This window comes from Streptomyces sp. OR43 (genome assembly GCF_008042275.1).
Taxonomy (GTDB): Bacteria; Actinomycetota; Actinomycetes; order Streptomycetales; family Streptomycetaceae; genus Streptomyces.
On sequence record NZ_RDBK01000043.1, the window covers coordinates 109,144 to 164,632 of the forward strand.

Below are 55,489 nucleotides of genomic sequence, written 5' to 3' on the forward strand. Positions count from 1 at the left end.
CCCCCGCATCCCCCGCCCTGGTCGTGTACACCTCCGGCACCACCGGCCCGCCCAAGGGCGCCGTCCTGCCGCGCCGGGCGATCGCCGCCTCGCTGGACGCGCTGGAGGACGCCTGGCAGTGGACCGGGGACGACGTCCTCGTCCACGCCCTGCCCCTGTTCCATGTGCACGGACTGATCCTGGGCATCCTCGGCCCGCTGCGCCGGGGCGGTTCCGTACGCCACCTCGGCCGGTTCTCCACCGAGGGCGTGGCCCGGGAGCTGGGCTCCGGCGGCACGATGCTGTTCGGGGTGCCGACGATGTACCACCGGCTGGCGGAAGCGCTCGACGAACCGGCGGCCTCCGGTGGCCTCGCGAAGGCCCTCGCGGGCGCGCGGCTGCTGGTCTCCGGGTCGGCCGCGCTGCCGGTCCACGACCACGAACGGATCGCGGCCGCGACCGGCCGCCGGGTCATCGAGCGGTACGGCATGACGGAGACGCTGATGAACACGGGCGTCCGGGCCGACGGCGAACCGCGCCCCGGTACCGTCGGCGCGCCCCTGCGCGGCGTCGAGCTCCGCCTGGTGGAGGAGGACGGGACCCCGCTCGCGGATCCCGCGTCCATCGGCGAGATCCAGGTGCGCGGCCCGAACCTGTTCACCGAGTACCTGAACCGCCCCGACGCCACCGCCGCGGCCCTCACCGCCGACGGCTGGTTCCGCACCGGCGACATGGCCACGCTCGACCCCGACGGGTACGTACGGATCGTGGGCCGCAAGGCCACCGACCTGATCAAGAGCGGCGGCTACAAGATCGGCGCCGGTGAGATCGAGAACGCGCTGCTGGACCACCCGGGCGTCCGCGAGGCCGCCGTCACCGGCGAGCCGGACCCGGACCTGGGCGAACGCGTCGTCGCCTGGGTGGTGCCGGCCGACCCCGCCGCCCCGCCCTCGGCCGCCGAGCTGGCCGACCATGTCGCCGCCCAGCTCTCCCCGCACAAGCGCCCGCGCACCGTCCGCTATCTGGACGCCCTGCCGCGCAACGACCTGGGCAAGATCATGAAGCGGTCCCTCCATGGCTGAGCGCCCGACGGCCCGTGAGGCCGTCGCCGCCCTCACCGCCGACTTCACCGAGTCCGCCGCACCCACCGGGGACACCGCGGGCGACGGACCGCTCGACTGGTCCGGGTACGCCGAGTCCCGGGCCAGGGCCACCGCCCGTACCGGCGAGCAGGAGTCCGTCGTCCACGGCACCGCCACGGTCGGCGGCCGGCCCTGCGTGCTGATCTCCTTCGAGTTCGGCTTCCTCGGCGGCTCACTGGGACAGCGCACCGGCGACCGGCTGGAGGCCGCGTACGAGGAGGCCATGACCCGGCGGCTCCCCCTCGTCTCGCTCATCGCGACGGGCGGCAGCCGGATGCAGGAGGGCATGATCGCGCTCACCCAGCTGCACCGGGTGGCCCGCGCCTCGGCCCGGCTGCGCGCGGCCGGTCCGGCGCAGCTCGCGGTCCTGCGCGACCCGACGACCGGAGGCGGCWGGGCGACCCTGGGCGCGGGCGCCGACGTGATCCTGGCGCTCCCGGGCGCGCAGGTCGGGTTCGCCGGCTCCCGGGTCCGGCCGCCGGACGCGGACCCGGACGCCTACACCGCCGAGGGCCAGCTGGCGGCCGGCCAGACCGACGCGGTCGTCCCGCCCGGCGAACTGCCGGCCACGGTGGGCCACTGGCTCCGGCTGCTCGCCCTCCGCGACACCCCGCCCGCCCCCGCCCCGGTCCCGGCCGCGCTCTCCTCGGCGGGGCTTCCCCGGACAGGCTGGGACGCGGTGCTCCGGGCCCGGTCCGCGTCACGGCCGCACGCCGAGGCGTATCTGGACGCCTACTTCACCGTGCGGCTCCCGCTGAGCGGCGACCGCTGCGGGGGCACGGACCCGGGGCTGTTGTGCGGCTTCGGGCTGCACGAGGGACAGCCGGTCGCCTACGTGGCGCAGTGCGGCACCGCGACCCGCCCGGCCGGCTACCGCACCGCGGCCCGCGTGATCCGGCTGGCCGACCGGCTCGGGGTCCCGGTCCTCACGCTGGTCGACACCCCGGGCGCGGCCAACGACGCGGCGGCGGAGCGCGCCGGTGCGGGCGCGGCCATCGCCGACGCCTTCGCGGCGATCGCGGCGGCCCGGGTCCCCGTCACGACGCTGGTGATCGGCGAGGGCGGCTCGGGCGGGGCGCTGGCCCTGGCGGCGCCGGACCGCACCCATGTCACGGCGGACAGCTATTTCTCCGTCATCGCCCCGGAGCTCGCCGCGGCGATCCTCAAGCGCTCCCCGGACCAGGTGCACGCCACGGCCGGCCAGCTGCGGCTGCGCCCACAGGACCTGGTGGACCTCGGCGTCGCCCGCTCGGTCGTGCGACGGGACCCGCCGGGACCGTGACCCGTGTCCGGCGCGCAGGAGGGGCGAGGGGTGGTTAGCGTGGCAAAGGGGCCCGTTCCCACGTGAGGAGATGACCGGCCATGGCCGCAGAACCACAGGGCACACCGTGCTGGGCCGACGCGACGTTCGGCGACCTGGAAGGCGCGAAGCGCTTCTACGGTGAGGTGCTGGGCTGGACGTACGGCGACTCGCTGCCCGAGTTCGGCAACTACACGCAGGCCTACGTGGACGGCAAGGCGGTCGCCGCCCTGATGCCGCCCGTGCCCGGCCAGGACGTGCCCCCCGCCTGGTGTCTGTACCTCGCCTCGCCGGACGCGGCGGCCACCGCCGCCAAGGTCCGCGAGAACGGCGGCACGGTCCTGGTGGAGCCGATGCAGGTCGGCGAGTTCGGGACGATGGTCCTGGCGAGCGACCCGGGCGGCGCCGCCTTCGGGGTGTGGCAGGCGGGCACCCACGAGGGTTTCGAGGCGCGGACGGTGCCCGGCGCGTACGCCTGGGCCGAGGTCTTCACCCGGGAGCCGGCGAAGGCGGACGCCTTCTTCCCGGCGGTGTTCGGCTACGGGGTGAAGCGCATGGTCGACGACGCGGTCGACTTCACGCTGTACGACCTGGGCTCGGACCCCGTACTCGGCCGGATGAAGATGACGGACGAGTTCCCGGCCGAGATGCCGGCGCACCTGAACGTGTACTTCACCGTCGCCGACTGCGACGCCGCGGTGGAGAAGGCGAAGGCGCTCGGGGCGGAACTCCGGTTCGGCCCGATGACCATGCCGTTCGGCCGGTTCGCCGCGCTGACCGACCCGCAGGGCGCCGCGTTCTCGCTGATCGACGGGACGACGACCGGGGGCGACATGCCCGAGATCGAGGACGTCTCCTGACCTGTCCCCCGGCCCGGCTGGGGCGGCCGCCCGCGTGATGATCTCCGCACTGCCTCCGTACCGGCGGACGCACCCGGGGGGCGGGCCGGGCCCACGCATACGCGCAGCGCCCGGCCGGGATTTCTCGGCCGGGCGCTGCGCGTATCACGTCAGGTCGTCGGCGTCCCTCCAGGGAACCGCTTCGCGCTTCGGCGAAGGTCCACTGAGGGCTGTCCCGCAATTCCTGGCGGGACAGCCCTTAGACGCCGAGACCCATATCAATCCACGTGACCATGGGGAAAGAATCCAGATAATCGAGATCCGAGTCGTGCAGACCTGCGATCCTCACGGCAGAATATCCGGCCCTGTTCAGCCATGGCGCCTGCGGATCAACTGCCGGACCGACTTCCGCCATAAGGTTGTTGGCGACGTGGATTCGATATCCGGGACGAGGCCATCGCCATCCGCCGAAATCCACGCATTCCAGCGGATCGAGAATCTGGGGCAACGCTTCGTCCGGTACCTGCGCACCCAGTCTGCCGGAACCGGACAGCAGGATGACCGACCTCACGGTCGCATGCACAAGCAGTTCCGCGAGATCCTCGGGACTTCGGCGCAGAGCCCTGGTCGACTCTCCCTCATAGACAATATCCGGCTGATCGGGATCGAACGCCCAAACCCAGTCGCCGGTCGAGTCCTCCATAAATGCGACCCGATCCACGCCAGTCCGGACACGGGATGGTTCATAAACGTTCGTGCCGGCAGAACGAACCTCGGGCCAGCAAGACGTGAGCCCGTACCACTTCCTGAGTGGCAGCGGAAGATGGAGAGGAAAGTCTGCCGGTGGAACCGCGGGGAGCCGCGCTGGACCACGCCAGCGGCCAAGGAGATCGGAGGAATCGATATCGGACGGGTTGATCATTCGGTCATTATGGCACCCACGCCCATCTGCTCACCATGCAGGTGGGCGTGCTACTTCACGTTCAGGGATTCATTCTCCCTGGCGGGTCCTGCACGCGGCCGCTGTCGGACGGGCCGGAAGCAGGGGGCGGTTCCCCGGCACGAACCTGTCGGCCGGGGAACTCCGCCCAATCGCTAACTGTCAGCCCCGCCAATGAACATTCGATTCCTTATTGCTCCGCTGTCGTTCCGCCAGATCACCAACATTCTTCCGCCCTGCGGAATCATTGCACGCATGGCCGGAAGGCAATACTTGCACGCACCGTAGGTGCCGGTGATGTAGAGGGTGGCGTTCTGACCAGTACGGCGCATGATGGCCGCGGTCTGATTCTCGAGATGATGGAAGTTCTCAGCCGTGGTTCCGGAAGGTGCGACGTGGTCAGGCCTGAGGTTACGGCCGTCCCCACCCGACGAAAGGTCGAATCTGGTGCCATCGTCGAGGATGGCGTGGCCCGACATCCCACCCGGGTTGTCGAAACTGTCGGCCGCCGCGTGGGCCCTGCTGAGGCCCTCCTCCATATCCGATTGGCACGGAAGCGAATTGTGAACAAGGACCGGCGTAGCCCCCGCCAGCACGTAGTACGTGTGCAGGTCGGAGACGGTCAGGTTGTGGACCGTGGCGTCCTGCGCGGTCCACCGCTGGATCGCGGTGACCTGGACGTAGGTGCCCGCGCTGGTGCGGAGCCATTCACCGGACTCGAGGTCGGCGGCGTCGATCCACTCACCGAGTTCGGCGACCCAGAAGGGGTGGCCGGCGGTCGCGGTGATCCGGGCCGTCTTCGAGCCGCTGTCGCCGTCGAGGTCGATCGTGACCTCGACCAGGTGCTTGAGGCCCTGACCCTTGATTTCGGCGGTGACCGTCCGGACGACGCTCTCACCGGACTCCGGGTCGGTCGCGACGACCTTGTCGCCGGCCTTCACCTTCTCGATCGGCTTGGTCGAACCATCGGCCATCAGCACCTTCGTGCCGGGCACGAAGCTGTTGGCCGGGCAGGAACCGCCGCCGTCGGCCCGGCCGGAGCCGCCGCCGCCGCTGGTGCCGCCCTTGCTGCGGGAGGAGCCGCCGGACTTGCCGCCGCCACCGCCCCCCGAACTCTTGCTACCGCCGCCCTTGCCCGCGCTCGGGTGGGAGGAGGACTTGGGTGCGGCCTTGGCCTGGGCCTGCTTGTGGACGGGGTTACCCGTCTTCCGCTTCGCGGCGGCCGCTTCGTCCGCCTTTCTCTTGGCGGCTTCGGCGGCCTTCTTCTTGGCCCTCTGCGCGGCCTCCTTCTTGGCCTTCTCGATGGCCAGCTTCTTGGCCTTCAGCGCGGCGGCCTCGGCGGCCTTGGCGGCCTTGAGGACCAGCTCGGCGGCCCGTTTGGCCACCTTGAAGGCCTTGATGGCCTCGATGGTGCGGTTGACCGCCTTGATCACCGATGGGATCTTCCCGAGCTTGGACCACGGGATGGCGTCGACCACGATGCTGACGCAGGACCACATGTCGCCGCCGAAGCAGGCCATGGCGTCGTTGATGCCGATGAAGTCCTTCAGCGTCTCCCACGCGACCGCCAGGATGACGGAGGTGAGGGACTTGCCCTGCATCGCCTGCGCCTGCGCGACCTGCGCCGCGGACAGACCCGCACCCGCGAGGGCCGCGGCCTTCTCCGAAGCGCTCAGGACGATCGACTCACCGGTCGGGTCGGAGTAGGTGACCGGGTTGTTCTGCGCGTACGCGTACCCGTTGGACTGCAGCGGGTCGTTCACATCGAGCACCGGGTCGGCGGACAGGAAGCGTCCGACCACCGGGTCGTACAGCCGGACACCCAGCGGCTGGTAGCCGGAGGAGTCGTCCCGGGTCTGGCCGAGGAACCCCTTGTGGTCCTTGAGGTCCGTGCCGGCGGTACCGCGCTCGTTGCCGAACGGGTCCTGCTTGCGGATGCGGACCGGCATGCCGCCGTAGAGGCCGACCTCCGTGTACGCGCTGCCCTGATGGTCCGTGGTCTGGGCGACCAGGGTGTCCGCGCCGGTGCCGTAGGCGTAGCGCATGACCGCGCCACCCGGAACCCCGTAGGTGCGCTGGGTGTTGACCAGAGCGCCGCCCTGCTGGACGGTCACCTCGGCCTCGCCCAGGTGGAGGGTCGCCTGCTTGCCCTGGATGGTGAGCAGCCGGGCGCCGTCGGGGCCGTAGATGTGACGGGTGTCGTTCTGCGGCAGCCACTGCTGGGCGGCCTGGGCCGAGGCACAGGTGGTGAGCACGATCGGCGTCGCGTTCACGTTCGCCGAGCCCTGCACCGCGAGGCACAGGCCGGAGGCCGAGTGAGTCAGCTGACCGGTGGTGTTGCGCTTCAGCTCCTGCGCGGCCGATCCGTTGCACTTCTGGATCTGGAGCGCCGACCCGGCCGTGTTGGCCGCGGGCTGGAGGCACCAGGTGCCATGCACCGAGAGCGTGCCCTTGTCGGGGTCCGTCTGCGGCGCCGCCGCCGTGCCCGGGGTGGGCGTGAACTTGAAGTTCTGCGCTGCCGAGGCGTTGCAGTCGGAGAGCTGGATCGGCTGGCCGGCCGCGGCCGTGCCCGACTTCAGGTCCAGGCACTTCTGGCCGAGGCCCACGTACGGGGTCTTGCCGCCGGTGCCCGCACCGGTGATCCGGTCGACCTGGCCGTCATAGGTCCAGGTCAGGTCCTGCTTGTCACCGTTCTCTATTGAGGTGACCGACTTGGTCTCGCCGGTCAGCTCGTACAGCCGGGTGGCCTCGGCCGTGATCTGCGCCCCCGCGGGGGTGGTGTAGCTCTTCGACACCTTGGTCAGCGTGTGCGGCTGGTCCTTGGCGGCGTTCTTGCCGTACGCGTACGTGGAGACCGCGTTCTTGGTGGTGTCGCCGGAGAGGTCGTTCTCGGTCAGCTTCGTGCGGTTGCCGAGCAGGTCGTACTCGTACTCCTGCCAGTAGCCGGAGCCGTCCGTGCCCGACGCCGCCCGGAGCGTGCCGTCCGCGTTCTTGTTGAGCGAGCCGTCCGCGTTCCTCGGGTTGACGCAGCTCGTCCGGTCCTTGGAGGTCCAGGCCGACTTCAGCTGACCCAGCGGGTCGTAGACGAAGCACTGGCGCTCCGCGATCCCGGTGGACTTCTCCTCGATCGAGGTGACGTTTCCGGCCGGGTCGTAGCTGTACGCCCGGTTCGAGACGAGGGTGCCGCCGACGACACTCTTGTCCGCGGTGGCGTCACCCTTCTCGCGGTAGACCGACTGCTCGGTGAGCTCGCCGCTGCCCTCGTCGAAGGCGCTCTGCGCCCACACGCGGTACGGCTGTGCGCCGAGCGTGGAGCGGAGCACCTGGCCGTAGGCGTCGTAGGTGGTCTCGGAGCCGTACCAGTCCTTGCCGGAGATGGAGAGCGGCTTGCCGTCCTTGTTGTAGCGGACGACCAGCTTCTCGGCGTCGAACTTGCCCACCGCCGGAAGGGTGGTCTCGTCCAGCATGCCGCGCTCGTTGTACGTGTAGTCGTACGTGTAGTCCTTCTTCAGACCCCAGGTGTCGACGATGGACTGCGGCAGGGACAGCGTGGTCGAGGTCGGCTGGTACTCCTTGGTGTAGCCGTTGACCTTCTGGGTGTACGCCTGGAGATCGGTGTAGCGGGTGGCGGTGGCGGGCATGCCCTTGCCGCCCGGGGCCGTGTCGTACGTGAACGAGGACAGCAGCTTGCCGCTGGAGCTGTTCTCGCGCACCTCCTTGGGACGCGACAGCTCGTCGTAGCCGTTCCAGACCGTGACGCCGCGGGCGCTCCTGGTCGTCTCGACCCGGCCGAACGCGTCGTAGGTCGTGCGGGAGGCGCCCGCGTCGGGGTCGGTCGCCGTCTCCACCTGGCCGGTGTGGTCGTACGTCCACGACCACGGGTGCGTGGTGTCCGCCGACGCGGTCGCCGTCTGGAGCTGGCCGTGCGCGTCGAACCGGTAGCGCGTGGACGTGAACCCGCCGGGGGCGGCCGGGTTGAAGGTGTCCGTGCGCACGGTGCGGCCGGTCGCGTCGGTCCAGACGCGGTAGGACGAGTCGCCCTCCGGCTGGACGACCTTCGACCAGTCCTCTCCGTACTCGTAGCGGATGGCCCGGTCCTCGTACGCCTTGGAGAAGGACTCCTTGGTGTCCGGGTCGATCCACTTGAGGTACGGCGTCTCCTTCAGCACGCGGCCGAGGCCGTCGTACGTGTAGCGCGTGATGTTGGGGACGGCCGTGTCGGCGAGCGGGCTGAACAGCTCGCCCGGCTTCGCCTCGTCGGTCAGGTAGGCGTTGTTGGTCTGGTAGACCTCGCCGGAGTTGTTGTACAGCGTGTCGGTGATCAGCCAGCCGGCGTCGCCGTCGGCCTCCTCCTGCGTCTGCCGCTCACGGCCGAGGCCGTCGTAGAGGGTGACGGAGGTCTCGATCCTGTCCTCGTAGCCACGCGCGTACGTGGTGACGTAGGGAGGCTTGCGGATCTTGATCTTCGAGTCGGTGGGGTCGGTCTCCTCCTTCGGGACCGTGTAGACCGCGCGGAAGTCCGCCACGCCGGTGCCGGGGGTACGGCCCGGGGCCCAGGCCTCGGCGAGCCGGCCGAGCGGGTCGTACACGGCCTCGCTGACCAGGTCGTTGACGTCGGTCGTCTTGACGGTGACCGAGCGGCCCGGCTCCAGCTCCTGTATCTGGCGCTGCCCGAGGACGTTGGTCGTGGTGACCTTGAAGACCTGGCCCGTGGCCGGCCCGATGGAGTCGTAGGCGATCGTGGAGGACTTCGGGACCAGCTGGTCCAGCTGGTCCGCCGGGGTCTCCTTGACCACGCGTCCGACGGCGTCGAACGCCTTGGTGCCGGCGGACCGGAGGCCGGTGCCGTCGCCCTTGAGCGTCCACGACTCGGTGGCCAGGCCACGGGTCGAGGCGCCGAGCGCGGTGCCGTAGGCCGTGCCGTCGTAGGCCGTGCGGGTGGCGCCGCTCAGCGAGCCGAGGTCGGCCCAGTCGGCGTTCGCGCAGGTCGTCGGCGAGACCAGGACCTGCTTGGACAGACCGATGAGGTTCTTGTCGGGCCGGTGCAGGTACTCCAGCTTGGTGCAGGACTCGTCACCGGTCTTGGTGGGGTCGTCGTCGCCCAGCGACTCGACCTCGGTCGGCAGACCGTAGGTCGCGTCGTACTTCGAGGTCGTCCTGACCGTGCGCAGGGGGCGCGGGTCGTCGGTGTTGGTGCCGGACGACTTGGTGTACGCGATCTCCTCGGGCTCCGTGACCCGCCAGGCCCGCAGCGGGCTCAGGCCGTCGTCGCGGTCCCGCTTGGCGAGCTCGGTGGCCTCGGGCCTGGTGATCGAGCGGGACAGCCAGTCGGAGTCGGCCTTGGTGGAGTCGTTGTACGTGAGCTCCTCGGCGATCCGGCCGGCGAACGGCTCCCGGTCCTTGGCTATCTCGGCGCCGGTGATGTCCTTGACGGACACGGTGTCGCCGAGGCCCCGGAAGAAGCGGGTGACGGACTTGGAACGCTGGCCGGCGGTGTCCGCGGCGCCTTCGATGACCGGACCCGTCAGCACCGTGGTCTGCTCGAAGCCCGCGAACTGCGAGTAGGTGCGCTGGGACTTCTTGGAGAACTCGGCCTCGGCGAGCTTCCAGGCCGGGCTCTTGTACCGGTACTCCGTCCTGGTGGTGAAGTTGCCGTCGATGTTGGGCAGTTCCTCGATGGTGTCCACGGCGTACTTGTGGAACCAGTCGATGTCCTCGACCTCGGGGTCGGGGTTCCAGAACGACGGGTAGCAGAGCCGGTCGTTCCCCTTGAGCTCGGCCTGCAGCCGGGCCATGGCCGTGGCACGGTCCTCGCCGGGCCGCTGGTCGAGCAGGGGAAGGTCGCCGGTGAGGCAGTCACCCTCGATCGGCTTGTACGTGACGATGGTCTCGCCGCCGTACTCGTTGACGACGCGGCCGATGCGCAGCCGGGAGAAGCCGGGGCGCGAGGCGTGGACCGCCTTGACGCGGTTCGGCATGTCCTCGGTGTTGGGCTCGAACCGCACCGTGTTGAGCTGCACGCTCGCGTCGGTCGAGCCCTTGCGGGCGTATCCGGTGCGCTGGACCGACTCCAGCCACAGCGCCGTGTTCGGGCCGGTCAGCAGCTTGGCGAAGCTCTGCTTCAGCTGGTACTCGTCGACGACCTGGCGCGCCGCGGTGTCGGTGCGCCGCTGGGCCGAGGTCGTGATCGTGTCGAGGCGCTTGCGGGACCAGAAGGACGGGCCGGCGTTCCAGCACTTCTTGCCGGCCTCGCAGCGCATGTCGACCGGGGTGTCGAACCAGGGCCGGTAGTTGCGCGGGTCCTTCGAGGCGAAGTTGGCATCGGAGCAGGTGACGTCGTCGACGGTGTAGCAGCGCTCCTTCACCGCGAAGCCGACCCGGGCCGGGGCGGTCGCGGTGAAGAGGGTGTCGCTGCGCTGGCCGTAGTCGATGTGGTCGAGCCAGCCGTCACGGTCGTAGGCGACCGGGTCCTTGAAGTTGAAGTTGCGGGCGTAGTAGTTCGGGACGTCCTTCTTCCACCACATCGACATGGCGTTGCCGTGGATGTCCTCGACGTAGTCGAGGCCCCAGCGCCAGCCCTGCGTGCACCAGGACTTCGTCCAGTCGGTGGTCGTGGGGCCCTGGTAGCAGTCCTCGTCCGCGTGGTTGCCGTAGACCGGGACCGTGAGCACCGAGGCGGTGGTCGGGTCGTCGGCGGCGTCGCCGTGGTCGGACCAGCCCGGGAGCCTGTTCTTGCCGAAGTGGTACTTCGTGCCGTCCTTGGTGGTGACGACCCAGTACTCACCGTCCTTGGCGCCGTTCCCGGTCTTCTCGCCCTTGATCACCTGGATGGTGGAGCCGTCGCCGTTGGCCGTGAACCACTTGCCCTTGGCCGCGTCCCAGACCAGCTCGGTGGTCATGCCGCCGAGAGAGAGGGTGGCGTTCTCCGAGCCCCAGCACAGGTCCGCCGTACGGTGGGTGGCGTTGTTGGAGCCGGCCTTCTTGGAGTCCTGGCGGCAGTTGGCGTACGTACGGGTGATGGAGCCCGCGTTGTAGTCCCAGCCGTCACCGATCCAGGAGGCCTGGTTGTTCGACGAGGACGTGCGGCCGTCGACCGACTGCGAGGAGTACCCGAGATTGACCTTCGGCATCAGGCCGCCGGCGGTCTCCGGGACCTGGATGTCGTACGAGTAGGTGAAGGCGCCCGAGGAGGAGCCCGCCGCCCAGGCGCCCGAGGACAGCAGCGGCGAGGCCGTGAAGTCACCGGACACCGACGAGCCGGTGTCGAGACCGCCGACGGCGGCGCCGCCGTTCGCGGAGACCGCGGGCTGGACGCCGTCCCGGTAGGAGGCCTTGGTCGCTCCGGAGGGAACGAAGCCCTCGCCGACCAGGCTGGAGACCGGGATGCTGCCGCTGAGGACCTTGCGGGTGGCCGCGTTCCTGGCCGTCTTCGTCCGGGTCGGCGCGTCCTTGGCGGCCACGGTCTTCACCGTGCTGCGCAGGCGCTGGAAGTCCTTCTTGCCGTTCTTGACGTCCTTGTCCCCGTCGGAGAGGGACATGGTGCTCGTGCCACCGCCGTCGGCGCAGTCGCCCTCGGTCGGGGAGGAGTAGACGCACTCGGGCAGCAGCATCAGACCGAAGCGGTCGGCGGCCTGCGGTCCGTAGAGGTCGGCGAAGCCCGTGGTGTCGATGCTGATCGCCACTTCGGCGGCCGGGTCCACGGTGGCCGGCGGGGTCAGCTTCATGACGATGCCGGAGACGCCCGCGTCCTGCGAGGTCGTCTGCGGGGCCACGCCCACGGTCCAGTCGCCGGCCAGGGCGGCGGCGTCACCGCCCTCGGGGACGCCGATGGCGACCGGCAGGTCGTTGCTGACCGGCTGGGTGGTGCCGGGCGCGCTGGTCGCGTCGAGCGTGGCCTGACCCGTACCGGAGGTCCACGCGGCCGTGGCGGTGGGGGTGTACGGCGCGACCGGGTTCTCCGGAGCCAGGGTCAGGGTCTTGTCGGCGGCCGCGTCGCCCTCGACCGTGGTGGCCTCCGGCAGGTCCGGGAGGCCGACCTGGGCGATCGACTCCTCGCGGCTCATGCCGGGACCGGGAACGGCGAGTGCCTGGCTGCCCAGGCTGGTCACGGTCAGTACCGAGGACAACAGCAGGACGATCGCCGTGCGGCTTCGCCGCCGGTGCCGTCGTTGTGACTCCGTCATGGCCAGGCGTCCCCGCCCCAACCATGACAGCGGACCTGAAGCACGCATGCGCGTCGACTCCCACCCTGGCAATTCAGACAATGGACGAGGTGCGGAAAACACCGGATGGCACACCTCTGCCTCAGACGCGTGCGTGCGCACTCTCTGGCATGTCCGCCACATATTCAAGATCGACGAGCGGTGCCACGGAGCCACATATGTGATCTGTGGCACGGGGTGAAACGGGTCAGACCGCTCCACTGACGAATGATCAGCAAGTTGGGGACATTCCCGCACCCCGCATCGATATCGACCCATAAAAGCCGCCATCCGGATCACTTTGACGGCCAGTCAAGCCGAGCCCATGGGTGTGTAACGGATTCATAAAACCTTCACACCTGGACGTCAACGCTTCACATGTGTGATCGTGTGCCCGCCTTCTGCCCCCGTGGCCTGCCGACTGGGGCTGTCTGAGCTGTCCTCAATCCGCTTGGTTCCCACCGGAGTAGACCGCCGTGACCGCGCCGCCCCGTTTTCTCAGCCCCTTCGTGCGCACGCGCACGCGGCTGGCCCTGACCCTCGGCCTCGTGCTGGCCGCCCTGACCGCCGCACTGCTGCCCTGGTGGCAGCCCGGCGGCTCTTCCCCGACCACCGCCGACGGTGCCGCCGGAGCCACCGACGCCGCCCCCGCCTCCACCGGCCCGCGCGACGAGGCCACGGCGATGGCCCAGGCCCTGCGCACCCACGCGCAGGTACTCGTCGACACGGCGACCAGCGCCACCACGCTGACCTGGGCACTGCCCAACGGCCGCTACAAGACCCGGATCACGGCCGCGCCGACCCGGGCGAAGAATGCCAAGGGCCAGTGGGCCCCTGTCGACAACACCCTGAAGCGCACGGCCAAGGCCCCCAGGGGCCTTGGCATCGCACCCGCGAACCCGGCCGTTCCCGTCCGCTTCGCGAGCGGCACCGCCCGCAAGGCGCGCGCCGACCGCTCGTTCGCCCGCACCGGGACGCCGGGTGAGACGGTGCTCGCCGAGGTCGAACTCGACGGCCACACCGTGGCGTACACCTGGCCGGACGCGCTGCCCGAGCCGGTCCTCGACGGGCCGCGCGCCCTGTACTCCGAGGTCCTCCCGGGCGTCGACCTGCTGCTCGTCGCCCGGGAGGAGGGCGGCATGGCACAGGTCCTGATCGTCAAGACCGCCGAGGCCGCGCGGCAGGAAGCGCTCAGGACCGTGTCGTACGGGCTGCGCTCCACCACGGCTGTGTTCCGGCAGGACCGCAAGGCCAGCAGGGTCCAGGTCCTGGACAAGGCCGGCAAGGAGGTCGGCTCGGTCCCGACGCCGTTCACCTGGGACTCCAGCGGCCGTGACCCCGAACTGCCCGAGGGCACCCCGAACCGCACCTCCGTCGCCACCCCGGCCGACGTGCTGAAGCTGTCGGGCCTGACCGGCATCGAGCCCGGTGCGCAGTCCGCGCCGCTGCCGATCACCCTGGACGGCGCGGACACCCACGCCGCCCGGCTCGGTCTCGGCTTCGCCGCCACCGGTCTGACGGCGCGCAAGGACATCACGTACCCCCTGTTCGTCGACCCGCCGCTGAACCCCGGCTGGGACGCATGGACGGTGGCCTACAAGCCGTACCCGAGCACCAGCTTCTTCAACGGCACCAACTTCTCCTCCGGCACCTCCGACGCCCGCGTGGGCCACGAGTCCGACGGGGGCGGCACCGCCCGCTCCTTCTGGCGGATGGACTGGTCGAAGAGCATCAAGGGCGCGAAGATCACCAGCGCGACCTTCAAGGTGCTCAACAACCACTCCTGGTCCTGCACGGACCGCGAGTTCCAGCTGTGGCGCACCGGCGCGATCTCGTCGGGCACGACGTGGAACGCACAGCCGAGCTGGTCCGACGAGATCCAGCGCAAGTCCTTCGCGCACGGCTGGTCGTCGAGCTCCTGCCCGGACGAGTACGAGGCCTTCAACGTCAAGGACGCCGCCCAGTACGCCACCGACCGAGGCGATTCGAGCGTCACCCTGGGCATGCGGGCCACGAGCGAGTCGGACACCCAGACCTGGCGCAAGTTCAAGGCGACCTCCGCGACCATCGAGGCCGTCTACAACCGCAACCCGTCCGAGCCCACGGGCGGTACCTCGAAGCCCGGCGGCCCCTGCACCCCCGCCCCCGGCGCGGGCGTGACGGTCGGCAAGACCAACATCACCCTGTCGGTGACCGCCAAGGACCCCGACAACAACATGAGCAAGGTCCGCTTCCGGTTCTGGAAGACCGGCGGCACGGTCCCGGCCGGTGTCGAGGTCCCGATCGGCGGCTCAGGCGGCACCGCCACGTACACCATCCCGTCCAGCGATCCGCTGCTGAAGGACATCACCACCAACACCACCTTCTCCTGGGACGCCATGGGCAAGGACGCGGCGGGTGCGACGTCCAGCACCTACCCGCCGGGCACCGAGCCCTGCCGCATCACGGTGGACCCGAGCGGCCCGTCCCAGCCCGTCGTCACCAGTGACGTGTTCCTCAAGGCCACGGCGGACGGCGCCACATGGGCGACGGTGAAGTTCGGCCTGACCGGCCCGATCACCTTCGAATCGCCGGGGGCCGTGAGGTTCACCTACGCCTGGGGCGGGGTCAGCCCGGTCCCGGTCAACGCGAACGCCGACGGCGTCGCCACCGTCCCCGCCCTGCGGCCGCCGAACGCCGGCCCCAACACGCTCCAGGTCTACGCCTACGACAGCCTCGGCAACGCGAGCGCGCGGACGGACCACACCACCTACGTTCCCCCCAGGGACAATGCCGACGCCCCGGGCGACACAGGCGGCGACGGTACCCCGGACCTGCTCCTCATCGACAAGTCCGGTGTGCTGCGGACGTATCCGGGTCAGCCCGGCGGCGAGCTGTACACCCAGCTGACCTCCTCGTACACCCTGGACGCCGACGGCAATCCGGTACTGGCCCCGGCCGGTCACTGGTACGACGCGGCAACCGGCAAGGCAGCGCTGATCGCGCACTACCAGGACGCCTACCCGGGCGACGGAACCACGGACCTCTTCGCCGTGAACCCGGACGGCGGGTTCTGGCTCTACCCGGGCGACGGCTACGGCTCGTTCGACGTCGGCCGGCGGCTGAAGATCCGCCTCCCGTCGAACGCGCCCGCGCCGTCCACCTGGACCCAGCTCAAGGCCATCGGCGACATCAACGGCGACAAGCTGCCCGACCTGGTCCTGCGCACGGACATGGCCCTCTGGGTGCTCTCCGGCTACAGCGGGGCCACCTTCCGGGCCGCGACCTTGATGAACTCCGACGCCTGGGCGCGACGCGACGTCGTCAACCTCGCCGACATGAACAAGGACGGCACGCCCGACCTGCTCTGGCGCAACCTGGACAACGGCAACATGTACGCCCGGCACGGCAAGCCGGGCTCCGTCGCCGGCAGCGTCGACCTCGACTCCCTGAAGCTGGCGGCCAACTCGCTCAACGGCGACGTCCCGTTCGGCACCAGCTGGACCGAGGCCAACGTCAACACGGCGATCGGTATCCCGGACATCAACAACGACGGCATCCCGGACATCTGGGCCCGGTTCGCGTCGGACGGCCACATGGCCATCTACAACCCGTCCACCACCAACACCAACGCGCCGGTGAAGACGGTCATCGGGTCCGGCTGGAACGACAAGCTGGCCTTCGGGTGATCCGCCCCGTCCGCGCCCCGGGGCCTGACGGGACGCGGTGACTCGAGGCACGGGCCGGTTCCTCTTCGCCCCGCCGAGCACACGCTTGGCGGGGCGAAGCCGTTCTCGTGGCGTTCCGGTCGGCAGGTGCCCACCTTGCGGTCATGAGGAACACCACCCTGGGTCTCGCCCGCCGGATCACAGTCCTCCGGTTCGCGCGCGTCGTAGCGCGATCACGCCTCCGGTTCACGCGCGTCGTAGCGCGCGAACCCGGGCCACCGCAGCGCCAGGAGGGCCACCGCGGCCACACAAGCGATCCCGCCGCCGGTCACGGCGAGCCCCGGCGACGCCAGGTCGGCGACGGATCCGGCCAGGAAGTCCCCGAGCCGTGGGCCGCCCGCCACCACGACGATGAAGACGCCCTGGAGACGGCCCCGCATCTCGTCGGGCACGGCGGCCTGGAGCATGGTGTTGCGGAAGACCATGGACGTGGTGTCGGCGGCGCCCGCGAGGGCCAGGAAGACCAGCCCGAGCCAGAGCTGGCGGGTCAGTCCGAACACGGCGATGGCGGTGCCCCAGCCCGCGACGGCGAACAGCACCGTGAGGCCCTGCCGCCGGATCCGCCCCAGCCAGCCGGAGAACACCCCGCCCAGCAGCGCCCCCAGCGCCGGGGCGGCGACCAGCAGTCCGGTGGTCTTCGCGTCGCCCCCGTACCAGAGCCCGGCGACGACGGGGAACAGCGCGCGCGGCTGTGCGAGCACCATGGCGCACAGGTCGGTGAAGAAGGTCATCCGCAGGTTGGGCCGGGTCCCGAGAAACCGCAGCCCGTCCCTGACGGAGGCACGTTTCGTGTCCCCGGCCTCCTTCTCGCCCCGGTCCGGCAGCATCGAGGGCAGCCGCCACATCGCGTACAGCGAGGCCGTGAACGTGATCGCGTCGACTCCGTAGGCGGCCCGGTATCCCCACCATCCGACGATGAGCCCACCGAGCATCGGTCCGACGAGCATGCCCGTGGTGCTGGTCATCGAGGTCAGCGCGTTCGCCGCGGGCAGCTGCCCGGCCGGCAGCAGCCGGGCGATCATCGAGCTGCGGGCAGGCGAGTTGAGCGCGAAGCAGATGGCCTGGAGCGCGACGATCCCGTACAGCAGCCCGACCTGCTCGATCCCGGCCACGGTGACCGCCACGAGCCCCACCGAGAGCAGGAACGACCCGGAGGCGCTGGCCAGTCCCAGCTTGCGCCGGTCGACGGTGTCGGCGATCGCTCCGCCGTACAGCCCGAAGACGACGAGCGGCACGAGCGAGCAGAACCCGATGAGTCCGACGGAGAAGGCGGAGCCGGTGAGGTCGTACACCTGGAGCGAGACGGCGAGCGACGTCATGCCCTGCCCGACCCAGGAGACCGTGTTGCCGAACCAGAGCCGCCGGTAGTCGGGGGAGGTTCGCAGCGGGGTCAGGTCGGCGAATATTCGGGTGCGGGATACATCGGGTTCGGTCGTTTCGGTCACGGCGCATCGTAGCGACCTCGCCGGTTCTGGCCGGTTCACGCAGGCCTTACCGGCCCTCGCTAGTCCTCGCTAGTCCTCGCTCAGGAGGGTGCCCCGGAGCAGGTCGATCAGATCGCCGGGGTCGGCGGCGGCCAGCTCGTCGAAGGCTCCGGAGTGCCGGCCCAGCAGGACCCCGGCCATCGCGGCCGCCACCAGTTCGGCCCGCAGCCGCGGCCGGTCCGTCCCTTCACGGACGAAGCGCTCGTGGAGGGGCTCGACGAGCCGGGTGTGCAGCGCGGCCCGTGTGGCCTCCTGCGCCGCCGGGTCGTCCAGGGGCCGCACCGCGACCTGGAGCAGGGGGACGGGGCCACGGCGGTCGGCCCGGTCGAAGACCTCGCGCAGCCGCTCGTCCTCGTACAGGTCGGCGAGGGCCACCTCGCCCGCTTCCGCCTGGAGCGCGGCGATGTACAGGAGGGTCTTGCTGCCGAAGTAGCGGGCGATCAGCGTCGGGTCCACGCCCGCCCGTCGGCCGATGTCCCGGATGGTGGTGCGGTCGAAGCCCCGCTCCCCGAACAGTTCGCTCGCCGCTGTCAGCAGACGCTCACGGCTGCGCGCCGCGTCCCGCCGGCGCCCCGGCGCCTCGCCGCTCATCGCGGTGTCCCGGCTCCGGGAACGAGGCCCTCACCCTCCGCGCCCGCACCGGCCACCACGGGGCGCGTGTCCCGTACCCGCGTCCCGCTCCGTAGCCCGGTGCGGATCAGTACGTAGCCGATCACGGCCGTGGCGGCCCAGACCGCGCAGCCCGTCAGCCCGGCCGTGCGGTATCCGCTCTCGGGCGGAAACCCCTGTCCGGGCGAGGTGGCGGCCTGGAGGATCACCGCGCTCAGCGCGCTGCCGGCCGAGTAACCGATGTATTTCACCACCTGATTGAAACTCATGGCGCTTCCCGTCTCCTGCGCGGGGACGCTCGCCACGACGAGTCCCGGAGTCACCGCGAAGTTCATGCCGACACCGAGCCCGGCCAGGGTCATCGTGACGAAGATCTGCCACAGATGACCATGGGCGAACACGAAGGTCAGCAGTGCCGCGAGCGACAACAGGCAGCTCACGGGCAGCAGTCGCACGGGCGTCTGGGTCCTGACCAGGACCCGCACCACGCGGCCCGCCGCCAGACTTCCCACCGAGAACGGCACCAGGATCAGACCGGTGACCACCACGGAAGCCCCCAGTCCGTAGCCGGCGCTCGACGGGGTCTGCACGTACCGGGTCACGAGGGAGATCAGCAGGTACATGCCGATGCCGCCCATCATCGTGGTCAGGTGCGCGGCGAAGACCGTACGGTCCCGGATGAGCCGGAGATCGACCAGCGGATGAGCGGTACGCAGCCCGTGCAGCGCCCAGCCGAGCAGGACCAGCAAAGAAGCCGCCCCGAGGACCAGGAGCCGGGGCGACCCCCAGCCCCAGTTCTCTCCCTCGGTGAGGGCGAACAGCAGACCGCCCATGCCGAGGGCCAGGAGCAGCGCCCCCGGCACGTCCATGGGGTGCGCCGGACGCTGCGGAGTCTTCGGCAGGACGAGCGCGGCGGCGACGAAGGCCAGGACAGTGGCGATCACGGCGAACCAGAAGCCCGCGTACATCCCGAGCGTCTCGGCGAGCAGTCCGGTGACCGGGTAGCCGATTCCGACACCGGCCGCCGTGGTCAGCGACAGCGTCGACAGTGCCGACCGGGCCCGCTGCGGCGGCACGGAATCGCGTGCGGTGGCGATCGCCAGCGGCACCAGCCCCATGCCCACACCCTGTAGCGCCCGCCCCCCGATGAGGCAGGCGAACCCCAGTGGCAGGGCGGCCAGCAGACTCCCGACGATCACCACGCCCAGGCCCGTCAGGATCACCGTCTTGCGATGCGGGCCGTCCCCCAGGCGCCCCATGGTCGGAGTCGCGACGGCTCCGACGAGCATCGTGACGGTGAGGGACCACTGTGCGTCGGACACCGCTACGTGGTCCACGGCGGCGATCGTCGGAATCAGCGGCGCCCCGAGGCTGCTGATGATCGCGACCAGCATGCAGAGGGAGACCAGCACGGGGACGAGTGCCCGCTGCCGCCAGGGCGTGGAAGCGGGGGAACCTATCGGATGCACGAGGCGGATCTCCTGTCGCCGAATGACGCCACCGGACGATGTCATCAACCGATGACATCGCCTGATGATATAGGTGCCCCACCCACGCATCCTTCCGTGCCCGGCTCCCGTCGGCCGCCCGGGCGGGCCGGAGGAAGTCTCCGACCGGTGCGTCACCGGCCCTCGAATCCGGGCAATCAGGCCGGACAGTCACGCCGGGCAGACACGCCGGGCACCGTCAAAGGTCGGCCATCTGTGCGATAACGTGACTTTTAACTCGGTATGCGGAAACAGGCTCACCCACACGGTTGCCTCCGCTCCGAAATCACCGCGCGAGAAGAGGGGGCGGGGCGCATGCCTGACGTCGCAGTGTCCGCACGTCGCGGGAGAGAACTGACGTGGCCGTGGTTCCTGGTCGTGGTCGTGGCCTACCTCGCGGTCCTCAAGGGGACCGGAGCCGCGATCGGGATCGACACCAGCGGCTCCGAGAGCCAGTTCCCGACGACGGAATCGGTGATCCGCAACGGGCTGGTTCCGATCGCCGTGTCGGTTCTGTTCGGCGCCGCCGTGGTGACCTGGCTCGGCTGGTGGAGAGAGGTCCTGCACTACCGGGCGCCTGCCCGCACATGGGTGTGGTTCGTTCCGCTCTCCATGCTCGCCGCGGCACTGCTGGGCATGAACTACCCGAATCTGACGGCCCAGAAGGCGTCTCTGGTCCTGTCCCTGCTCGCCATGACCGCGTGTGTCGGCATCGCCGAGGAACTGATGTTCCGCGGCATCGGCGTCCAGGTCTTCAAGCGGGCCGGACTCACCGAGGGCAAGGTCGCCCTGTACTCCTCCCTCGTCTTCGGCCTCGTCCATCTCAGCAACGCATTCGGTGACGGCTCACGGGTGGTGCTCCAGGCCGTCGTCGTCTCGACCTCCGGCTACTTCTTCTACCTGTGTCTGCGCGTCGGCGGCAGCCTGCTGCTCCCCATGGCCGTGCACGGCCTGTGGGACTTCGGACTCCTCTCCAACTCCGTCGGCACGGACCCCAGGACGTCGGCCGGGATGGTGCTCCCGATCGTTCTGCAGGTCGTACTGATCGTCCTCCTGATCATCAAGCGCCGCTCGGTCGATCCCGCCCCCGCCGTGCCCACCGCCGCCCTTCCCGACGCCCGACCGAGCTGAGCGGCCGAGCACACACCGCAGGAGCGCCGCCGGCACATCAACGCCGGCAGTCATCGGTGACCTACGCGTTCGATGTACGGCCCCACGATGTCGGCGTCCGCACATCCTGTTAACGTTCAATCAGCGACAACACGTTCGCACGGAGATTCCAAGGAGGTGAGTTGCATGGTCATGGTGGAGCACACCGCTGCGCGCGGTGCCCGGATCATCCTCACTTCCCGGGTCTCGTCCTGACCCTCGCCTGCCGCACTTCTCCTCCTTAGGGAGCTTTTCCGGCATGCCTGTGGTCCGGCGGCGGCCCCCTTTCAAGGGTCTCCACGTTGTCCCATCAACTCACTACACCTCCATCCGTTCCCTCTCTCCCCGCACGTGTCCCGGCTCCGGCCGACTACGGCTGGGGCACGGAACGCGAACTCTCCTTCACCGCGTCCCGGGCCGCCGGACTGGCTCCGGGCCGTGTCGTGCGGGCCGGGCGCGGCCTGTGCGACCTCCTCACCGAGACCGGCCCCGTCCGCGCGGCGGTCGTCCCCTCGTCGGGCGCCGGTGACCGGCTGACGCCGTGCACCGGCGACTGGGTGGCCGCCGGTCGGCGGGCGCGGCAAGCCGAGATCGCCCCGGGTGTGCAGGTGCTGGTCACCAGCGCCACGACCGGAGAGGGCCTGGACGTCCTCGCCGCCGTCGTGTCGGGCACGGTCGCCCTGCTCGGACCCTCGGCAGCGGGCAAGTCCACCCTCGGCAACAGCCTCCCGGGCGAGGATCTCCTGGCCACCGGCGCGATGCGCGGCAGCGACGGCAAGGGTCGGCACGCCACCACGTGCGCGAGCTGCTGCCGCTGCCGGGCGGCAGGGTCCTGCTGGACACCTCGGGCCCGCGCGGCGTCCGCCTGCACGACACCGGCGAGGGCCTGGACCACACCTTCGCGGAGATCACCGAACCGGCCGGCGACTGCCGCTTCACGGACTGCGCCCACACCAGCGAACCGGGCTGCGCCGTTCTGTCGGCCGTCGCCGACGGGCACCTCACCCAGCGGCGCCCGGACAGTCAAGACCGGCTGCGACGCGAGACCGCCTACGCCGCCTCCCGCACCGACGCGCGGCTGCGCGCCGAGCTGGTAAGGCCGTTGAAGGAGATCTCGCGCCAGGTGCGCGCCCACAAGCAGTCCCCCCGTTTCAAAGCATGACGGAAAGGAACACGGTCATGGACCTTCCCCGCATCTTCACCATCCGCGAGAGCGGCCACCGCATCCACAACCCGCTGACCGCGGACAAGTTCGCCACCCTGGGCGATTCCCTCCGCCTCGCCCCCGGAACACGGGTACTCGACCTGGCCAGCGGCTCGGGCGAGATGCTGTGCACCTGGGCGCGCGATCTGGGCTTCACCGGCACCGGGGTCGACATCAGCACGCTCTTCACCGAGCAGGCCCGTGCCCTCGCCGCCGAACTCGGTGTCGCCGACCGGGTCGGGTTCCTCCACGGTGACGCCGCCGGCCATGTCGCCGACGAGCCGGTCGATCTGGCCGCCTGCGTCGGCGCCACCTGGATCGGCGACGGCGTCGCAGGAACGATCGAGTTGCTCGACCGCAGCCTGCGCCCCGGAGGAATGATCCTGATCGGCGAGCCGTACTGGCGGCAGCCCCCTCCGGACGAGGAGACCGCCAAGGCCTGCCACGCCACCTCCGTCGCCGATTTCCTGCTCCTCCCGGAACTGCTCGAGCAGTTCCGGGAACTGGGGTACGACGTCGTGGAGATGATGCTGTCCGACCAGGACAGCTGGGACCGCTACGCCGCAGCCCAGTGGCTCAGCATGCGCCGCTGGCTGGATGAGAACCCGGACGACGAACTCGCCCCGGACGTAAGGGCGGAACTCATCACCGAGCCCACCCGGTATGCGCGCTACGGACGCGAGTACCTCGGCTGGGGCGTCTTCGCCCTCATGAAGCACTGACAACCGCGCGGGGCCCGGACGTCACTTCGTCCGGGCCCCGCGCTCTTCTTCCGGCCCATCACCGGGGGCCTGCCGCGCGCCCTCCGAGGGACGGCATCCAGTGCGGCACCACACGGTCACCCGTCGCCCGGAACCGGAGGAACCTGGTCCCGATACGCGCTCGGCGGCGCTATCCCTGGGCCGTTGGGCGAACGACGATGTCACCTACATCAACACCGTCCGGCTGTTCGATGGCGAAGGCGATGGCACGGGCCACCGCGTCCGGCGACAGAGCCGTCTCCATCATCTTGTCGATCTGGTCCTTCACAGCCGGATCCATGCGTTCCGCGAAGTCCGTGCGGACAGCGCCGGGCGAGACGACGGTCACGCGCAAGCGGTCGCCGGCTTCCTGGCGCAGGCCCTCCGAGATGGTGCGCACGGCGTTCTTCGTGCCCGCGTACACCGATTGGAGCGGCACGATGCGCAGTCCGGCGGTGGACACGGTGTTGACGAAGTGCCCGAAGCCCTGCTGCCGGAAGACGGGAAGGGCTGCGGCGATCCCGTACAGGACGCCTTTGAGGTTGACGTCGATCATCTCCTCCCAGTCCTCGACGCGCAGGTCATCCAGACGGGAGATCAAGCCGACTCCGGCGTTGCTGACGAGGACGTCGAGCTTGCCGTATCGATCGCGCGCCAGCTCGACGAGGCCGGAGAGGTCCTCGCGTCGCGTCACGTCCGTGCGGGCCCAGGCGGCTTCGCCACCGGCCGCTTCGATGCGGGCTGCCAGGGCTTCAAGGCGCTCCGGACGGCGTGCCCCGAGGACGATCTTCGCACCGCGCTCGGCGAGCAGAAGCGCGGTCGCCTCACCGATGCCGCTGCCGGCGCCCGTGATCGCCACGACCTTTCCTTCGATTCCCGACATGATGCACAGCCCTTTCGGTGAAGGAGTGGGGATGGCCGTGCCCTAGAGTGAAAGTGGAGGCACCGCCACTTCACCGACACTAAGTGGAGGGCCCCCCACTTAGCAAATGAAGCCAGAGGAGAGTCATTGATGACCCGGGATGCAGGACGCCCTCTGAGGGCCGACGCACAGCGGAACCGGGACAAGATCCTGGCCGCCGCGGTGCGCGTGTTCACCGAGGCGGGGCTGGATGCGCACTTCGAGCGCATCGCCAGAGAGGCAGGCGTGGGAACCGGCACCCTCTACCGCAACTTCCCGACCCGGGAAGCTCTGATCGAAGCGGCGTACCGCAACGAAGTGGCCCGGCTGTGCGACGCCGTCCCCGGCCTCCTTGCGGCGATGTCACCGCCTGAGGCCCTGCGAGCCTGGACCCGCCGCTTCATCGACTACGCCACCGCCAAGCTCGGCATGGCCGACGCCCTGCGAGCCGTCGTCAACTCGGGAACCAATCCGTACGCCGACAGTCACGAGATGATTCAGGCCGCCCTCGGCACCCTGATGGACGCCAATACCACTGCCGGAACCATCCGGTCCGACATCAGCCCGACCGACATGTTCGCCGCCCTCGCCGGTATCGCCCTCACCTCGGCCAGGCCCGAGCAGCGAGAACAGGCTGAACGCCTCCTGGACCTCACCCTGGACGGACTGAAGCCAGCGCCGTCGCGGCCTCCCGAGAACTGACGGCGGAGTCATCGCCCGTCGGCGGAGCGGTTCGGAGTCAGGGCATGGGCATGGGCGTCATGGCGTCCGCACCGGAGAGGCCCAGGGCGCGGGAAACAGCATCTCGCCGGGCACGTCCCAGGCGTGGCCGTCCGGTTCACCGGCTGGGCCCTCTTCTACGGGCACCGCCTCGCGCTGGTGACGTCCGGCTGTTCGCCATGCGACCCGCAAGGCGTGGCGGTCTTCGGACGCGTCACCCAGGACCGCACCGGCCGGCAACAGTCGCCGGGCCTGCTGAACGAGGCGCCCGGCGCCATGCTCGTTGAGGTGCCGATCGGGACCGTGGAGCACTCCACACGACCACAGCACCGGGGAAGCCCAGGTCACGACAACGCAGCGACTCCGCCGACGCCCCGTCCGCTGCACGCATCAACGCACCGGAAAGCGCGACACCCCAGGCCAAAACGATTCTGCCTGGGGACGCTCGGTGGGGCGGGTGGGACTCGAACCCACGGCCGACGGATTATGAGTCGCCAGGTTAGAGACTGGCTCACTCTGGCTCACTCCGGAAACCCTGCAAATTGGGGGTCTTACTCACCCTTACCGCTGGCTCACTCCGGTAATTCTGGCCCCCTCCGGGACCTCCGCTCACGCACCGCTCACGCAAGCTGTCCACTTCAAACCGGCCCCCACCAGGGGTGATTACATTGTCCCGTACCAGCGCGCGCACGGCAATGGCCGACATGACGAAGCCCCGACCACGGGGGCAGTCGGGGCTCGGTCACCCGCCCGCGGCGCATCGGCGTCGCCGCGGGCGGGGGGATCAGCGCGCCGGGTACGAGCGAGTGTGGGTAGGCGGGATCTTGCAGACGATTCGGTGGACGCGGATGGTGACGCCGGGCCCGGTCGCGCCGGGCCCGGTCGCGCCGGGGACGGTGTACGGGACCGACTCGTCGGGTGCCATCGGCTTGTCGCAGCGGTCGCACCTCATGCCCGCCCCCGGCGCCACGCTCGCCCCAGCGCGCCCTTGGTGACGCACGGCGCCCCCGCCAGGCAGGCCGGGCAGAACATCGTGTGGTCGAGCAGGACACGGTACGACAAGTCCGCCTTGCCCTCGGCCCGGCACTTCTCGCACTGGCAGTCCGGAAACGCGGCCGACTCGTCCACCGTCGTGGCCGGCACCACCGGCGTCTCGGGCCGTAACACGCGGGTCGTGGTCCCCGCCCTGTTTACCGCGTACACCTTGAGCGTCATCACGGGTATGCCCCCCGTCGTCGGTCGGTGAATACCGCTGACCGTAGGGGCGGGCATGTTGCTTCGGGCGAGAGTTTCTACGCGTTTCTACGCGAGCACGGAAACGGCCTGCGCAATCAGCCGCAAGGCTCCTGGTCCGTGCGCAGATGCAGCAGTCAGTGCCTCGTGAGCAGCAAGGTACTGGGCTACCTCGGAGGGCGTCGTGATGGTGACCGCGGCCGTCAGCAGCTCCACTGCCACCTGCTCACTGTCGAAGATGGTGAACGCCTCCAGCGGCCACATCGCTGCGGCTCGTGCCGGAACGATGCCCAGCACCACGGACGGCAGCGTCGCCGCCTGAAGCAAGTAGCCCAACTGCTCAGCCATGACATCCGATCCGCCAATCTGTCGCCGGAGTACCCCCTCCTCGATGAGGATGAGGAACTGCCGACCGGAGCGACGAATGATCTGCGAGCGTTCGAGCCGCGCCTCGGCCGCCGCCGCCGAGTCGTCCGGGGTGCCGCTGAACCGGGCGATCTCCGATAGGAGAGCGGTCGCGTAAGCCCGCGTCTGGAGCATGCCCGGGACGACGTTGGAGCAGTAGACCCGCATCACCTTCGTCCGCTCGTACAGCGGGCGCCGAGCCTGCTGCACACCGCGCAGGCCGGCACGCTGGATGCGGCGCCACTCGGTGTACATCTGCTGCGCCTGGCGGCTGGCAGCGATCAGGTCTGCGGCCTCGTCCTCCGCGCCACAGGCCCGGCACCAGGCACGGATGTCGTCGTCGGACGGGTGCGAGCGACCGCCCTGGAGGCGGGAGACCTTCGAGCCCTGCCAGCCGGTGCGCTCGGCGAGCTCCTGCCCCGTCAGGCCCGCGTCGGAACGGAGAGCGCGCAGGCGAACCGCGATGCGGTCGCGTGCCTCCTGGACGCGGGCTGACGGGGAGGTGGCCATCAGCGGATCGTGAACTCCTGGTGTGGAACGGCCCGATCCCACACCGCGCGGAATGCCGCTGCGGTCTGCTTGACGATCGTCTGCCGGTCATCGAGCTCGTCGCGCAGGTGGGCCCCATCTCCGGCGAAGTGATGCCACCGGATCAGCTGGTCGTCGAACAGCCAGAAGTCGTGCGCGGGCAGGACGAGCCCGAGCGCCTGGTCCCGGGGCAGCCACCTCACGTCTTCGCCTGCCGCCAGGTTGCGTGGGGTGCAGGCGTACTCGAATCGGATGTACTCCGTGGCGGGTGTTGAGATGACCCGGGCCCGCTGGACGGTGACGCCACGGCCGACGGCGGCCCCGATCGCGTCATGAAACGTGCCCCACCACGAAGTGGGGTCGTCCTCCGTGGGCAGTTCCCCGGAGCGCCAGGCCTTCAGGTCTTGGTCTTCTTCGTCGACCGCGTAGACGTCCCGGGTCTCCAGGTGGACGGCCGAGGTGGTGCACTGCGCCAGGAGCTCAGCGAACGGCGGCAGTGCCGGCTGCGACATTGAGGGCCTCCTTCAGTGCGTCGGCCATGCGGGCGGGGAGCCGGACTACGGCCTCGGTGTCCGGGATCGGTCCTGCCTTGCGGCACTTCGCTTCCAGTTCGGCGCCTGCCTTCCACCCTTGGATGACGAACTCCTGTGCCTCGTCGTCGAACCAGATCGTCGGGCAGTGGTCACCGTTCGTTTCCGGGTCCTTCGCGATGAAATGTAAGGTCATGGCCGCCTCCGCTGCTTCGGGATTGCGTGAGTTTCTACGGCTGTGCTTGGCCCATGGTGCCGTTGGAGGGTTTCGCGGTGGGCCGGAACGACGAAAGCGCCCCCCGCCGCCGGCCGAAGCCAGAGACGAGGGGCGTGATCATGTGCGGCGCCGGTCGACGGGCAGACCGAGGACGCTGGCCGTCTTCGCCGGGTCGGGTGCGGTCGGAACGTCGCGCCGGCACATCAAACCGTCCGGATCACCCGGCGGTGGCTGGAGCGAGTATCCGGCCGGGCAGGTCTGGCCGTCGCGGCCGTCCGCCCCGTCGGTGCCGTCCGTCCCGTCCTGACCTGCTGGGCCGGGTGCTCCGGCTGGGCCTTGCTCGCCCCGCGGTCCGGCCGGACCGGCCGGGCCAACAGGTCCAGTCGCACCAGGAACACCCGCTGCGCCCTCCTGCCCGGTCGCGCCGGACGGGCCCGGTGAAGGGGTGCCTGCCGCGCCCGTGGCGCCGCGCTCACCCTGCTCACCCCGCGGTCCCGGCGGCCCCGGGATCGGGACCGGCACCTCGGCCCGGGCCGGCAGATCCTCCACGGCCTGCTCCGGGTCGGGCGCCTCGGGGGTGCCGCCCTTCGCCTGGATCTGCGACCGGAGCGTGCGCACGTCCGTGGCCAGGGTGGATACGGCCCCGCCGCGGCGGTCCGCCTCGGCCGCCAGCTGGTCCGCGCGAGACTCCGCCTTGTCGATCTGAAGGAACGCGATAGCCAGCCCGCCGCTCAGGAACAGGAGCGCCGCCACAACCCAGAGGCCGCGGCGGCGCCGGTACAGCAGTCGCTCCGCTCTCGTCATGGCGTCCCCCCGAGCTGCGTGACCAGCATCCGCAGGCGCGACACTTCCAACTCCAGTGCGGCGACTTTCGCTTCAGCCGTCGACTGGTCCAGCTCTGCTTTGTCCCGCTCCTTCACCAGCCGTTCGGTGAGGCTGTCGTATCCGGTGATGACTCCGCCCTCCCGGGTCGCCCTGGCCGCGCCTCGGGAGCCGTAGGCGGCCGCTGCCGCGGTGACCAGCGCAGCCAGCACCGCAGACAGTGCGGCCGCCATGGCAGCGTCCATACGTACTCCCGTGGTGCTCGGTGGGCAGCTCAGACACCCGTCGGGTGCGACGCCGGGTCCGACGCAGCGGGCAGCGTGGACGCGGTGCCCTTCCTCCCGAGGCGCCCGGCGACCCAGCCCTTCGCGGAGGCGAGGGCGAGCGCTACGGGGGCGGCCCACCAGGCGGAGACGTCTGCGAGTTCGGTGGCGGCGAGGGCGATCGCGGCCTGGGCGCCAGTCCAGCCCGCGCGCTCGGCCAGGTCGAGGATGAGCTTGTTCACGGATCAGCCCTCCAGCTTCGCAGTGAGCGCCGCGACGGCCTTCGTGAGGGCGGCGATCTGCTTGGACTGGTCGGCCTGCGAGTCCTGGATGCTGCGCACGGCCGCCGTGGTGGTGGCCAAGTGGGAGGCCACCGTCCAGAACTTGTTGGTCTTCGCGTCAGGTGCGTTCGACGGGGCAGGCACGATGCCGTCCGTCGTCAGGATGCGGGTCACGTCAGCGGCGTTCAGCGCCATGTCGTCCTCTTCGGTCTCGGTTGGTCCGGCCACGAGCCGCTTGGCCCGGGCCACAATCTCGGGGAGCTGCTGGACGATCCGCGGCCCGGGGCACGAGGTGTGCCCACCCCAGGCGGAGCCGCCCATGGCGTGGTAGCCGAGGCCGCGATCGTCGGGCCCTGAGGCCAGCCGCAGCGGCACGTCGTAGGTCTCGTGCGCCCAGGCGAGCACCGCGGCGTTGTCGTCGAGCTGCGCATCGGTCAAGGCGTCGCCGCCGACGCCTTCGTTCTCCACGGACAGCCAGGTGCGGTTGCCGGCGGCCTGAGCCCAGGCCCGGTCGTCGGTGTCGACCCACTGCCGAAGTGCACCCGCCTTGCCCGTCCCGAAGTGGGACGAGGCTTGCGCGGTGGGGTTGTTGAACCAGGCCTGGGAGCCTTCGAGGGTTCCGGCCATGATGTGGACGACGACGCCGCGGACAGCGTCCTGACCGTCCTCGGTGTAGTTGCGGACGGCGTGCCACACGGCACCCGGCATACGAGCCATAGCCCCTCCAGGGCATGAGAAAACCCCGGGCCGGTCGGCGCGGGGCGAGGGTCGGCGTTGGTCAGACGACCTCGGGCTGCGGGTCGAGCAGCTCGCCGGTCAGGGTGCGCATGTAACTGCGGCACTTTCCGCACCACACGCGGCAGTTCACGCCGTTGTTGGAGTAGAACTCGTCGACCGTGAAGGTCGCTCCGTAGTTGACGCAGTTGGGGTTCTCGTCGATGGCCGTGACCTTGTAGTACAGGGACGGCTGGAAGACGGGCGGAACGGGCTCGGGCTCGGTGCTCATTGGCCAATCACCATCCAGTTGACGTCGGTTGCGGCCGTATTTCCTCTGGTCAGCCACACGGTCACGCCCGTTGCGGAAGCGTTGGTGATGCCGACGCCGGCCACGGTGGTGCCGGGGACGGAGGTGGTGGGGGTGGCTTGCGCGGTGAACGAGGTTCCGGTGAGGGAGAAGCCGGAGACGGCCATTGCGGTGGGGACTCCAGCAGCGTTCGGGGTGATCGTGACGGTTCCCCAGGCACAGTTGCCGGCCTTCAGGGTCCCGCTCACCGACATGGAGCCCGCGGTGACGTCGAGCCTGCTGTCGCCGACTGCAACGCCGGTCTCCGAGTACATGTTGATCGCTGCGGGGGCTCGGCCCGGCCGGCTGCCGGAGGAGATCAGCAGTTCGTACATAGTCTCGTCGATGCGCGCGAACCCGATCCGCCCTTCGTCCGCTTCGTCGGTGATGCCGGCGACGCCGAAGCACAGGTCACCGGCGGCGAGGGCTGCGTAGTACTCGTCTCCGAGGCGGGTGTCGTAGACGGCGACGGCGCTGACGCCGCGCTCGTTCCAGTCCGTGGCCACCTCGGCGACCATGTCGCCATTGGAGTCGTTCAGGATGAGCCCGCCAGTAGAGATGGCGGTGTGGCCGGCCCGCTTGGCCGCGCGCAGCTCCCGGAGTTCGCGGCGTAGCTGGGCGATCTGCCGGGCGAGGGATGACATGTCGGGGGGCAGCTGTTCGAGTTGTCGGCCCATCAGGAGTCCTCTACAAGGATCGGTGAGACGGAGTTACCGGCGGGGTCGAGGGACCAGGACCAGCAGCGTGCGGTGACGGATGCGCCCTTGGGGTGGCGTGGGGAGCGGTCGACCTGGACGCGGATGCTGTCGCCGAGTCCGAAGTCGGCGACCGGGCGGGGTGCCTGCGAGGCAATCGCATCCAGCGTCCAGACAGTTCCGCCGGACCGCATGACGGCGAGTTCTTCGCGGGCGTGGGTCGTGAGTGCGTTGGGGTCGGTGACTCCGTCGGCGGGGGTGTAGCGGTGTTCCCATCGGCAGTACCCGGCGTTCAGCAGGTCGGTGGCCGTGGCCAGCTCGGACCGTAGCCGTGCGGTTCCTTCGCCTTCTCCTGAGGCCAGCACGCTGGTTGCGCCCTTGCCTTCCTCGTAGGACTCGGAGAGCCGGTAGTTCGAGATGGAGCCGGGCAGGTCGAATACCGCCTCGGGGGTGTCCGTGATGGTGCCGATCTTCGGGCGGATACGGATGGGGAGCACGAACCCGGATCGGTCGGGAGCCCAGGCGGTGTCAACTGTCCACTCGGGGCCGCCACCTGCTGTGAGTTCCTGCCACACCGACAGGATGGTGCGGTCGTCGCCGTCTTCCACGCTGTACGTCGCGGGCGTTCCGGTGGCCGGGGCGTCGAAGGCGAAGGGTGGGGCGTCGACCAGGAGCGGGGCACCAGTCGTCGTGAACAGCGTGGCCTGGTCGACGCCGAAACCGGTAATGGGGGCGGTGTACCGGCGGTCGAAGTAGGCCTCGGGGGTGGCGCCGCCGAGTTCGAGAGTGGGGCTGGTGCCGCCTGCCCGGGTCAGGGCAATCCAGGCGCCGAGCGGGGTATCTGTCGCCCGGTCGACGGGGACCAGCATGGTGCGGCCGGGGGTGGTGGCGGCTTCCCACTCAGCAGGGGCGCCGGCCAGAGCAAGGCTGAAGGTTGCGGTGGCCGAGGCCCCGAGCTTCCTGGACAGGGCAGAAGTGGTCAGGGCGCGGAGCTCCTCGATGATCTGCCCAGATCGGAGGTCGCATCCGTACCAGTCCAGCTCTACCGGCTGGCCGCGTCGGTTCATGCGACGGGCTCCACGCTGAGCTGCCCGTCGGTGGTGAACGTCTGTCCGCCGACGGTCCCGACGCTGGACACGTACCACTGCGGGGTGAGGGTCACGGTCACGCCCGGGGTCAGACCGGTGACCAGGACGCGGCGGGTGGCGTAGATGCGGCCGCCGGCGGACGCGATAGCGTTCGCGGCCACCGCAGCTTGGGTGTACCCGCCGGAGGCCCGCCAGACCACCCACACGGTGGCCGTGGTGGTGACCTGGTTCTGGATGGCGCCACCGATGGAGATCCACGCGGATCCGGACGGCGGGACGGTGAACGTGAGTGGCGGCCACTGCGCCGCGCTGAAGTCGGTGAACGTGGCTGTCGCCGGGTAGGACGTCGGCGCGAGGAGCTGCCTCGACACCGCGGGGTCGTACTTCAGGTAGCGCCACTCGGTGCCGGTCCAGCGCCGCAGGCCATCGCCGGAGTCCCACAGCTGCCCGGTGTACGGGGCGCCCGGGGCGACCGAGCCGACAGTAACCCCGCCTGCGGCCGCCGTGTAGGCGCGCGTTGCCGTGGACACGGCCGCCGAGCCGGCACCGGACTTCGGGACGTTGATCGTGGCGAGCACGATGTACGACGGATCCGTGGGCGTCGGGGTGGCCGGGGAGGCGGCCGGTGTGCCGGCCAGGTACAGCACGTCCCCGTCCCTGGCCCCGGAGGCGTCGGAGTCGGTGTCGCGGATCCGGGCGTAGACCACGTCCACGCGCGGGTTCGTGGCGTTGGCCGCGGTCAGGGTCCGGGTGACGGAGGCGTCGGAGTAGAAGAGGTACGGGCCCTGTGTCGTCGAGGACCCGCCCTGGACGACTGCGGCGCCTGCGGTGATGGTGATGGTGGACCCGGCCACAGAGACGGTGAGGCCGCCTCCTGGCCGGACTCCTGCCTGGACCTGCAGGCCGCCGGAACCGGGCGACAGCAGTGCGGCGAGCGCCTGCCGGAACGACTGCGAGGCGTAGGACGGAGAGCCCCCGGAAGCGTTGATCGGAAACGCGGTGATGGTCATGCGTGCCTCACATCCAGGCGGATCGATAGGTGACAGTGAGGGCCGCGGTCGCCGAGTAGGAACCGGCCCGGAAGGCGAGGTTGGAGGCACCGGGCTGAAGCGCCGGCCATGCGCCTGAGATCAGAGAGCGGCGAGACGCGGTGCCGTTGTAGTACGCGGTGTGCGCGTCGCAATCCAGGTCGACCCAGTCCCCTGCCTCGATGTCCCCGCCGTACAGCAGGGAGGTGGCCGTACCATCTGGTCCGGTGACGGACACAAGCGGCTGGGAGACCGGGCCGCTGATTCTGATCTGCGGGAGTGCGTCGATCGACCCTGCGTTGACAACGACCGTGTCTCCCGCAACCACCGTGGCGTCGATGGTGATAGGGAACGTGACCGCCAGGGTCAGGCCCCCGGCGACGGTGGGCAGACGGAGCGTGGTGACGGTTTCGGTGGTGGCGTACAGCCGCGGGTCAGCGGCTGTGACCAGCACGCTGTACGTGGCCGCCGTGTCGGTCTGGTAGTCGATGAGCGTCCGGCCGGAGCGGCGGACGACTGCCCGTTTCGGCACGGTCTCCATGACGGTGAGCACGGCCCCCATGAGAGGCAGCGCGCGCAGCCTGTCCGCCGCGGCGTCCAGGGTGGCCAGGTCCGGGGCGAGCATCGTCCCGGACAGGGTGATGGGTCGCTCGCCAAGGTAGACGGGCGAGGCCCACGCCCCATGCTCGGCCTCCCGCAGCTGGGACTCGGAGCGGACCTCGGCCGAGTCCCAGCCGTCGAGCTTCTGCAGGAACCACGCCACACCCTGGTCATCAACCTGACCCAGTGGGATGGGGCCGAGGTTGGCTGCGCGGCCTCCCAGCGATTGGCCTGGTGTGTACATGCGGCCCCCTTCAGGAGACGAACGTCAACTGGCGGGCCACGTCGCGCATCTGCTCCGCGCTGGTCTGCTTGGCGCCGTTGAGGGTCAGGTTGGTGACGCGCTGGTCGTAGTGCGCACCAGCGCCGCGGCCTCCACTCGTGCCGAACCTGCCGGCCGGTCGGGCGTCGTAGCCCATGAGCCGGGCGGTCGCCTGCAGCAGGGACCGGGACCGGGCGGAGCCATCGTGAGGGATCCAGGACTCCGGGACTCCGGCCTCGCCGCCGAGGACCATCTGCGGGCCGGTCAGGATGCCGCCCCGGGCCATCGTCTTGATACCGGTCTGGCCGGTGAACTGCGTCAGGAATGCATCCCGGTACTGGGCCGGGAGCTTCTTGATCTGGTCGAGCATCCGTGGCACCAGGTCCTTGATGGTGCCTGCGGACAGGCCAGCCGCGATGAGGTCGGCGTAGCCCCGGCCGGGTGCACCCCGCAGCGTCGTGAGTAGCAGGAGTGAGTTGGCCAGGTCCTCACCGGACAGTGTCTTGCCCGCCTTGGCGACGGCGGTGTTGGCGGCGTCCACGTCGGTCTTCTTTCCGGTTGCCGCCTGATGCGCCAGTTCCATCGCGGCGCTGTCGCCTTGCGCGGCCAGGAGCTGGGCTAGGTCGCCGTAGCCCATCGCGGCCAGGGCCTGCAGGTCCATGGCGAACTGCTGGTTGACCTTCGTCGAGGCGTTGAGCTGCTTCGTCAGGTCATCCAGCGTCGCCTTGGCCGTCGATCCGGTCGCCTTGAGCTTGGCCACGATGTCCTTGAACTGCTTGTCCGAGGCGCCGGCCAACGAGTTGACCAGGGCGTAGCCGTCTTCACCCATGGCCTCCAGCAGGTCCTGGATCTCCTGCCCGCCCCGCTTCCCGATCTTCGCCAGGTTGTTGCGCCACTTCGTGGTCGCGGCGAGCGAGGCCGTCAGCTGCTTCTGGTACGCGGTCAGGTTGAAACTGCTGGGCGCCTTCGCTCCCTTCTTCAGACCCAGCGCCGCATCGAGGGCGTAGACGTCGCCCTTCTCCTTCTTGACCTTGGCGTCGGCGGTCGTCTTCGCCTTCCGGGCAGCAGAAGTCCGGTCCGCTGCCGCGGCGTTGGCCTTGGCCGCGTTGCGCCGGGCATCAGCGAGCTTCTTCTCAGCGGCCAGCAGCTGCGCGTGCGTGTGCTTCCCGCGGCGAACCCGGTTCAGGTTGTCCTCGGCCTCGCCGACCTTGCGGGCCCCGTCCTTGCGGGTAGCGGCCTGCTTCTTCTCGGCGACCTTCAGCGCGTCGGTCTTCTTCTTCAGGTCGGCCAGAGCCTTCGCGAGATCCGCGAACGCCGCCTTCAGCTTCTCGATGAGGGAGTCGTAGCGCTCCTTCGCATCGCCAGGCCCGCCCAGTACAGCGGTGCCAGTCGGGGTGTACGTGAACCCGGCGAGCCCGCCGTCGGCGAACCGCTTGGCGTTGACCCGGTCCAGCATGCTGACGCCGTACTTTCGTACAGCGTCGGCCTTCACGATGTACTCGCCGTTGCTGACCAGGGCGGGGATGCTGTCCGACGTGCCCGTGCCCGGGCCGGAGATCGGCCCACCAAACGGGTACATCTGCAGGACCTCGCCACCGGACGCGTACCGACGGATCAGCCCGCCGTTGCGGCGCGCCTGAATCATGTCCGGTACGCCGTTGGCGTCGGTGTCCGAGCCGGTTGCCTTGAGGTAGACGCCGATGCCGACGGGCCTGCCCTGGATCCCGTTGATGGCTCGCTGGATCGCGCCCACCTGGGAGATTGCCGAGCCGGTCGGCACCGTGACGCTGACCTTGCCACCCTTCATGTGGGTGACCTTGAACCCGAGGTCCTTCAGCGTCTTCTCGGCAGTGCTGGTCAGGGCCGACATGGTGAAGGACTTGCCCTTGGTCGCGCGAACCTTGCTCTGCACGGCCTGCAGGTCGGTGATGGCCTTCTTCGTCTCGGCGTTGACCTTCGTCGTCGCCGAGGCGGGCAGCTTGGTGTAGGCCGCGGTCAGCTTGTCGATGGCGTCCTTCGAGAACCCGGCCGCGTGCATTGTCGCCTTGAGCGCCTCGACGTCCTTGGCCAGGACCGCGTTGCCGGCCTCCACCGAGTTCTTCTGCTCGGCCACTGCCTGCGCGTGCTCCATGGCGGCCTTCGCCGCGTCGAGGAATGCCCCCTTCACCGCGCGGCCCTTCTCGCTGGTGACGTCCAGCGAGTGCCCGTTGTCCTTCACCGCGGCGGTGAGGTCAGCCAGCGACTTGCGGAAGCTGATTTCCTGCTCAGCCGCCCCGATGTTGAGCCCGTTCAGGGTCTTCAGAGCATCGGTGAGTTCCTCGGCTGCGGACTTCTGGTTCTTCAGCTCCTCGTTCGTCATCGCCAGGTCGTCCTTGAGACCCTTGGATGACTTGCCGGTGAGCTGCTGCTCAACGCTCGTGTTCGCGAGGGCGTCGGTGTACTGCGGCAGGAGCGTCTTCAGCTTCTCGACCGACGTGCCCTGGTCGATGGCGCTCTTTGCGAGGGCGTCGAAGGATTGCGCCGCAACGTCTGCGTGACCGGAGCTGACCAGCGAACCGAGAGCATCGTCAACGACCTTGATCTGGTCGTGCGCGTCCTGCAGGGCGATATCGGTCTCGGCCAGGCCCTCGGTAAGGCCCAGCGTCACGCTGTTGACGATGTCCGTGGCACGGTTCTGCCCGGTCGGGTGGGCGATGCGCTGTACCGCGTGGCCGAACCCGTCAAGGTCCTTCCCGAACTGGTCGTAAGCGGCCCCGGCCACCTTGCCCTTCTGGCCCAGGTCGACCAGCGACTGAGCCATCTTCGCCGTGCTGGGCGGGGCATCCTTGAACGTCTCCTGGATTCGCTTCGAGGCGTAGGAGACCAGTTCCAGGCCGGCCACGACCGCACCGACCTGGCCGAGGACCATCATCGACATCCGGGCCCGGGCTGCGGTGACACCCATGGACGCCAGCGCGGCACGGGTCGCCGCGATGCGCGGCAGCAAGAGCACCATTCCCGCACCGACCAGAGTCACGGCACCACCAACACCCATGAACAGCGTGACGGCGTGCTGCACCGGGGCGGGCAGGCCGTTGTACGCGTTGACCAGGCTGGTTACACCCTGCGCCATGCCGCGCAGGGCGCCGTTGGCGGAGGACCCGCCCTCGATGAGAGCTACCTCGATCGCACCCTTGAGGCGCTCGATGTCCCCGATGAGGTTGTCGGTCTGGACGGAGGCCATCCGCTGGGCGGCGCCCTGGTCGTCGACCGCGCGGCGGTAGGTGTCGATGCCCTTCGCGCCGAGCTCGTACATGATCGTGGCGGACCGGACAGCGTCCGACCCGAAGATCGTGGCCATGGCGCTGTTCCGGGCCTCGGGGGTGAGCTTTCCGAACGAGAGCTTCATGCGCTGGGCGGTCTCGGATAGGCCGACGAACTTGCCGCTGCTGTCGTAGGCCGAGAACCCGATCTTGTCCATGGCGGCCTCGGCCTCTTTGGACTGAGGCACCAGGCGCTGCAGCATCGTCTTCAGCGACGTACCGGCATCCGACCCGATCAGGGCGTGGTCCGCGAACGCGGACAGGGTGGCGACAGTGTCCTCAAGGGTCAGCCCTGTCTGGTGGGCGAGGAGACCGCCCTGACGCAGAGCTGTGCCCAGCCCGTGGACATCGGCGGCACTCTTGTTTGCGCCGGCCGCGAGGAGGTCGGCGATGTGGCCGACGTCCTTGCCCTGCAAGCCGAACGTGTTCATCGCCTGCGCGGACAGGGTGGCCGCCTCGGACAGGTCGACCTGCCCGGATGCGGCCAGTGCGAGCGAGCCTGTGAGCGCACCGCCGATGATGTTGGCGGTGCTGACGCCCGCGCGGGCGAGCTCGGCCTCTGCGTTCGCCGCCTCGGTGGCCGTGAATACCGAGGTCTTACCCGCGTGAGACCGCCCTGACGCAGAGCTGTGCCCAGCCCGTGGACATCGGCGGCACTCTTGTTTGCGCCGGCCGCGAGGAGGTCGGCGATGTGGCCGACGTCCTTGCCCTGCAAGCCGAACGTGTTCATCGCCTGCGCGGACAGGGTGGCCGCCTCGGACAGGTCGACCTGCCCGGATGCGGCCAGTGCGAGCGAGCCTGTGAGCGCACCGCCGATGATGTTGGCGGTGCTGACGCCCGCGCGGGCGAGCTCGGCCTCTGCGTTCGCCGCCTCGGTGGCCGTGAATACCGAGGTCTTACCCGCGTCCAGGGCGGCCGCGCGGAGCTTGGCCATGTCTGCAGTTGACGCACCGGTGACGGCGCGGACGTTGGATAGGGCCTTGTCGAACTTCGCGGCTGCGGCCGCCGCCACCGCGAAGCCGGCCAGCATCGCCGCACCGGTTGCCGCACCCGCGTTCGCCAGCTTCGTCGTGGTGTCGGACGCGGTCCGCATGCCCCGGGTGTAGTGGGAGATGTCGGCGCGCAGCCGGACGGTGACGGAACGGGTTACCACGGCTCACCTCCTGTGTTCTTCGCGTTGCGGCGTTCGAGGTGGACGTGGAGGCCGTCGGTGCTGCCCTTGCCGTTCTGATGGGCGCGCACGGTCTTGGCCGATGTGGCACAGGCGTGGCAGAGAACGAGGTCGGCGGCATACGCGAACTCGTTCTTTGCGTCAGTGGCCTCGGACCAGGGCTGCCCGCAGTCCGGGCAGGTGTCCGCTTCGACCTCGGCGAGGGCGAGGGCCCACGCCCGGTCTTCCTCGATCCACGCCGGCTCGCCAGGGGCGACGACGCGGCCGAGGAACACCGAGCGGGGGACACCCCAGGCCCGCGCGGTTTCTACTTCTCGCCGCCACCGACCGCCGCCAGGAGAGCGGAGGCGGCCAACGAGAAAGGGACGAGGCTGCTGGAGTTGTGGACGTCCCAGGCCGCGTCGAACAGGGCCTGGATCTGCCCCTGGTTGATGACCTTGAACAGGTCCTTGGTGTCGTCCACGGTCATGACCGGGTCGACGCACGACGCGGCAATCAGCGCGCGGGGGAAGCTGTCCGAGTCGAACAGTTCTTCCTTGCTCGTCGAGGGGTGCGCGGCCAGGAGGGACGAATACTCCTCGTCGCCGATGTACCGGAACTTGAACTCGGCCTCGGCCTCGCGGGCCTTCTCGCGGAGTTCGGCGATCTGCTGGGCGATGACGCCGCCCGGGTGCGACTCGGTGAGGTCGGAGGGCTGCCAGTCCTCGGAAGCCTCGACGAGTTCTGCCTCGAGGCGCTCGATCTCCCCAGCGAGCGCACCGTCCAGCATGATCTTGACGGTGCGCTCGCGCGGCTTGGCCTTGGCAAGCAGGGCCTTGATGTCGGGCATCAGGCGACCGTCGCGGCCGTCGCCGGCGGGTCCGTGACCTTCATCGGCGACACGAACTTCATGACCTCGTTCGCCGCCGGGGAGCTGTTCTGCGGCTCGCCGCACGCGATCGGGTACACCTCGACCTTCTGCGCCACGGTCCACGCGGTGGCGTAGTCGACGCCGCGGCGCACGACCAGGAAGCCGGACACGCCGTACTTCAGGGTGGAGTAGGGGGCGTCGTCGGTGGGGTTGTCGCCCCGCTTGAACGTGACCTCGGTGTCGTAGCCGACACGGCCGACGGTCTTGGTGTCGAACTTCGACGCCAGCGACGACGTGTCGACGTCCGCCGTGGACGGGTCGACCTTCAGGCCGTCCGGGGTGATGCGCTTGGTGTAGTCGGCGCCCGCGTTGAGCTCGGCCACGGTCGGGGCGTTGATGTTCGCGCAGGTCGACAGCCAGGCCACGCGGGTCTTGCCGTCGCTGATCAGGTCAGACATGAGCCCTCCAGGGCATGAAGAAAGCCCCGGCCGTTGGCGCGGGGCAGACAGGGATGGGTGGGGGTCAGATGCGCAGAGAGGCGACCGTGACGGTCGTCGCGGACGAGTAGCCGACCGCGCACAGATTGTCGGCCTGGTTCAGCAGGAGGTCCGGCTGCAGGGGGCCGATCATCCGCTCCCCGGACGCGGGGACGGACACGACGACGTTCGCCGCGGTCTGCCCGCGCACGGACGCGGTCGACGTCAGGGTCACCGTCACGGGGCTGCCCGAGCCGTTCTTGACGTGCAGAAAGTTCCGGTCGCCGCACTCGACCTTGTCGCCGCCGCCGGCGGCCGCTGCGTAGGTAGGTGCGAGGCCGCCGAGGGCGACGGTCTGAGTGGCGAGGGTCGCCATGGTGGTCTCCGATCAGGAGGGAATGGACTGGATCCGGTACTGCACCGGCACGAACCAGAGCGGCGGCGTCACGTCGTCGTCGCGCTGTACGGGAGGGCCGCCCTGGTCCTCGGGCAGCCACGTCTTGCGGCCGTCCACGGACAGCGGCACGGACAGGGCTCGGCGGACCCGGTCAGCGACCCAGAGAGCGCGCTCGACGGAGCCGCCCACACACGTCACCTGGAACGTGGCCGTGAAGTCGCCACGGTCGTCGGCCAGAGACGCCCGGCCGGCCATGCCCGGGTCGGGGTAGAGGACGGCGAACTTGTCGGGCGGCACCCATCCGGTACTGCTCGGGGTGCCGCCGAGGTAGACGGTCAGGCCGGCCCCGGTCAGCGCCTCCTGAACGGCATCGACGTGGGGCAGAACGGTTGGGGTTGTCATCGGGTCACCACCACGTCAGTCCGCGCTGCAGGATGAGTGCCATCTGCGCCTCGAAGCGGGGGGTTTCGTTGATCAGGGCGCGGCCGCCGTCGTTGTGTGGCGGGTTCTTCACCGAGCCGTACTCGAGGATGTTGCCGAGCGCGCCCTGCTGGCTGCCCTTGTCTGGGCCGATGATGGCCAGGACCTGGTCCGGGCCGAAGGTCAGCACGTCGAAGTTCACGGTCCGCGGGTAGTACGGAGCGTGTTTCGGTGCGGAGATCCGGGCGTTCGCCCGCCACTCCGTCTTGATGTTCAGTGCGCCACGGGCGACGACTGCACGGGTGTCACGCCGTGCCTGCGGGATGCCGCGCAGGAGGTGATGTTGCAGACGCCGGACGTCTCGTGCGTCGAACGGGTTGCCGCTCACGTCCGTTCCTCCGCACTGATCCGCCAGGCGGTGGCCTGGGCGGACAGCTGCCCGCCCGTCACCCACAGAGTCACGCCCCGCATGCGGGAGTCGTCCGACTCCAGCACCTCAATGCGGGCGCCAGGCAGAAGTCGCACGCCCGGCAGTTGGGTGGACCAGGGCAGCGACACCTCGAGCTCCCGAAGGACAAGCTCGCGCTCGCCCGCCTGCACGTCCTCGCCGGCCGACTGGGCCACCGGCTTGATGCGGGCCTTCCCCGCATACAGGACGGCCTGCGTGCCGGGGACCGTGGTGCCGCTGTCCCGGTCGAAGGTGTCCGGGCCCTGGGTGTAGAGCATGACGAGGTCCCGCATCCGGCGTTCGGCAGCCGCCCGGCCCTGGGTCAGGGCTGCTTCCTCGCTCATGGCGCACCGTGCACGATGGTGAATGCCGTGGTGCGTGGCGGCCGCAGTTCGTCGACCTCCGTCTCGGTCAGGTAGATCTCCCCTGCGGAGCGGGAGGAGTCGACCGTGTAGGAGTAGTCGTCGATGGACTCCTGCCGCAGCCCGTTCGGGTTCCGCAGGACCCGCAGGACCATCGCACAGCAGACCTTCTTGGAGACGGCCGTGGATACGGTGGCGTACCGCGGGAACCGGTCGATGATGACGGAGGTGGCGTCATCCAGAAGGGCGGGCGCCTGGCGGTCCTCTACGTCCGTGAGATCACGGCCGAGCCTGTCCGCCAGGTCCGCAGGGGTCGCCAGGGTCGCCACGGTTACTCCTTCTTGGCGTCGTCCTCGGCCTTGGCCGCAGCCTTGACCTCGGAGATGCCCTCGGACTCGGGGAGACCGCGGAGCCGCTTCACGACCGCGGCGTCCGTGGTCTCGAGCTCTCCGTCCGCGAACGTGGCCCAGATCCCCTTGTCGTCCTGCAGGACCAGGGCCGGGTACTTCGCGCTGCTGAACTTCGCCATGACGGCGTCTCCTTAGCTGAGGTCCTTGATGACGCCGTGGTAGATCTCGGGGCCGTACTCCAGACCGACCTCGCCGTACAGCTGCCACTTCTCCGACGCGCCGACCTTGGCGAGCTGCTCGGCGAACAGCAGGCCCTTGCCGGGGATCTCCAGCCACACCGGGGCGCAGACGGAGAGGTCGACGACAGCGACCTGTCCGGCCGGCATCCACCGGTTGAGCATCACGCCGAACGTCCCGAAGTCGGTGACCAGCGTGTCGACGGCGACGCCACCGATGTTGCGGGTCATCGTCGGCTGGTTCAGCGAGCCCGTGCCGTAGAGGTTGGACAGGTTGACCTTCTGGCCCGGGCCGGTCATGAAGACCGTGGAGTCCTGCGGGAGCTTCGCGCCGGCGGCGAACATCGCCGACAGCTGCGCGTCCATGATCGCCTTCGACAGGGCGCGCGGGGTGCCGCCGTTGGCGTTCACGTTGGTCGTGATCGCGGTGAGCAGGCCCCGGGTCTTGCGGGCCGTCGAGTTGTTCGCCGGCTTCACGTAGGACCCGGTCAGGAACGACAGCTCGACGTCCACGGCCATGGCTTCGAGCTCGGCCGTGATCTGCGCGGTCAGCTCGTCGTTGATCGGGTTGTCGTCGGCGCCGATGTTGATGCCGCCGTACATGCCGGTCGCGGCCTGCCGGGTGTAGGACACCTCGATGGCCGACTGGTGGATCTCCACCACGTTGGAGACGTTCGAGCGGGAGCGGGCCACGCCGGTCGGTGCGGCCGCGCCCTCGACGACCGCGTTGCCGGCGGTCGAGGCGCGGCGGTCGACGGTCTGCCACTCGAACTCGACGGACTTGGTCCGCTTGCCGCCGGACAGGCCGCCGATGGCCGCCAGGAACGGGGTCTCGGTGGGGGTGACGGTGTAGAGCTCACCGTGGTAGTTCGGCAGGTTATAGGTCGTGCCCTGCCCAGAAACTGCGCCCATGACGGGGTCCTCGCTTACGGAGTTGGGTGAGGGCGAGGCGGTCGGCCTGCCCTGCTACTTGGTCTGTTGGCTGATCTCGCGGAGCTGCTGCGTTTTGAGCGCCAGCACGCGCTTGGTGTCGCCGCCGGCAACGGCTTCGTCGATGCGCTGGCCGAGGGTCGACGTACCGCCCGGCCTCGCCCCCTGAGAGGGGTCCGGCGCCGGAACCCGCGGGCCGGGTGCGGTGGCAGCCCAGTGCGGCTTGCGTTCCAGCAGGCCGTCCAGGGCGGCCTGAATGGCGTCCCGGTCGATGCCGCCGTCCTCGGTGAGGAACTCGGCACCCTGAAGGGCGTCAACGGCGTCCTGCGGGTCCTGGAAGCGTCCGGCGGCCAACGCCTCCACCTTGGACGCGGTGGCGAGCCGGGTGGCTGCTGCTGCCCGTTCCTCGGCCTTCGTGGCACGCTCGACCAACTTCTCGGCCTCGGTCTTGTCGCGGTCCTCGAACTCCTGGATACGGGCGGCCTGCTCCTTGGACTGCCGCTCGGCCTCCTTCGCCCGGACCTTCCATTCCGCCAGCGCCTTCTCCCCGGCAGGACCGAGGGGAACGTCGCCAGCGGGTTCACTGCCGGAAGGCTCGACCGTCACAGGCTCGACGGCGGGGTCGGAGGGCGCCGGCTGCTGCTGCGGGTTGCCCGCGGCCGGGTCGGCGTTCGGTTCGGTGGGGGTACTCATCACGTGCTCCCGTTGCAGGAGTGGGACCCGTCGGCGTTGCACCGGGGATCAGGTCAGGTAGCCGAAGCGCTTGAGCATGGCGATGGCTTCATCGCGGCTGGCCGCGCGTCGGAAGATTTCTTCGGGCATGAGCCGCGGTGTGCGGATGCGGAACGCGCGCCCGACGTCCGCGGGGACTTCGCCGGCGTCGATGGCGCGCCGCCGCTCGACGTTGTAGTAGCGAGAGCCGCGCCGGGAGCCAACTCGGGTAGCTGAGACGCGGCCGTCGCCGATGCCTGCCTGGTACATGCCGCGTCGGGCGTTGATGACCTGGCCCATGTCGGCGCCCTCGCGAATGGCCCGGGCACTGGCCGCGCCGAAGACGCGTTCCTGTTCGGCCCTGGACAGGCCGTTGAAGTAGGCCCGGGGGTCGAGGAACCCGCGGCCGCCGGTGACGTCCGTTGTGGTGGGCCGCCGTCCGCTGCTGCGGGCGATCAGGGTGGTCGGCAGGTGAATGCAGTCGCACCGAGGGTGCCGCTGAAAGCCGCTGTTCCACCCGAACTCCTTGCCCGCCAGGATCACGCACCGGGCACAAGCCGGAGGCTGAACGACCCGGACGTAGCCCTGGATGGTGCGCCGCCCTGCCATGCCCGACGCCACCGCTCCCCGGCCGGCGTCCGCAACTTGCGTTGCGGTGATCCGCAACGCGCTCGACAGTGCGCCGCGCGCCGCGTCCTCCATCGACTGGCCGGCCAGCATCCGCACCTTCCACCCGATGACCGGCTGGTAGAGCAGGGACAGCAGAGAGCGGCCGTCGGAGGCGATGCCGGCAAGCGCGGTGGGAACGACTCGGCCGGCGCCCGCCACCTCGGCGCCCTCGGCTGCCTGGATGGCGTCTAGGTACGCGTCTGCCATCGCCGCGGCCGCGATCTGCTCCGCGATGACTGCCTGCTCCAGCGAGGGGGCGATCTGCTCCCACGACCCGCTGATGTCGCCCCGGTCGATGCTGCGCCACAGGGTCTGTACACGGTTCACGGCCCGGCGAGCCGCGCGCTGCTGGCGCCGGTAGTGGTCGAGCGCGATCGTCCGGGTGTCCGTGGCCACGGCTACTCCCGCAGCTGCGGAGCAGGCAGGGCCGGGGTGGGCTTGGGCCCGTACTCGGCCGCCAGGTCGCCGCCGATCGCCCGGTCGAGGGCGTCACCGTCCATCTGCCGCATCCGCTGCCGTTGCGCGGCGGTGTAGCCGAGGTCCTCGCGGGCCTGCTCAATCGGCAGGATGCCGACCTGGACGAGCTTCACGCTGGCATCAGCCATCTGCGCGAACGTGGGTGTGGCCGGGTTGCGCCACAGGGTCTCCAGCGCACGGGCCCGGGGGTCCCACTCGCCGTCCCGGATCCGCAGCACCAGGCGCATGGCGTCCTCGTAGGAACCACCCCATGCACGCTGCTTGCGCTCGGCACGCTTCACCAGGCGCGTCTCCGAGGAGCGGATCGCGTCGGCGGACGGCGGGCTGTCCGTGGCCAGGCCCAGGAAGTGCGGCGGCATCCCGGACAGCGAAGCGGTGAGCCGGGCCAGCTGGTTCAGGGTGTTGTGGAAGTTGCTGAGCTGGGCTTCGGGGAACTGGATGACGTCGGCACCGTCGCCGTCGACTCCGGTCTTGCGGTTCTTGGACGTCGCCCACATCCGGCCGGCGATCCTCGACCACATCGAGACGGCGTTGCCGTCCTCGTCCTGGAAGTCCTCTTCGCCGACACCGAACGCAACCCGGCGGGGCATCGCGTGGTACTCGGCGGAGACCATCATGTCCGTCGCGATCTTGCACGCGGCGTCTGACAGCGGGATCACGTCAGCGAGCTCGGACACACCGCCGGGACTGAGCAGCCGGGGCCGGTTCACGAGCGGTACGACGGGCGGAACCTCCAGCCCGTGCTCGTCCCGGTCGGTCTCCGCCCAACTCCCCGGCGCCGTCTGCCTGTAGAAGTGCGTCACGCCCGGCACGTAGAGCGTCGCGCACTGCTCGGTGACGGCCGCCGTGATGGGGTCCTGCTCGTGGTACCGCTTGAGCGCCGAACGGACCGTGCGGGTGCGCGGGTCCCAGTCGACGACCATCTGCAGCGGCGATTCCACCGTCACCAGTGGCGTGTCGGGGTCCTTCTCGTTCGTGCCGGCGACCAGGAACGCGCGCCGCATTGTCAGGGCGTCCACGTGCCCCTGCTGCGTGGCCTCGTCCATGCCGTTCGCCTGCCAGATCTTCCACAGTTCATCCGCGGCGGCCTCGTCGTCGGCGTAACGGAACCCCTCGACGTCCAGGCGTTCCTCAATCGCATCGACGACCAGGCGCGGCCAGTTGATGACGACCTGCTTCAGCTGGTCGCCCAGCTCCTCAAGGAGATCGGGGTGGATGTACGTGAGGGGCTGCTGCCCCTCGTAGTACCGGTTCAGCTCCTCAAGGCTGGGCTTCTGCGCTTCGTGGACGCGGGCCAGGTAGGCAACCCAGTCGTCGGGTGTGCGGTCCATCAGCGCATCACCTCCTGGTCCTCATCACGATCATTCGTCCGGGCTTCCTGGGCTTGGCCTGGCCGGCGCTGATCGCGTTCCGGGCGGCTTCGTGCGTAAGGACCGACACCACGGCAAGGTCGATCTTCTGGTGGTCGTTCGGCTTGCCGAGGATGTACCGCCGTGCCGGGCGGGCCTTCTTGCGGGCGTTGCGCATATGGATGGACGTCGTCTCGCATCCGTCATGGCGAAAGGTGGTGTCCTTCTTCGTGACGTCCGTGAGCAGCTGCTCGCACGCGGCGTGCATCTGCACGATCCGATAGGTCTCCCACCTGCTCACACGCTTCTCGCCATACCGGGCCTGCCAGGCAGCAATCTCGCTGGGCCAGTACGGCGGGTCCGCATACATGCGGACGACGTCGTAGCGGTCCATGAGCTCGTCCACCGCGGCGTCGACCTCAAGGCGCGGGACCTGCCCGTCCCACTCGGCCGGGTCCCAGACACAGGGCCGGTTGTCGGGGCCGTAGGTGGGGGTGAACTGGTAACCGTCCAGGGTCTCGGCCCTGATGCCGGTCCAGTCGTCCACGTCCGAGCCGTCGAAGCCGAGCACCAGCCGCGTGCCGGCGGGCACCTCCTGGGGGGCGAGGCGGGCATCCCAGCGGTCTTGCTGCAGCCAGGTCCCCATACCGGCCGTGATCCGGTTGCCGTAGAAGCGCTCTGCCTCTGCGGGCTCCTTCTCCATCAGCTCGGCGGCGTCGCCCTCGATGGCATCCAGGTCGACGTGATGACTGCCCTGGTAGACAGCGGTGTGGATGCGGCGCCGCTCGGACTTCTTGGAGTAGTCCAAGTCCTTTGGCGGCAGCCGGTGGTAGCGGTAGACGTCCTTGACCTTCGTCTCGGCCGTCTTCTGCGCCACCGAGTTCTCAGTGGGATCCCAGGCGTTCGTCTGTTCCAGGGAGCGCCCGGACATGCCGCCCAGGCCGCGCCGCTGGGTGGTCGCGACCTTGGTCATGCCGTTGCCGTCGTCCCAGATGCCGGTCTCGTCCTGCGCGACGAACGTGACCGGGTTGCCCAGTCGGCTCTGTGCGCTGGCCGTGACGACGTCGATGCGCCCGTCATTCGGCAGGCGGATGAACTGCTCGCCCACCTTCATGATCTCGGAGAGCGGCCCGTTGCGGATCATCTCCTGCAGCGGGCGATAGGTGTTGTCGGTCTGGTCCTCGGATGTCGCCGTGATCTGGATGAGCGGCTTGTTCCACGGCCGGCCCATCGGCTCGCCTGGCTCGTACTCATACACCCAGCCGCATCCGCACCGGTGGTCGGAGCAGCGGAACCGCTCCCCACCCCGCGCAAAGCCGTTGAACAGCACCGGCCCGACACCCTCGGCCGCGACGATGGACGCCGCCCAGGGGCCCTTGCCCGACTTCTGCGGGGCCACCGCCTGAACACGGCGGTAGAAGAAAGCAGTCGACAGCTTCCCCAGCTCGGCGGCCGGCTTGACCCGGTAGAGGTTGGCGGTGATGCGGAGCTGCCAGTCGTACATCTCGAACGGGCGCGGCGTGCTGTCGAGGCCGCCCACCGACTGGAGCCGGCAGTGCCTGGTGATCCAGTCCGGAACGACGAACAGCGTCGGGAAGTCGAGAGACCAGGTGCCGTCGTCAGCCGCTACCACCGGAGACCGCCCTCAGCCTGGCACGTGCCGAGGTCGGCGAGATATCCGGAACGGCTCCAGGCGCGGCCGGCGTCTCGTCCTGCTCGCTGCCCCGGTCGATGCGCCACCGGTTGGCGCGCATCCCTGGTGTCGTCAGGCCGAGGGAGTCGGCCATCTGCCGGACCAAAGTCGTCAGCACGGCGGCAGCACCTCGCTCCTCTGCCTCGACCAGGCGCCGGACGTACAGGGCGACTTCCACCTCTTGGCCGTACCGCTCCCAGACCAGAGCCTGGGGCTTGGCCCAGAGGTCTTCCCATAGATCCTCTTCGCGTTCCGCCTGCGCGGTCAGTGGCCAGTCGGGCGTTGCGCCCTGGCGGCCTTCTGCGGGCAGGATCGTCCACTCGCCGGCGTCCCGGTCGCGCCGGAGCGCGGTGGGGTCGGGGGCCGGACCGGACCGGGTTCTTGCTCCACCCTTGGGCATATCGATCACTCCAACTAGGCCGCGTTGCGCGGCAGAGTCGCCGTCACCTTGCGTGACAGCGGGCATGATCAGCGGGGCGTCAGACCAAGATCAGCGCGAGTTCTGAACCCGGCAAACCTGGGAGCCACCTCCCCGGCGGTCCGTCTGGTGATCTTGCTCGGGGTCCCTCCCCCGGGGTGATCATCAGCCGGCCTCACTGATCGTGACGATCAGCCAGACCGTCCAATCCTTCGTAGCTGGCAAGCGGCCCGACCAGGGGAGCTGTCCGGGGGATGGTCCAGGCGCTGGACGGATCGGCGGGGTCCGTCATGATGCGTCCCTGGTCGTCGCGCTGGAACTCTGCGTAGACGATGACCGTGCGCCGGCCTCGCTTCTCCACCGTCAGCCCAGGTGAGGCCGCTACGTCCTCGGGGGCCAGGCCGTTGTCCTTGGCCCACGCGCAGAGTGCCGCACGCTGCTCGGCCACGTCGTCCGCGGTGATGGTGGCCAGCACGCGCCTGGTCGGCGTCTTGGCGCCCTTGCTGTCCTTCGCCTGTGGCATCAGGTGCCGTCCGGGATCTCGACGAGGTAGTGGCCGGGCTCGGCGTCACTGTCGCCCGTGGCGACCCATTCACAGCGCAGCTCGTGGTCGTTGGCGGTGATGTACTGCCCGCTGTATCCGCCGACCTGTACGCCTGTCTCGCGGGCGGTCGTGGCCAGCTGGTCGAGGGCGTCGGCCAGGTTGCGTAGGTCGGTGGCGCTCATGCTGGTGCTCACCGGTTCCACCTCGCGCTGTTCTGTGCGTGGCCGATGGACACGACAGTCAGGGGTACGGGCAGGGGCAGGGGCGGGGCCAGGGGGGAGCGGCCGGTGAACGTGAGCGGCACGTGCGTGACAGCCTGCTCGCCAACTCGGAAGCCCTGCTGAACAAGGTGGGCTTCGACGTCTGCAATGTGCTGGCGGGACAGCAGCCCGATGAAGCTGTCGTTCATAGTCAGCTGGCTGTCGCTCATCGGTTCCATCCTCCTGGTTGGTTCGCCGCTGTCTCGCTGCTGTGGCAGGGCGGGCAGAGGCCGCGGCCGTGCTGGGGGTCGTTGGGGTCCAGGCCTTGCGCGGTGAGTTCGCGCCGGCTGCGTGGCCAGTGGTCGGCGTGGACGGAGGGCTGGCCGCAGGGGACAGCGTGACCGTGAGACGGATCGGTGCAAGCACAGTTGGGGTCGCGGGCGAGAACGGCGGGGCGGAAGCGGGTTCGGTGTTGTCCGCCGTATCCGCGTTGCTGTGCGGTGCCGCGCTTGCGCTCGGCCTCGCGCCGGTGCTCGGTGCAGCGGCTGCCCTGGTCGGTGTACTCAGGGCAGCCGGGGTTGGAGCACACCCGCCAGCCTGCTCGTCTGGCCATGGGGCACCTCGACTCTGTACGGTGTCGCGCCTTGGGGGTGGTGGGCGTGAAGCGAGTGACTGTTCCGGTGGGCCTGGTCACGGCTGGCTTGGTCGTGGCGATCGGCTGCCGTGTGGCCGGCTGGCTGCCTGGCGTGGTGCTGGGCGCCGCGGTCGTCCTGGTGGGCCTGGTCCTGGAGTGGAGCGAGCGCGGGAAGCGCACGCGCTGATCAGAGCTGGGTGATGACGAGGTTCCGCCAGTGGGGTTTCGTCGTGAGGTTGGTGATGCCGCCGTTGCTGAGCCCGAAGTACAGGCCGCGGTAGGTGGCGTCGGCGATCGGCCCGGTGGTCCAGCCGGTGCTGTCGGTGCGCCGCAGCTCGATCGTGGTGGCGGTGACGTCGAGCTGGAAGCTCATCGGGTTGTCGGGAACGACGGCCGTGGTGTTCTGCACCGTGCCGAGCGCCGTGCCCGTGGTCACGCCTGCGGTGTGCCGGTTGAGTTGCATCTGGCCGTTGGCGCGCATCACCACGTGGTATCCGCCGCTGGCGTTGGCCGTCCCGAATCTGTACGCGTCGTCGCTCAACTTCCCGAAGTACACGCCTGCATGCTCGGTCGTGATCGCGGGGATGCCCTCGAACCGCATGTCGAACGAGATCCGGTACCCGCCGGCGCCGCCCACGATCGGGCAGTAGGTGCCGAGCCCGTAGGACTGGCCGGCCGCGTTGATGTACACCCAGCCCGCGCTCGGAGCATCGTCGAACTTGAGCGCGTAGGTCGCGTCGTAGTCGAGGGTCGGGGTGCCGCCGGGCTCTTTGACTTGGTTGTCCCAGCGCGATGCGGTGCGCATGGGGGTGCTGCGACTGAGGTACTGAATGTCGCTGGTCATCATGCCGACGACGCCGAGGCCGGCGAGCCGGTCGCGCTGGCTGCGGCGGTAAACGGGCCAGCTAAAGACCGGCTTCCCGCGCGCGACGATCTGGGTGACGCGGGCGTCGGCCATGCTGGTCTGCACGCCGAGGTAGTCGATGTACTGGTCCTTCGCCGTGATCGCGGCGTCCGTGGTTCCGTCGTCCACGTAGACCCAGGTCTTGAACCCGGCGCCCTTGGCCCACGGCAGCGACAGGGTGCCAATGTGCGCTTTCCACACGACGCTCTTGTTCGCGGTCGGGTAGAAGGTGTCCAGCATCGTCTGGAGCGGCACGACGGCGTCGTTGCCCTTGGCCTCAAGGAAGATAACGACGCGGCCGAGGAACTCGTCGAGAACTTCGCGCAGGGTCGGAATGGGCTGGTCGGTCCAGCCCTGGCCGTGGAGCACGCGCCCGTTGGTGAGGACCCGGTTCTTCAGCTCTGACCAGTTCCACGTGTTGACCGCGCCGGTGCTGTACGTGGTGCGGTCCAGCGTCGTGTCGTGGCAGCAGACGAGCGTTCCGTCCGCGGCGACGTTGACGGACACCTCGATTGCCTTGGCCCCGGCGGCTACGGCGGCCCGGTAGCCGGCCATGGTGTGCTCGGGGCTGACCATGCCCTGCCCGCGGTGCCCGAAGTACGCGGGGTTCGTGGCCAGGAGGTTGGTGATGGTGACGGCGGCCTGCGGGGCGTAGGCAACATTGGACCGTGTGACTTCGGCGCTCATGGCCGCGTCGGTGTAGGCCTCCGCGTTGGCCTGAGATCCGGGAGCGCCCGGCGGGCCAGGAGGGCCGGGCACGAGGACGTAGTCCCCGGTGTAGGGCTCCACGGGCGCAACGGCTGCCAGGTCGATGGTGCCCATGGCTGCGGCGACGAGCATCGGGTAGCTGCGCTCGGGGGCGTCGTCGGGGCGTTCGTGGACGCGGTACGTCCAGCCGGTTGGCGTGTAGCCGGGGGCGTCGTGCGGCAGGACCGTCAGGCCGGCGTCGCCTTGTCCGGTCGGGTCGCTGGCCGGGTAGAGGGCTCCGTTGATCCATCGGCCGGTGACTGCGCCCATGACGATGTGGCCGTGCTCGATGCTGGTCACGGCGGGGGCTTCGGGGGTGAGGGTGACGCGGCCGCGCATGGGGCCGCCGTCTGGGTGGGTTCGGCTGTCGACCACGGTCACGGTCGGGACGCCGTCGGGGAGAGCCATGGGCACCTCCTCCGGGCATAGCGAAGGCCCCGACCGGTGATGGGCGGGGCCTCGGGGCATGCGTGTGGTGGTCAAATCGTGGCGCACGGATCGTCGCACGTCAAGCGGCGTTGACACCGCGCTGGCCGTTGCGGGTCGGCTTGGCTGCGGACCGGGCTGCTTCGACGTCTGTGACACGGTAGAGCGGCCGTTTGGGGCTGCCGCCGCAGCGGGTGAGGATGCCGCGCCGTACCCAGTCGCGGATGGTGGCGGGTTGGACGCCGGCGGACATGGCGGCCATGGATGTGGTGAGGGTGCCGATCGGCGGCAGCAGGTACTCCATGCGTCCAGTGTGCCGTCCTCGCGCGCGGGAAGGCCCCGCCCTGAACTGCGTGGATAACCTCATTGGGTACGTGCCGTCCTCGCGCGCGGGAGGCCTCCCAACTGAATTCCTTCAAGGAACTCAGTCAGCTGCCGCCCTCGCGTGCGGGAAGGCCCCGGTCGTCGCGGCGAAGGCCGGGGCCCTGGTGTAGCTACACCTACTCCTTGTCCCCGGCGGCCTTTTCGGCGTCTCGCTGCTGCTGGGACTCAGCGTTGCGGCGCTGGAGTTCTTCGATGCTGATCGGGTCGAGTGCCATGATCGTGGTCCTGTCTCGTGGTTGGGGATGGGGCCCGGGGCGGCCGTGGTCGCCTGGCAGTGATGCGGCCGCCTCGGGGTTGGTCAGCTGTTGCGGGTGTACGTGAGGACGATGTCGTCGGGCTGAATGCCCTGGCCCTTGCAGAAGCCGAGGACCATCGCCTCGGCGTCGCGTGGGTTCTCCGCTTCGACTGCGCCAGAGCCGTCGCACGGCTCGCCTGTCTCGATGCGGGTGCCGGTTGCGGTCCACTGGTAGTGGGTGAGCTCCATGGGGTCCTCCTGGGTGCGGGCCGGTCTGTCCGGCTCCCCTCACCGCCCGCACTGTGTCGGGCGGATCGGGCAGCCGTCAGGTCAGCGGATAGGCGTGTAGCGGATGAGGCCGCCCATGGGGTGGGGGCTCTGCATGACGACGACGCCGTCACGGATGCCGATCGTGAGGTCGGCGAGCAGGGCCTCGGTCATCTCCAACTTCAGGTGCTCACCCTTCATCTCGGGCGCGGCCTCCCATGTGGCCCCACGGTCGTAGCTGCGGTCCTTGCGGTACGGAGCAGCCGGGTCGATGTCGGTGACGGGGGCGCTGTCGTAGATGCGGAACCAGTCGGTCTGGCGGGACACGGGCCCTCCTCGGGCGGTCTACGGGGTGCTCTACGCCCGGTCTACGGCCTCTTCTGTGGGCTGCTGACCTGCGTCTACAGCCTCGGAAGGGGCCTCTACGGGTGTGGGGGAGAGCAGGGCTTCGATGTCGGCGGCCTTGATGCCGCTGCGGCCGGTCTTGTCCGCGCTGACGCGGACGCTGCGGTGAATGGTGATGCCGCACTGGACGAGGACGGCGCGGAGCCGGGCGTCGTCGAGGTGGGCGGCGGCCGGCCGGGCCTGGAACGCGTCGTACACGTCCCGGACGAACACGGCGGGGTCGTCGGCGAGCAGCTGCTGCACGCCGAGGACAACCCGGCGGCGCAGCTCCTCTTCGGTCGGTGGGGTCGGGGGTACGGGGCGCCCGTCCCGCCACGCGGTGATGGCGTAGGCGCCGGCCGCCAAGGCGAGGAGTTGGGGTTGTTGGTGGCCGGTTCGCCAGGCGAGGAGCGAGGCGGCCGTGAGCCCGGCGACGCGACGCGGGATGGCGGTGCCGGGCGACGGGTGGCCGGTGGCGATCGTCCAGGAGCGAAGCCTGGCCCACTGGATCAGGTGCCCGCGGGCGAGGCGGCGGGGGTGGATGCGCTGCGCGGCCCACCGGGGCCTCCCGTTCCCGAACTCGGGGACGGGAGGCAGTTCGAGGGTGTCATCCTCGGACTCGGTCATCGTCAGGCGTTGCTGGCGAACTGGGCGATCATCTGCGCGAAGGTCCCGAACAGCTGGTTGACCATGGTGCCGATCTGGGTGCCGGACATGGACAGGCCGAGGCCGAGGCAGACGAAGCCGGGCATGAGGTGGAGCTTCTTGTTCTTGTCGCCGTGTTTGAACATCCACCAGGCCACACCGGACAGGGCGATGATCAGCAGGACGCTGATGGGGACGGATCCGCCGGCGCCCCCGGCGGCGGGGGGTGCGGCCATGGTGTGGGCGTGAGCGGTTTCGATGGCGGCGAGCAGCGTGGTGTTCATGGTGGGGTCCTTCAGTACGAGAAGCCGACGATGGCGGCGGTGACGAGGAGCGCGGCCAGGACGGCGCGGGCGAGCAGGCGGTGCGCGCGGCATCCGTCGGGCAGCAGCGTCAGGAGGACGAGGGCGCCGAGGATGCCGAACAGGCCGTAGTAGCCGAGGTCGTGGTACGTCATGGCGCACCGCCGGTCTCGGTTGCGCCGGGGTAGTAGTCGGCGAACTGGTCGGCGTGCACCAGCAGCTCGAACGCGGTGGCGCGCAGTTCCGTCCACCAGCGCCGGGCCGTCTCGTCGTCGGTGATGGTGTGCGCCGGATCGGCGTGGAGGGCGGCCTGAGCTGCGGCGCACAGCTGGCTCATGGCCGTCTCGGTGTGCGCCGCACGCTGCGCCATCAGCTGCACCGGTGTCTCGACCGGGGCGGCCAGGTCGCGCGCCACGGTGTCCTTCGAGATCCGGAGCTCCGTTGCGATGGCGCGGTTCGATGCCCCGTCCTGCGCCAGCTGGCGCACCTTCGCGCGCCGCTGCGCCAGGGTGAGTGCGCCGGTCACTGGCTCTCACCGGCCCGGATCGCTTCGAGCTTGGCGGCCATGGCATCGATGTGGTCGGCGTGGGCGCGGAGCGCGGCCGCGATCCGGCGTGCACCGGTCGGGCCGACCTCCTTGTGCCCGTCGTCCGTCTCCACGGCGAGGAACACCTGCGCCTGGTCACTGAACGGCCACTGGACCAGGCCCACCTGGACCAGGCTCGTCGGGCCTGTCTCCGGCGTCTCGACCAACGCCCACTCCGGGTCGCCCCGGTGCGTGATCTCCGTCTTGGCCGGCGGGTGCGGGTAGCCGTGCTCAACGATGCACCAGTCCGGGCAGGTGAGCCGGATGTCGGTGTACACGATGGCGGTGACCGTGGTGGTGCCGTCGGCGTTGCGGCGCGGCTGCGGGGCCACAATCGGCCGGTCCTCGCTCATCCGGCGCTCACCCCTTGCGCGATGAGGCGGAGCTTCGCCGCGTACTCGCCGCGGCTGGTGCCGGGGGTGACGCGGGGGGCGGCGGCGAGAAGGTCCTGCTCGGCGTCGAACGCGGCCTCGGTCGGTCCGTGCAGCTGCTCGGAGAGGACGAGGGCGCGGGCGAGGCGGATCGGCTCGCTCATCTCGGCGTTCGGCCGGCGGGCGTCGAGAGTGTCGGCCAGCTGGCCAAGGAGCGTGCGGGTGTCGTCGCTGAGGACGAGGGGCGTCGTCATCGGGTACCGCCCGCGGGGCGGATGGTGCCGGTGACGCCGGCCTCGGTGGCGCGCACCGTGGTGGTGCGGCCGCCGTGGTGGCGGACGGTGCCGACGGCGATCAGTCGCCGACCGGGCGGGGGTGCAGATAGTGCACGTGCAATACGATTCGGCATGGCCGAGCCTCCTGGCGCAATCAGGATGGTTTTCGGTCAGGGGTCGGGCGACGCGGCCGCTCCAGGTGTTCCACCACCTGGGAGCTGTCGTCCGGCCCCGCTTCTATTCGGTTGTCGGGCCGCTGGGCCCGTTCTTCTTGATCGCCGCGTCAACGGCGTTCCACGACTTTCCGAGCTCCCTGGCCACTTCGGCCACGGTCCCGAGTTCGTCAACGCCATCGAGCAGGGCGAGCGCTCTTCGTTTGGCGGATTCGGATACCAGGGTCTGGAGCTGTTCCACCAGCGCGTCCTCCCCGCGGACCCGTTCCCGCCATGGGATCGCGTTCACGGGGAGACTCTATCTAACCCAGGCTTAGACGCGCAAGGGCTACGCGGCATCGCGCGCCTTCTCGTCCTCACCCATCCACGCCTTCAACTGGCCCCACACGTAGGGCGGGTACCGGGTGGTGCACCACTCGCAGCACACGGCCTTCTCGCCAGGGCGCAGCCACAGCACGGCGCCGCAGAGCACACCGGCCGGGTCCATCGCCGGGCAGTGCCCGATCCGTCGGCCGCGGTCAAGGGCAGGCTCCGGCGCGATGATCGAGCGAACCGAATTCGTCAGGTCACGGATCTCTCCGGCGAACGTGCCGGCCTCCGACCAGGACACGGCGATCCACGGCATGTTGACGATCAGCCCAGCGGCCGCGGCCTTGAGCCGGGCTTCAACCGAGCCGGCCGGGACGGGCTGCCGCATCTGGCGCGCGTCCCGGACCGAGCTCAGCCAGTCTTCGGC

60 protein-coding genes and 1 pseudogene (1 of these 61 cut by a window edge) are annotated in these 55,489 nt (G+C 69.8%); 10 read left to right on the forward strand and 51 right to left on the reverse strand.

The window, feature by feature from the left end:
* The 3 genes from EAO72_RS18865 to EAO72_RS18875 all read left to right on the forward strand — a co-directional run.
* A partial coding sequence (locus EAO72_RS18865; protein WP_148021895.1) for an AMP-binding protein occupies positions 1-1,061 on the forward strand: 1,061 nt, incomplete at its 5' end.
* The gene (locus EAO72_RS18870; protein WP_148018509.1) at positions 1,054-2,403 is read left to right on the forward strand and encodes a carboxyl transferase domain-containing protein; all 1,350 of its coding nucleotides are present in this window, start codon (positions 1,054-1,056) and stop codon (positions 2,401-2,403) included. The genes EAO72_RS18865 and EAO72_RS18870, both read left to right, overlap by 8 nt.
* 80 nt (positions 2,404-2,483) lie before the next feature.
* The gene (locus EAO72_RS18875) at positions 2,484-3,281 is read left to right on the forward strand and encodes a VOC family protein (RefSeq protein WP_148018510.1); all 798 of its coding nucleotides are present in this window, start codon (positions 2,484-2,486) and stop codon (positions 3,279-3,281) included.
* Positions 3,282-3,519: 238 nt separating this feature from the next.
* Here the strand turns inward: EAO72_RS18875 and EAO72_RS18880 are convergent, their stop codons facing one another.
* Entirely contained in the window at positions 3,520-4,182 is a 663-nt protein-coding gene (locus EAO72_RS18880; protein ID WP_187285132.1) for a hypothetical protein, read from the reverse strand.
* A 173-nt stretch (positions 4,183-4,355) separates the two neighbouring features.
* On the reverse strand, positions 4,356-12,383 hold the full coding sequence (locus EAO72_RS18885) for a ricin-type beta-trefoil lectin domain protein (RefSeq protein ID WP_261991574.1): 8,028 nt from the start codon (positions 12,381-12,383) through the stop codon (positions 4,356-4,358).
* Positions 12,384-12,877: 494 nt separating this feature from the next.
* Between EAO72_RS18885 and EAO72_RS18890 the strand changes: the two genes are divergently transcribed.
* The gene (locus EAO72_RS18890) at positions 12,878-16,069 is read left to right on the forward strand and encodes an FG-GAP-like repeat-containing protein (protein WP_148018513.1); all 3,192 of its coding nucleotides are present in this window, start codon (positions 12,878-12,880) and stop codon (positions 16,067-16,069) included.
* 212 nt (positions 16,070-16,281) lie between these two features.
* Here EAO72_RS18890 and EAO72_RS18895 read toward each other — a convergent pair whose 3' ends face one another.
* The 3 genes from EAO72_RS18895 to EAO72_RS18905 form a co-directional block, all read right to left on the reverse strand.
* Positions 16,282-17,553, reverse strand: a complete 1,272-nt coding sequence (locus EAO72_RS18895) for an MFS transporter (protein WP_148018514.1) — start codon at positions 17,551-17,553, stop codon at positions 16,282-16,284.
* 69 nt (positions 17,554-17,622) lie between these two features.
* On the reverse strand, positions 17,623-18,183 hold the full coding sequence (locus tag EAO72_RS18900; RefSeq protein ID WP_148018515.1) for a TetR/AcrR family transcriptional regulator: 561 nt from the start codon (positions 18,181-18,183) through the stop codon (positions 17,623-17,625).
* Entirely contained in the window at positions 18,180-19,670 is a 1,491-nt protein-coding gene (locus EAO72_RS18905; protein WP_261991575.1) for an MFS transporter, read from the reverse strand. Before EAO72_RS18905 ends, EAO72_RS18900 begins: the two co-directional genes overlap by 4 nt.
* Before the next feature lie 333 nt (positions 19,671-20,003).
* Here EAO72_RS18905 and EAO72_RS18910 point away from each other — a divergent pair, with 333 nt between their 5' ends.
* The 4 genes and pseudogenes from EAO72_RS18910 to EAO72_RS18920 all read left to right on the forward strand — a co-directional run bounded on the left by EAO72_RS18910 (position 20,004) and on the right by EAO72_RS18920 (position 22,763).
* Positions 20,004-20,819, forward strand: a complete 816-nt coding sequence (locus tag EAO72_RS18910) for a CPBP family intramembrane glutamic endopeptidase (RefSeq protein ID WP_148018517.1) — start codon at positions 20,004-20,006, stop codon at positions 20,817-20,819.
* Positions 20,820-21,445: 626 nt separating this feature from the next.
* Positions 21,446-21,598: pseudogene (locus EAO72_RS43820) on the forward strand (ribosome small subunit-dependent GTPase A); the annotation flags it as partial.
* A gap of 35 nt (positions 21,599-21,633) precedes the next feature.
* A complete protein-coding gene (locus EAO72_RS43825) occupies positions 21,634-21,999 on the forward strand; it encodes a ribosome small subunit-dependent GTPase A (RefSeq protein WP_315986333.1) in 366 nt (121 codons plus the stop codon).
* A gap of 17 nt (positions 22,000-22,016) precedes the next feature.
* Positions 22,017-22,763, forward strand: a complete 747-nt coding sequence (locus EAO72_RS18920) for an SAM-dependent methyltransferase (RefSeq protein WP_148018518.1) — start codon at positions 22,017-22,019, stop codon at positions 22,761-22,763.
* Positions 22,764-22,932: 169 nt separating this feature from the next.
* Here EAO72_RS18920 and EAO72_RS18925 read toward each other — a convergent pair whose 3' ends face one another.
* Positions 22,933-23,664, reverse strand: a complete 732-nt coding sequence (locus tag EAO72_RS18925) for an SDR family oxidoreductase (RefSeq protein WP_148018519.1) — start codon at positions 23,662-23,664, stop codon at positions 22,933-22,935.
* A 129-nt stretch (positions 23,665-23,793) separates the two neighbouring features.
* On the opposite strand from EAO72_RS18925, the gene EAO72_RS18930 reads away from it, so the two are divergent.
* On the forward strand, positions 23,794-24,384 hold the full coding sequence (locus EAO72_RS18930) for a TetR/AcrR family transcriptional regulator (RefSeq protein ID WP_148018520.1): 591 nt from the start codon (positions 23,794-23,796) through the stop codon (positions 24,382-24,384).
* 966 nt (positions 24,385-25,350) lie between these two features.
* Here the strand turns inward: EAO72_RS18930 and EAO72_RS18935 are convergent.
* The 33 genes from EAO72_RS18935 to EAO72_RS19095 all read right to left on the reverse strand — a co-directional run bounded on the left by EAO72_RS18935 (position 25,351) and on the right by EAO72_RS19095 (position 48,650).
* Positions 25,351-25,617 carry a hypothetical protein gene (locus EAO72_RS18935; protein WP_148018521.1) on the reverse strand — a complete coding sequence of 89 codons (267 nt, stop codon included), beginning with the start codon at positions 25,615-25,617 and terminating at the stop codon, positions 25,351-25,353.
* Positions 25,618-25,704: 87 nt separating this feature from the next.
* Positions 25,705-26,550, reverse strand: coding sequence for a helix-turn-helix domain-containing protein (locus EAO72_RS18940; protein WP_148018522.1), 846 nt, complete (start codon positions 26,548-26,550; stop codon positions 25,705-25,707).
* On the reverse strand, positions 26,550-27,080 hold the full coding sequence (locus EAO72_RS18945; RefSeq protein ID WP_148018523.1) for a DUF6879 family protein: 531 nt from the start codon (positions 27,078-27,080) through the stop codon (positions 26,550-26,552). Before EAO72_RS18945 ends, EAO72_RS18940 begins: the two co-directional genes overlap by 1 nt.
* Entirely contained in the window at positions 27,049-27,294 is a 246-nt protein-coding gene (locus EAO72_RS18950; RefSeq protein ID WP_148018524.1) for a hypothetical protein, read from the reverse strand. Before EAO72_RS18950 ends, EAO72_RS18945 begins: the two co-directional genes overlap by 32 nt.
* A gap of 138 nt (positions 27,295-27,432) precedes the next feature.
* Entirely contained in the window at positions 27,433-28,119 is a 687-nt protein-coding gene (locus EAO72_RS18955; protein WP_148018525.1) for a collagen-like domain-containing protein, read from the reverse strand.
* Positions 28,116-28,382 carry a hypothetical protein gene (locus EAO72_RS18960; protein ID WP_148018526.1) on the reverse strand — a complete coding sequence of 89 codons (267 nt, stop codon included), beginning with the start codon at positions 28,380-28,382 and terminating at the stop codon, positions 28,116-28,118. Before EAO72_RS18960 ends, EAO72_RS18955 begins: the two co-directional genes overlap by 4 nt.
* 29 nt (positions 28,383-28,411) lie before the next feature.
* Positions 28,412-28,642 (reverse strand): hypothetical protein, encoded by a 231-nt coding sequence (locus EAO72_RS18965; protein ID WP_148018527.1) that lies wholly within the window; start codon positions 28,640-28,642, stop codon positions 28,412-28,414.
* Between the two features lie 3 nt (positions 28,643-28,645).
* Entirely contained in the window at positions 28,646-29,398 is a 753-nt protein-coding gene (locus tag EAO72_RS18970) for a peptidoglycan recognition protein family protein (protein WP_148018528.1), read from the reverse strand.
* Positions 29,399-29,459: 61 nt separating this feature from the next.
* The gene (locus EAO72_RS18975; RefSeq protein ID WP_148018529.1) at positions 29,460-29,687 is read right to left on the reverse strand and encodes a hypothetical protein; all 228 of its coding nucleotides are present in this window, start codon (positions 29,685-29,687) and stop codon (positions 29,460-29,462) included.
* Positions 29,684-30,421: a hypothetical protein gene (locus tag EAO72_RS18980; protein ID WP_148018530.1), complete on the reverse strand. Its 738-nt coding sequence runs from the start codon at positions 30,419-30,421 to the stop codon at positions 29,684-29,686. Before EAO72_RS18980 ends, EAO72_RS18975 begins: the two co-directional genes overlap by 4 nt.
* A complete protein-coding gene (locus EAO72_RS18985) occupies positions 30,421-31,506 on the reverse strand; it encodes a hypothetical protein (protein ID WP_148018531.1) in 1,086 nt (361 codons plus the stop codon). The genes EAO72_RS18980 and EAO72_RS18985 overlap by 1 nt, the downstream gene beginning before the upstream one ends.
* Complete coding sequence (locus EAO72_RS18990) at positions 31,503-32,537, reverse strand: hypothetical protein (RefSeq protein WP_148018532.1); 1,035 nt, start codon at positions 32,535-32,537, stop codon at positions 31,503-31,505. The genes EAO72_RS18985 and EAO72_RS18990 overlap by 4 nt, the downstream gene beginning before the upstream one ends.
* A gap of 7 nt (positions 32,538-32,544) precedes the next feature.
* Positions 32,545-33,318 (reverse strand): phage tail family protein, encoded by a 774-nt coding sequence (locus EAO72_RS18995; protein WP_261991576.1) that lies wholly within the window; start codon positions 33,316-33,318, stop codon positions 32,545-32,547.
* A gap of 91 nt (positions 33,319-33,409) precedes the next feature.
* A complete protein-coding gene (locus EAO72_RS19000) occupies positions 33,410-37,150 on the reverse strand; it encodes a phage tail tape measure protein (RefSeq protein ID WP_148018534.1) in 3,741 nt (1,246 codons plus the stop codon).
* Positions 37,147-37,812: a phage tail tape measure protein gene (locus EAO72_RS19005; protein ID WP_187285133.1), complete on the reverse strand. Its 666-nt coding sequence runs from the start codon at positions 37,810-37,812 to the stop codon at positions 37,147-37,149. The genes EAO72_RS19000 and EAO72_RS19005 overlap by 4 nt, the downstream gene beginning before the upstream one ends.
* 53 nt (positions 37,813-37,865) lie before the next feature.
* Positions 37,866-38,165, reverse strand: coding sequence for a hypothetical protein (locus tag EAO72_RS19010; RefSeq protein ID WP_148018536.1), 300 nt, complete (start codon positions 38,163-38,165; stop codon positions 37,866-37,868).
* A gap of 32 nt (positions 38,166-38,197) precedes the next feature.
* Complete coding sequence (locus EAO72_RS19015; RefSeq protein WP_148018537.1) at positions 38,198-38,719, reverse strand: hypothetical protein; 522 nt, start codon at positions 38,717-38,719, stop codon at positions 38,198-38,200.
* Positions 38,719-39,198 (reverse strand): phage tail tube protein, encoded by a 480-nt coding sequence (locus EAO72_RS19020; protein WP_148018538.1) that lies wholly within the window; start codon positions 39,196-39,198, stop codon positions 38,719-38,721. The genes EAO72_RS19015 and EAO72_RS19020 overlap by 1 nt, the downstream gene beginning before the upstream one ends.
* Positions 39,199-39,262: 64 nt before the next feature.
* Positions 39,263-39,592, reverse strand: a complete 330-nt coding sequence (locus EAO72_RS19025) for a hypothetical protein (protein ID WP_148018539.1) — start codon at positions 39,590-39,592, stop codon at positions 39,263-39,265.
* Positions 39,593-39,604: 12 nt separating this feature from the next.
* On the reverse strand, positions 39,605-40,015 hold the full coding sequence (locus tag EAO72_RS19030; protein WP_148018540.1) for a hypothetical protein: 411 nt from the start codon (positions 40,013-40,015) through the stop codon (positions 39,605-39,607).
* A 4-nt stretch (positions 40,016-40,019) separates the two neighbouring features.
* Positions 40,020-40,421 (reverse strand): hypothetical protein, encoded by a 402-nt coding sequence (locus tag EAO72_RS19035; protein ID WP_148018541.1) that lies wholly within the window; start codon positions 40,419-40,421, stop codon positions 40,020-40,022.
* A complete protein-coding gene (locus tag EAO72_RS19040) occupies positions 40,418-40,825 on the reverse strand; it encodes a DUF6093 family protein (protein WP_148018542.1) in 408 nt (135 codons plus the stop codon). Before EAO72_RS19040 ends, EAO72_RS19035 begins: the two co-directional genes overlap by 4 nt.
* Complete coding sequence (locus tag EAO72_RS19045) at positions 40,822-41,172, reverse strand: hypothetical protein (protein WP_148018543.1); 351 nt, start codon at positions 41,170-41,172, stop codon at positions 40,822-40,824. Before EAO72_RS19045 ends, EAO72_RS19040 begins: the two co-directional genes overlap by 4 nt.
* 2 nt (positions 41,173-41,174) lie before the next feature.
* On the reverse strand, positions 41,175-41,372 hold the full coding sequence (locus EAO72_RS19050; protein ID WP_148018544.1) for a hypothetical protein: 198 nt from the start codon (positions 41,370-41,372) through the stop codon (positions 41,175-41,177).
* 12 nt (positions 41,373-41,384) lie between these two features.
* On the reverse strand, positions 41,385-42,341 hold the full coding sequence (locus tag EAO72_RS19055; protein WP_148018545.1) for an SU10 major capsid protein: 957 nt from the start codon (positions 42,339-42,341) through the stop codon (positions 41,385-41,387).
* A 54-nt stretch (positions 42,342-42,395) separates the two neighbouring features.
* Complete coding sequence (locus EAO72_RS19060; RefSeq protein WP_148018546.1) at positions 42,396-43,052, reverse strand: hypothetical protein; 657 nt, start codon at positions 43,050-43,052, stop codon at positions 42,396-42,398.
* Positions 43,053-43,100: 48 nt separating this feature from the next.
* On the reverse strand, positions 43,101-44,135 hold the full coding sequence (locus EAO72_RS19065; RefSeq protein WP_148018547.1) for a VG15 protein: 1,035 nt from the start codon (positions 44,133-44,135) through the stop codon (positions 43,101-43,103).
* Positions 44,136-44,137: 2 nt separating this feature from the next.
* The gene (locus tag EAO72_RS19070; RefSeq protein ID WP_148018548.1) at positions 44,138-45,547 is read right to left on the reverse strand and encodes a phage portal protein; all 1,410 of its coding nucleotides are present in this window, start codon (positions 45,545-45,547) and stop codon (positions 44,138-44,140) included.
* Between the two features lie 7 nt (positions 45,548-45,554).
* A complete protein-coding gene (locus EAO72_RS19075; RefSeq protein ID WP_148018549.1) occupies positions 45,555-47,198 on the reverse strand; it encodes a hypothetical protein in 1,644 nt (547 codons plus the stop codon).
* Positions 47,185-47,658: a hypothetical protein gene (locus EAO72_RS19080; RefSeq protein WP_148018550.1), complete on the reverse strand. Its 474-nt coding sequence runs from the start codon at positions 47,656-47,658 to the stop codon at positions 47,185-47,187. Before EAO72_RS19080 ends, EAO72_RS19075 begins: the two co-directional genes overlap by 14 nt.
* Before the next feature lie 193 nt (positions 47,659-47,851).
* A complete protein-coding gene (locus tag EAO72_RS19085) occupies positions 47,852-48,199 on the reverse strand; it encodes a hypothetical protein (RefSeq protein WP_148018551.1) in 348 nt (115 codons plus the stop codon).
* The gene (locus EAO72_RS19090) at positions 48,199-48,414 is read right to left on the reverse strand and encodes a hypothetical protein (RefSeq protein ID WP_148018552.1); all 216 of its coding nucleotides are present in this window, start codon (positions 48,412-48,414) and stop codon (positions 48,199-48,201) included. The genes EAO72_RS19085 and EAO72_RS19090 overlap by 1 nt, the downstream gene beginning before the upstream one ends.
* Positions 48,411-48,650, reverse strand: a complete 240-nt coding sequence (locus EAO72_RS19095; RefSeq protein WP_148018553.1) for a hypothetical protein — start codon at positions 48,648-48,650, stop codon at positions 48,411-48,413. The genes EAO72_RS19090 and EAO72_RS19095 overlap by 4 nt, the downstream gene beginning before the upstream one ends.
* 429 nt (positions 48,651-49,079) lie before the next feature.
* On the opposite strand from EAO72_RS19095, the gene EAO72_RS42055 reads away from it, so the two are divergent.
* Complete coding sequence (locus EAO72_RS42055) at positions 49,080-49,241, forward strand: hypothetical protein (RefSeq protein ID WP_187285134.1); 162 nt, start codon at positions 49,080-49,082, stop codon at positions 49,239-49,241.
* Here the strand turns inward: EAO72_RS42055 and EAO72_RS19105 are convergent, their stop codons facing one another.
* The 12 genes from EAO72_RS19105 to EAO72_RS19160 all read right to left on the reverse strand — a co-directional run.
* Positions 49,242-51,113, reverse strand: coding sequence for a glycerophosphodiester phosphodiesterase (locus tag EAO72_RS19105; RefSeq protein WP_148018555.1), 1,872 nt, complete (start codon positions 51,111-51,113; stop codon positions 49,242-49,244).
* Positions 51,114-51,213: 100 nt separating this feature from the next.
* Positions 51,214-51,435, reverse strand: a complete 222-nt coding sequence (locus tag EAO72_RS19110) for a hypothetical protein (RefSeq protein WP_148018556.1) — start codon at positions 51,433-51,435, stop codon at positions 51,214-51,216.
* 378 nt (positions 51,436-51,813) lie between these two features.
* On the reverse strand, positions 51,814-51,999 hold the full coding sequence (locus EAO72_RS19115; RefSeq protein ID WP_148018557.1) for a hypothetical protein: 186 nt from the start codon (positions 51,997-51,999) through the stop codon (positions 51,814-51,816).
* 81 nt (positions 52,000-52,080) lie between these two features.
* Positions 52,081-52,344, reverse strand: a complete 264-nt coding sequence (locus tag EAO72_RS19120; RefSeq protein WP_148018558.1) for a hypothetical protein — start codon at positions 52,342-52,344, stop codon at positions 52,081-52,083.
* Positions 52,345-52,374: 30 nt separating this feature from the next.
* Positions 52,375-53,028, reverse strand: coding sequence for a hypothetical protein (locus tag EAO72_RS19125; protein ID WP_148018559.1), 654 nt, complete (start codon positions 53,026-53,028; stop codon positions 52,375-52,377).
* Positions 53,029-53,030: 2 nt separating this feature from the next.
* On the reverse strand, positions 53,031-53,330 hold the full coding sequence (locus EAO72_RS19130; protein ID WP_148018560.1) for a hypothetical protein: 300 nt from the start codon (positions 53,328-53,330) through the stop codon (positions 53,031-53,033).
* A gap of 11 nt (positions 53,331-53,341) precedes the next feature.
* Positions 53,342-53,503: a hypothetical protein gene (locus tag EAO72_RS42060; protein ID WP_187285135.1), complete on the reverse strand. Its 162-nt coding sequence runs from the start codon at positions 53,501-53,503 to the stop codon at positions 53,342-53,344.
* Complete coding sequence (locus EAO72_RS19135) at positions 53,500-53,874, reverse strand: hypothetical protein (RefSeq protein ID WP_148018561.1); 375 nt, start codon at positions 53,872-53,874, stop codon at positions 53,500-53,502. The genes EAO72_RS42060 and EAO72_RS19135 overlap by 4 nt, the downstream gene beginning before the upstream one ends.
* On the reverse strand, positions 53,871-54,287 hold the full coding sequence (locus EAO72_RS19140; protein WP_148018562.1) for a DUF6907 domain-containing protein: 417 nt from the start codon (positions 54,285-54,287) through the stop codon (positions 53,871-53,873). The genes EAO72_RS19135 and EAO72_RS19140 overlap by 4 nt, the downstream gene beginning before the upstream one ends.
* Positions 54,284-54,559: a hypothetical protein gene (locus tag EAO72_RS19145; RefSeq protein WP_148018563.1), complete on the reverse strand. Its 276-nt coding sequence runs from the start codon at positions 54,557-54,559 to the stop codon at positions 54,284-54,286. Before EAO72_RS19145 ends, EAO72_RS19140 begins: the two co-directional genes overlap by 4 nt.
* Before the next feature lie 258 nt (positions 54,560-54,817).
* Entirely contained in the window at positions 54,818-55,042 is a 225-nt protein-coding gene (locus EAO72_RS19155) for a hypothetical protein (RefSeq protein WP_148018565.1), read from the reverse strand.
* 39 nt (positions 55,043-55,081) lie between these two features.
* A protein-coding gene (locus EAO72_RS19160; protein WP_148018566.1) for a hypothetical protein crosses the window boundary here: on the reverse strand, positions 55,082-55,489 show its 3' portion. Its footprint extends 240 nt past the window's final position; the window shows 408 of its 648 coding nt (coding positions 241-648); its start codon lies off the right edge, out of view; it ends in the stop codon at positions 55,082-55,084.

Bases quoted from the DNA above. Each gene is read 5' to 3' on its own strand.
- EAO72_RS19050 (WP_148018544.1), bottom strand. From the start codon at position 41,372: ATGGCGAAGTTCAGCAGCGCGAAGTACCCGGCCCTGGTCCTGCAGGAC.
- EAO72_RS19125 (WP_148018559.1), bottom strand. From the start codon at position 53,028: ATGACCGAGTCCGAGGATGACACCCTCGAACTGCCTCCCGTCCCCGAG.
- EAO72_RS19055 (WP_148018545.1), bottom strand. From the start codon at position 42,341: ATGGGCGCAGTTTCTGGGCAGGGCACGACCTATAACCTGCCGAACTAC.
- EAO72_RS18970 (WP_148018528.1), bottom strand. From the start codon at position 29,398: ATGGCTCGTATGCCGGGTGCCGTGTGGCACGCCGTCCGCAACTACACC.
- EAO72_RS19060 (WP_148018546.1), bottom strand. From the start codon at position 43,052: ATGAGTACCCCCACCGAACCGAACGCCGACCCGGCCGCGGGCAACCCG.
- EAO72_RS19070 (WP_148018548.1), bottom strand. From the start codon at position 45,547: ATGGACCGCACACCCGACGACTGGGTTGCCTACCTGGCCCGCGTCCAC.
- EAO72_RS19110 (WP_148018556.1), bottom strand. From the start codon at position 51,435: ATGGAGTACCTGCTGCCGCCGATCGGCACCCTCACCACATCCATGGCC.
- EAO72_RS19115 (WP_148018557.1), bottom strand. From the start codon at position 51,999: ATGGAGCTCACCCACTACCAGTGGACCGCAACCGGCACCCGCATCGAG.
- EAO72_RS18985 (WP_148018531.1), bottom strand. From the start codon at position 31,506: ATGAACCGACGCGGCCAGCCGGTAGAGCTGGACTGGTACGGATGCGAC.
- EAO72_RS18940 (WP_148018522.1), bottom strand. From the start codon at position 26,550: ATGGCCACCTCCCCGTCAGCCCGCGTCCAGGAGGCACGCGACCGCATC.
- EAO72_RS19025 (WP_148018539.1), bottom strand. From the start codon at position 39,592: ATGGCGACCCTCGCCACTCAGACCGTCGCCCTCGGCGGCCTCGCACCT.
- EAO72_RS19145 (WP_148018563.1), bottom strand. From the start codon at position 54,559: ATGACGACGCCCCTCGTCCTCAGCGACGACACCCGCACGCTCCTTGGC.
- EAO72_RS18960 (WP_148018526.1), bottom strand. From the start codon at position 28,382: ATGGACGCTGCCATGGCGGCCGCACTGTCTGCGGTGCTGGCTGCGCTG.
- EAO72_RS19015 (WP_148018537.1), bottom strand. From the start codon at position 38,719: ATGCCCGACATCAAGGCCCTGCTTGCCAAGGCCAAGCCGCGCGAGCGC.
- EAO72_RS19140 (WP_148018562.1), bottom strand. From the start codon at position 54,287: ATGAGCGAGGACCGGCCGATTGTGGCCCCGCAGCCGCGCCGCAACGCC.
- EAO72_RS19130 (WP_148018560.1), bottom strand. From the start codon at position 53,330: ATGAACACCACGCTGCTCGCCGCCATCGAAACCGCTCACGCCCACACC.
- EAO72_RS19020 (WP_148018538.1), bottom strand. From the start codon at position 39,198: ATGTCTGACCTGATCAGCGACGGCAAGACCCGCGTGGCCTGGCTGTCG.
- EAO72_RS18955 (WP_148018525.1), bottom strand. From the start codon at position 28,119: ATGACGAGAGCGGAGCGACTGCTGTACCGGCGCCGCCGCGGCCTCTGG.
- EAO72_RS18925 (WP_148018519.1), bottom strand. From the start codon at position 23,664: ATGTCGGGAATCGAAGGAAAGGTCGTGGCGATCACGGGCGCCGGCAGC.
- EAO72_RS42060 (WP_187285135.1), bottom strand. From the start codon at position 53,503: ATGACGTACCACGACCTCGGCTACTACGGCCTGTTCGGCATCCTCGGC.
- EAO72_RS18950 (WP_148018524.1), bottom strand. From the start codon at position 27,294: ATGACCTTACATTTCATCGCGAAGGACCCGGAAACGAACGGTGACCAC.
- EAO72_RS19095 (WP_148018553.1), bottom strand. From the start codon at position 48,650: ATGAGCGACAGCCAGCTGACTATGAACGACAGCTTCATCGGGCTGCTG.
- EAO72_RS18975 (WP_148018529.1), bottom strand. From the start codon at position 29,687: ATGAGCACCGAGCCCGAGCCCGTTCCGCCCGTCTTCCAGCCGTCCCTG.
- EAO72_RS19105 (WP_148018555.1), bottom strand. From the start codon at position 51,113: ATGGCTCTCCCCGACGGCGTCCCGACCGTGACCGTGGTCGACAGCCGA.
- EAO72_RS19000 (WP_148018534.1), bottom strand. From the start codon at position 37,150: ATGAACACGTTCGGCTTGCAGGGCAAGGACGTCGGCCACATCGCCGAC.
- EAO72_RS18910 (WP_148018517.1), top strand. From the start codon at position 20,004: ATGCCTGACGTCGCAGTGTCCGCACGTCGCGGGAGAGAACTGACGTGG.
- EAO72_RS19080 (WP_148018550.1), bottom strand. From the start codon at position 47,658: ATGCCCAAGGGTGGAGCAAGAACCCGGTCCGGTCCGGCCCCCGACCCC.
- EAO72_RS18875 (WP_148018510.1), top strand. From the start codon at position 2,484: ATGGCCGCAGAACCACAGGGCACACCGTGCTGGGCCGACGCGACGTTC.
- EAO72_RS18920 (WP_148018518.1), top strand. From the start codon at position 22,017: ATGGACCTTCCCCGCATCTTCACCATCCGCGAGAGCGGCCACCGCATC.
- EAO72_RS18885 (WP_261991574.1), bottom strand. From the start codon at position 12,383: ATGACGGAGTCACAACGACGGCACCGGCGGCGAAGCCGCACGGCGATC.
- EAO72_RS18930 (WP_148018520.1), top strand. From the start codon at position 23,794: ATGACCCGGGATGCAGGACGCCCTCTGAGGGCCGACGCACAGCGGAAC.
- EAO72_RS18880 (WP_187285132.1), bottom strand. From the start codon at position 4,182: ATGATCAACCCGTCCGATATCGATTCCTCCGATCTCCTTGGCCGCTGG.
- EAO72_RS18990 (WP_148018532.1), bottom strand. From the start codon at position 32,537: ATGACCATCACCGCGTTTCCGATCAACGCTTCCGGGGGCTCTCCGTCC.
- EAO72_RS19040 (WP_148018542.1), bottom strand. From the start codon at position 40,825: ATGAGCGAGGAAGCAGCCCTGACCCAGGGCCGGGCGGCTGCCGAACGC.
- EAO72_RS19085 (WP_148018551.1), bottom strand. From the start codon at position 48,199: ATGCCACAGGCGAAGGACAGCAAGGGCGCCAAGACGCCGACCAGGCGC.
- EAO72_RS18900 (WP_148018515.1), bottom strand. From the start codon at position 18,183: ATGAGCGGCGAGGCGCCGGGGCGCCGGCGGGACGCGGCGCGCAGCCGT.
- EAO72_RS18980 (WP_148018530.1), bottom strand. From the start codon at position 30,421: ATGGGCCGACAACTCGAACAGCTGCCCCCCGACATGTCATCCCTCGCC.
- EAO72_RS18935 (WP_148018521.1), bottom strand. From the start codon at position 25,617: ATGACGCTCAAGGTGTACGCGGTAAACAGGGCGGGGACCACGACCCGC.
- EAO72_RS19030 (WP_148018540.1), bottom strand. From the start codon at position 40,015: ATGACAACCCCAACCGTTCTGCCCCACGTCGATGCCGTTCAGGAGGCG.
- EAO72_RS18945 (WP_148018523.1), bottom strand. From the start codon at position 27,080: ATGTCGCAGCCGGCACTGCCGCCGTTCGCTGAGCTCCTGGCGCAGTGC.
- EAO72_RS19005 (WP_187285133.1), bottom strand. From the start codon at position 37,812: ATGCGGACCGCGTCCGACACCACGACGAAGCTGGCGAACGCGGGTGCG.